The following is a 55,649-nucleotide window of genomic DNA, read 5'->3' on the forward strand; positions in this document are numbered from 1 at the left end:
GCCCAATGGGCGGGCAGGTACTCGGACAGGTGCGGATCGGCGCTGGGAACCAGCACGGCGGCGACGCCGTGTTGCTGCATGGCCGCGCGCAGGGCGGCAAGACGGGTGGGGACAGGGTTGTTCATCCGGGCATGCTAGCAGGCGGCCAGTGGCCGTTTCATCCGTTGCGAGGGCGCCGGAAATGAACCGATCGCGACGAATTCCGCCGTGCCATCTCGCAGTGCGCCGCTTCTGCGGCTAAAATGCCAATTTCCAGCACGGCTGCTTTCCATGACCCCCCTGATTTTCGTCACCGGCGGTGTGGTGTCCTCGCTTGGCAAGGGCATTGCTGCGGCGTCGCTCGCTTCCATTCTCGAAGCACGCGGCCTTTCGGTCACCATGATGAAGCTCGATCCCTACATCAATGTGGATCCGGGCACGATGAGTCCGTTCCAGCACGGCGAGGTCTACGTGACCGACGACGGCGCCGAGACCGACCTCGACCTCGGCCACTACGAGCGCTTCGTCCGCACCCGCCTGACCGGCAAGAACTCGATCACCACCGGCAAGATCTACGAGAGCGTGATCCGCAAGGAACGCCGCGGCGATTACCTGGGCGCGACGGTGCAGGTGATCCCGCACATCACCGACGAGATCAAGCACTGCATCCACGAGGCCACTCGTGGCTTCGACGTGGCGCTGGTGGAGATCGGCGGCACCGTCGGCGACATCGAGTCGCTGCCGTTCCTGGAGGCGATCCGCCAGCTGCGCATCGAGCATGGCCCGGAGAAGGTGGTGTTCATGCACCTCACCCTGGTGCCGTTCATCAAGGCCGCCGGCGAGATCAAGACCAAGCCCACCCAGCATTCGGTGAAGGAACTGCGCTCGATCGGCATCCAGCCGGACATCCTGCTGTGTCGCTGCGAGCAGCCGTTGCCCGAGAGCGAGCGGCGCAAGATCGCGCTGTTCACCAACGTGCCGGAAAACGCGGTGATCAGCGCCGCCGACGTGGACATCATCTACAAGCAGCCGCTGTACCTGCACCAGCAGGGGCTGGACGACATCGTGGTCAAGCGGCTCGGCCTGGACGCGAAGCCGGCGGACCTGTCCGCCTGGCAGCGCACGGTCGATGCGGTGGAGCATCCGAAGGACGCGGTCACCGTGGCCATCGTCGGCAAGTACGTCGAGCACAAGGATGCCTACAAGTCGCTGGGCGAGGCGCTGCGTCACGGCGGCATCAAGCAGCTGACGCGGGTGAACCTGGACTGGATCGACTCCGAACAGGTCGAGGCCGAAGGTGCCGCAAAGGTGCTCGGCCACGCCGATGCGATCCTGGTGCCCGGCGGCTTCGGCAAGCGCGGCTTCGAGGGCAAGGTGCTGGCCGCGAAGTACGCCCGCGAGCATGGCGTGCCGTACTTCGGCATCTGCTACGGCATGCACGCGGCGGTGGTGGATTTCGCCCGCCACGTGGCCGGCCTCGCCGACGCCGATTCCAGCGAGAACGAGCGCAACACGCCGAACCCGGTGATCGCGCTGATCACCGAGTGGACCACCGCCACCGGCGAAGTCGAGCAGCGCAGCGACCGCTCCGACCTCGGCGGCACCATGCGCCTGGGCGCGCAGGAATGCCGCCTCAAGGCCGGCACGCTGGCGCGCGAGCTGTATGGCCAGGACGTGGTGCGCGAACGCCATCGCCACCGCTACGAATTCAACAACCGCTACCGCCAGAGCTTCGAGGACCTGGGCCTGGTGATCTCCGGCAAGTCGATGGACGACCTGCTGGTGGAGATCGTCGAGCTGCCGCAGCAACAGCACCCGTGGTTTCTCGGCTGCCAGGCGCATCCGGAGTTCACTTCCACCCCGCGCGACGGCCACCCGCTGTTCATCGGCTTCGTGCGCGCCGCCCGCGAGTTCAAGGCGGTGCGCGAGGGCGAGAAGCTGGCCAGGGAGCACGTGGCATGAGGTTGTGCGGCTTCGAGGTCGGGCTGGACCGTCCGCTGTTCCTGATCGCCGGCCCCTGCGTGGTGGAGTCAGAGCAGTTGCAGCTGGACACCGCCGGCACGCTGAAGGAGATCACCGCCAGGCTCGGCGTGAACTTCATCTTCAAGTCCAGCTTCGACAAGGCCAACCGTTCTTCCGGCGAGAGCTTCCGCGGGCCGGGTCTGGAGGAGGGCCTGCGCATCCTCGGCGAAGTGAAGCGGCAGATCGGCGTGCCGGTGCTCACCGACGTGCACGAATACACCCCGATGGACGAAGTGGCGTCGGTGGTCGACGTGCTGCAGACGCCGGCCTTCCTGTGCCGGCAGACCGACTTCATCCAGAAGGTGGCGCGCGCCGGCAAGCCGGTGAACATCAAGAAGGGCCAGTTCCTGGCGCCGTGGGACATGAAGCACGTGGTGGCCAAGGCCAAGGCTGTCGGCAACGACGACATCATGGTGTGCGAGCGCGGCGCCAGCTTCGGCTACAACAATCTGGTGTCGGACATGCGCTCGCTGAGCGTGATGCGCGAGACCGGCTGCCCGGTGGTGTTCGACGCGACGCATTCGGTGCAGTTGCCCGGCGGCCAGGGCGCCAGCTCCGGCGGCCAGCGCGAGTTCGTGCCGGTGCTGGCGCGCGCGGCGGTGGCGGTCGGTGTGGCCGGCCTGTTCGCCGAGACGCATCCGGACCCGAGCAAGGCGCTGTCCGACGGGCCCAATGCCTGGCCACTGGGCAAGATGGAGGCGCTGCTGGAAATCCTGCTGGAGCTGGACGCGGTAACCAAGCGCCACCGCTTCCTCGAACAAGACGCGCAACAACTCGTGTAGGAGCCCGCTTGCGGGCGATGCCTTTCTTGCCTACCAAACCTGGAGCATCGCCCGCGAGCGGGCTCCTACGAGAACGACAACACTTCACCGACGGACGACCATGACCACCACGATCACCCGCATCCATGCCCGTGAAATCCTCGACTCGCGCGGTAACCCCACGCTGGAAGCCGAGGTCACCCTGGCCGGCGGCGGCTTCGGCCGCGCCGCGGTGCCCAGTGGCGCCAGCACCGGTACCCGCGAGGCGGTGGAATTGCGCGACGGCGACAAGGCGCGCTACCTCGGCAAGGGCGTGAAGCATGCGGTAGGCAACGTCAACGGCGCCATCGCCAGCGCGCTGAAGGGTTTCGACGCGGCCAACCAGGGCGGCCTGGATGCGAAACTGATCAACCTCGACGGCAGCCCGAACAAGGGCAAGCTGGGCGCCAACGCGCTGCTCGGCGTGTCGATGGCCGCCGCGCACGCGGTGGCGGCGCAGCGCAGGCAGGCGCTGTGGCAGTACCTGGCGGAGATCAACGGCACCACCGGCCAGCCCGGCGCGCTGCCGGTGCCGATGATGAACATCATCAACGGCGGCGCCCACGCCGACAACAACGTCGACGTGCAGGAATTCATGGTGCTGCCGGTGGGCCTGCCCAGCTTCGCCGAGGCGCTGCGTGCCGGCACCGAGATTTTCCATGCGCTGAAGGGCGTACTGAAGGGCCGCGGCCTCAACACCGCGGTAGGCGACGAGGGCGGCTTCGCGCCGAACCTGCGCTCCAACGTGGAAGCACTGGACACCATCCTCGAAGCCGTGGGCAAGGCCGGCTACAAGATAGGCAGCGAGATCCTGCTGGGCCTGGACGTGGCCAGCTCGGAGTTCTTCAAGGACGGCAAGTACCACCTGGAGGGCGAGGGTCGCCACTACAGCTCGACCGAGTTCGTCGACCTCTTGGCCGGCTGGGCGAAGCAGTACCCCATCGTCACCATCGAGGATGGCATGGCCGAGGGCGACTGGGATGGCTGGAAGCTGCTCACTGACAGGCTTGGCGAACAGGTGCAGCTGGTTGGCGACGACTTGTTCGTCACCAATCCGGCGATCTTCAGGGAAGGCATCGACAAGCACATCGCCAACGCCATCCTGATCAAGGTGAACCAGATCGGCACGCTGTCCGAGACGCTGGAGGCGATCGCCATGGCCGACGCGGCGAAATACGCGGCGATCGTCTCGCATCGCTCGGGCGAGACCGAGGACACCACCATCGCCGACATCGCGGTGGCGACCACCGCGACCCAGATCAAGACCGGCTCGCTGTGCCGCAGCGACCGCGTGGCGAAGTACAACCAGTTGCTGCGCATCGAGGAGGCGCTGGGTTCGGCTGCGCGCTACGCCGGCCGCGACGCGTTTCCCAACCTGACCCGCCTGCCGGGCTGAACGGTCATCCATGTTGCGCTGGATCGCCCTGGTTCTGATCCTGCTGCTGATCGGCCTGCAGCTGAAGCTGTGGACCGGCGGTGGCAGCATGCGCGAGGTGGACGGCCTGCGCGTAGCGGTGAAGAAGCAGGCCGACGAGAACGCGAAGCTGCAACAGCGCAATCAGGCGGTCGGTGCCGACGTGCTGGATCTCAAGCAGGGCGACCAGGCGGTCGAGGCGCGCGCGCGCACCGAGCTGGGACTGATCAAGCCGGGCGAAGTGTTCTACCAGGTGGTCGAGCAACCGGCCCGTGCCGGCAGCTCGTTGCCACCGCCGCCACCCGCCACGCCCGCCGGGTCGCCATGAGCGCGCCTGGGCTTTGGTGCGTGGTGCCGGCCGCGGGGCGCGGCACCCGGGTCGGCGGTGACTGTCCCAAGCAGTATCTGCCGCTGGCCGGGCGTCCGCTGATCGCGCACACGTTGGAGCGGCTTGCCGCGCATCCGCGCATCACCGGCCTGCTGGTGGCGCTGGCGGCCGGCGACGCGTACTGGTCCGGCATCGACACACTGAACGGCAAGCCGGTGCTGACCGCAGTCGGCGGCGCCGAACGCAGCGACTCGGTGCTGGCCGGGATCGACGCGCTGCCGGCGTCGGTAGGGGCGGATGCCTTCGTGCTGGTACACGACGCGGCGCGCCCGTGCGTACGCCTGGCTGATATCGGTCGGCTGGTCGAGCTGGCTGGCGCGACCGATGGCGGCCTGTTGGGCGCACCGCTGCGCGACACGCTGAAGCGGGCGGATGCGGCTGGCCGCAGCGCGTTGACCGAGCCGCGCGAGCTGCGCTGGCGCGCCTTCACCCCGCAGATATTCCGCCGTGGTCAACTGGCGGCGGCGCTGCGCGAGGCCGCAAGGCACGGCGTGAACGTCAGTGACGAGGCGATGGCGATGGAGCGGGCCGGTTTCGCACCGCTGCTGGTCGAAGGCGCCGAGGACAACATCAAGGTAACCACGACAGCGGACTTCGCGCTGGCCGAGTACCTGCTCTCCAGGACGACGTGATGCGCATAGGACAGGGTTTCGACGTACATGCATTCGGCGAGGGCGACCACGTCACCCTGGGCGGCGTGCGCGTGCCGCATCGTCGCGGCGTGGTGGCGCACTCGGACGGCGACGTGGTGATCCACGCGCTGTGCGACGCGATCTTCGGCGCGCTGGCGCTGGGCGACATCGGCCAGCACTTTCCGCCGTCGGACGAGCATTGGCGCGACGCCGACAGCCGCCAGTTCCTGCGCCACGCGGCGATGCTGATGGCGCAGCACGGCTACGCGCTGGGCAATGCCGACGTCACCGTGATCGGCGAGGCGCCGAAGGTCGGGCCGCACGTGCAGGCGATGCGCGAGAACCTCGCGGCCGATCTCGACAGCGAGATCGGCCGCATCAGCGTCAAGGCCACCACCACCGAAAAGCTCGGCTTCTGCGGCCGTGGCGAGGGGATCGCCGCACAGGCGTGCGTCCTGCTGGAGCGCCTGTGACCGAAGTAGAGGCCCGCAGCGCCGCAAGCCGACTGCACGATCGGCTCGAAACCATCGTCGAGCTGCTGCATCGGCACGAGGAGGACGGCCGCCTGCCGGCGGACGTGCTGGCGGACTTGCGCCAGCAACTGGACGAGCTGCATCCGGCCGACATCGCCTTCGTCCTGGAATCGCTGCCGCTGGACGACCGCCTGGCGGTCTGGCAGCTGGTGAAGGCCGATCGCGACGGCGAGATCCTGCTGGAAGTCTCCGACGCGGTGCGCGAGTCGCTGATCGCTGACATGGACCGCCACGAGATCCTCGCCGCGGTCGAGCCGTTGGACGCGGACGAACTGGCCGACCTGGTCGAGGATCTGCCCACCGCGGTGCTGCCGGAGCTGATGGCGAGCCTGGACACGCAGCAGCGCGAGCAGGTGCAGTCGGCGCTGTCCTACGAGGACGACCAGGTCGGTGCGCTGATGGACTTCGAGATGGTCACCATCCGCGAGGACGTCAGCCTGGAAACGGTGCTGCGCTACCTGCGCCGCTGGGACGAGCTGCCGGCGCAGACCGACAAGCTGTTCGTGATCAACCAGGACAACCTGCTCACCGGCGTGCTGCCGCTGCACTGGCTGCTGGTGAACCCGCCGGAGAAGATGGTCAGCGAGGTGATGGCGCCGGACGTCAACACCTTTCACCCCACCGACGACGCCTACGAGGTGGCGCAGGCGTTCGAGCGCTACGACCTGGTGACCGCGCCGGTAGTCGACGAGCGCGGCCACCTGATCGGCCGCATCACCGTCGACGCGATGGTCGACGTGATCCGCGAGGAAGGCGAGAGCGAGGCGTTGAGCCGTGGCGGCCTGCGCGAGGAGGAGGACATCTTCGCCTCGGTGTGGGCCAGCTTGCGCAACCGCTGGTCATGGCTGGCGATCAACCTGGTCACCGCGTTCATCGCCTCGCGCGTGATCGGCCTGTTCGAGGGCTCGATCGAACGGCTGGTGGCGCTGGCCGCGCTGATGCCGATCGTGGCCGGCATCGGCGGCAACTCCGGCAACCAGACCATCACCATGATCGTGCGCGCGCTGGCGCTGAACCAGATCACCGCCGAAAGCGCGAAACGGCTGTGGCGCAAGGAACTGACCGTGTCGCTGCTGAACGGGCTGGTCTGGGGCGGTGTGATCGGCCTCGTCGCGTGGCTGCTGTACGACAGCGTGTCGCTGGGCCTGGTGATGACCGCAGCGATGACGCTGAACTTGCTGCTGGCGGCGTTTGCCGGCGTCGGCATCCCGGTGCTGATGACGAAATTCGGGCGCGACCCGGCACTGGGTTCCAGCGTGCTGATCACCGCCATGACCGACAGCGGCGGCTTCTTCATTTTCCTCGGCCTGGCCACCATCTTCCTGATGTAGGAGCCCGCTGGCGGGCGATGCTGTTTGCCCGGCTTCAGAGCAGGAGCGTCGCCCGCCAGCCGGCTCCTACGTCCACCCACAGGATTTCGACGTGCAAGACCTTCCCCGCGCCTTCGGCGAACCGCCACTGACCGCCCGGTTGCGCAGCGCACCCGAGGATTTTCGGGTCGAGGAGATTCTCGGCTACGACGCCGACGGGGTCGGCGAGCACGCCCTGCTGTGGGTGGAGAAGCGCGGCGCGAATACCGACTGGGTCGCGCGCGAATTGGCGAAATTCGCCGGCGTGCCGCAGGTCGCGGTCGGCTATGCGGGCTTGAAGGATCGCCATGCGGTGACCCGGCAGGCGTTCTCGGTGCAGCTGGCCGGCAAGCCCGATCCGGACTGGTCGACGTTCCCGCACGCCGAGGTGAAGGTGCTGGCGGCGACGCGCCACTCGCGCAAGCTCAAGCGCGGCGCGCTGCGCGGCAATCGCTTCGTGCTGGTGCTGCGCGAGGCAGCCGGCGACCGTGCCGCAACCGAACGCGTGCTCGAACAGATCGCCGCGCGCGGCGTGCCGAACTACTTTGGCGAGCAGCGCTTCGGCCGCGAGGGCGGCAACGTGGCGCAGGCGCGGGCGATGTTCGCCGGCCGCCGCGTGGATCGCGACCAGCGCTCGTTCCTGTTGTCGGCCGCCCGTTCGCACATCTTCAACGCCGTGCTGGCGGCGCGGGTCGAGCGCGGCGCCTGGGATACGCCGCTGGAGGGCGAGATCTGGTCGCTGGCCGGTTCGCGCTCGTGGTTCGGGCCGGAGCCGTTCACTGAGGCGCTGGCCGGGCGGCTGGCGCGCGCCGACATCCACCCGTCCGGCCCGTTGTGGGGGCAGGGCGAGCCGCCGAGCCAGGGCGAGGCCGGCGCGCTGGAACGTGAGATCGCCGCGGCGAACGGCGAGCTGGCCGCCGGCCTGGCGGCGGCGCGGATGGAGCAGGAACGCCGGCCGCTGCGGTTGCTGCCGCGGGACCTGCGCTGGCGCTGGCTGGATGGCGACGCGCTGGAGTTGTCGTTCGAGCTGCCGGCCGGCGCGTACGCTACGGTGGTCGTGCGCGAGTTGGCCTCGATCGTGTAGGAGCGGACCCTGTGCGCGATGGCTCTCCGTCACGTCACGGAAAAGCATCGCGCACAGGGTGCGCTCCTACGCTCAGCCCTTGAGCAAGACGATCACCGCGCCGGTACCGCCCAGCGCCGGCCGCGCCGAGGCGAATGCGATCACGTCGTCGCGCCGGCGCAGTAGGCGGTCGGTGAGGCCCTTCAGCACCGGTCCGGCGGCTTTCGAGCGCAGGCCCTTGCCGTGCACGATGCGCACGCAGCGCAGGCCGTGCTGTTTCGCCTCGGCCAGGAAGGCGACGATGCTGGCCTGTGCGGCGGCGGCGTTCATCTGGTGCAGGTCGAGGTCGTCCTGCACGCTGAACTGGCCGCGCTTGAGCTGGCGCAGCAGCTTCGGCGGATAGCCGTCGCGCAGGTAGCCCAGTTCCTCGCCTACCTCGAGCAGGGCCGGGTCGAACGCCATGTCCAGCAGTTCTCCGGGTACTGCGGCTTCGTCCGCTTCCAGCATGTGCGGGTGCGGGGCCGGTTTCGCGGCGGCCGGTGGCGGCGTCGTCGGGGTGAGCGGGCGCACGTCGCCGATCGCCTCGCGGAACAGGCGGCTGTCGTCGTCGTTGACCGGTGCGGGTGCGCGGCGCGTCATGCGCCCATGCTAACCAATGGCGCGGCCGGGTGGCGGCGAGTGAAACCGCTGACGCGCTACGGTAGACTTCGAGGATTGAAATGCGCACCTCGACGGGACCGTCGGCGCGCCTGCAGTCAGCCTTCGACGGAGCATCATGCGAGTTCTGGTCAGTAACGACGATGGCGTGGATGCACCTGGCATCCGCGTGCTTGCCGAGTGCCTCGGCGAAGTGGGTCAGGTGACGGTGGTGGCGCCCGATCGCGATCGCTCCGGCGCCAGCAATTCGCTCACTCTCGACGCGCCGTTGCGCGTGCTGCCGATGGGCAACGGTTACTACCGCGTGGCGGGCACACCGACCGATTGCGTGCACCTGGCACTGTCCGGGCTGCTGGACGAAGAGCCCGACATGGTCGTGTCCGGCATCAACAATTCGGCGAACCTCGGCGACGACGTGATCTATTCCGGCACGGTGTCGGCGGCGATGGAAGGGCGTTTCCTGGGGCTGCCGGCGATCGCGGTGTCGCTGGTCAGCCACGACCACAAGGGCGTGCATTACGACTCGGCGGCGAAGGCGGTGCTGTTGCTGATGCAGCGCCTGCGGGTCGATCCGCTGCCGGCCGACACCATCCTCAACGTCAACGTGCCGGATCGGCCGTGGGCAGAGATCGAAGGTTTCGAGGTCACCCGACTGGGGCGGCGTCACCGCTCCGCGCCGTGCATCGCGCAAACCGACCCGCGCGGCCGGCCGATCTGGTGGATCGGCCCGGCCGGCGAGGTGGACGATGCCGGCCCCGGCACCGATTTCAATGCCGTGCGGCGCGGTTTCGTCTCGGTCACGCCGATCCATGTCGACTTGACCCGCTTCCAGGCACTGGAGAAGGTCAGCAGCTGGATGCAGCCGTTGAGCGATGCGATGGCGACGGGCCGGGCCAACAGCGACGAGGCGGCCTGAGCGATGACCACGTATCCATTGCCTGCCGCGGACCTGAAGGGCGAGGGCTTGACCTCGCAACGCGCGCGTGATCGCCTGGCTGCGATCCTGAAGGAAGGCGGCATCCGCGATCCGCGGGTGATCGAGGTGATCCGCAACCTGCCGCGTCATCACTTCATCGACCAGGCGCTGCACTCGCGCGCCTACGAGAACGACGCGCTGCCGATCGGCCATGGCCAGACCATCTCGCAGCCGTGGGTGGTGGCGCGCATGACCGAGGCGTTGCTGGAATTCGGCGTGCCGCAGAAGGTGCTGGAGATCGGCACCGGCTCCGGCTACCAGGCAGCAGTGCTGGCGACACTGGTGCCGCAGGTATTCACGGTAGAGCGGATCGAGGCGCTGCTGCGCCAGGCGCGCCGACGCTTCCGCCAGCTCGGCCTGACCAACCTGCGCTCGCGCTACGACGACGGCAAGCTCGGCTGGGCGGACGAGGCGCCGTTCGATGCGATCATCCTCACCGCTGCCGGCGACACCATTCCCACCCGCATCCTCGACCAGCTCAGCCCGACCGGCGTGCTGGTGGCGCCGGTCGGCTCGCCCAGCCGGCAGACCCTGATCCGCATGCGCGGCGACGGCCAGGGCGACTTCATCCAGGAAGAACTGGGCGCGGTCAGTTTCGTGCCGCTGCTGGGCGGAATCGGCTGATGAGTCTGTTCGGGGCACTTTATGCGCGTGCGCTGAGCTGGGCACGCGAGCCGAGGGCGCTGTATTACCTGTCCGGGCTGAGTTTCGTCGAGTCGTTCATCTTCCCGATTCCGCCGGAAGTGATGCTGGCGCCGATGATGCTGGGCAAGCGGCACAAGGCGTTCTTCTTCGCCAACATCAGCCTGCTGTTCTCGCTGCTCGGCGCACTGGTCGGCTACGTGCTGGGCCACTGGGCGTTCCATGCCTTGCGGCCGGTGCTCGACGCGCTGCATCTGCTGGCGCCGATCGAGCAGGGCGTGGCGACCCTTAGCAAGCAGATGGTCGAGCACCACTGGGGCATGTTCGGCGTGCTGATCCTGGCCGCGTTGCAGCCGGTGGTGCCGATGAAGTTCGTCACCTGGGCCTGCGGCATCATCGGTGTGCCGGTGCTGCCGTTCCTGGCCTGCATCGGCCTCGGTCGCGGCAAGCGCGTGTGGCTGCTGGCGCTGCTGATCCGCCTCTTCGGCGAACGTGCCGAGCGCATCCTGCACAGGTACATCGAGCGGATCGGCTGGAGCGCGCTGGTCGTACTGGCCCTGCTGCTGGTGTGGTGGTTCGGCTTGCGTTGAGCGGCGCCGCCGTGGAGGCCGACGCCGCATGAAAAAGGCCGTCGGCCTCGGTATGCTGATGCGCATGGACCGATATCTCTTGTGGTGCGCAACCCTGGCCATGACCTTGCTGCTTGCCGCCTGCGGCACCATGCGCAGTTCGGTCGTGGTGGAGCCGGTGGCAGGCGGCTACGGCAGCCATGCAGTTGCCGCAGGCGCTGCCGCGTCGGCCCGCACGCCGATTCCCGGCGGCAGCTACGTGGTGGCGAAGGGCGACACGCTGTACTCGATCGCGTTCCGCAAGGGCGTGGACTTCCGGGACTTGGCGCAATGGAACGGGATCGCCGCGCCGTACACGATCTGGCCGGGACAGCAGCTGACGCTTTCGCCGCCGGCAAAACATGCCGCCATTCCGGCACCGGCCGCACCTGCTCATGCCGGCAGCGAGTCGGTGGTATCGACCGCGTCGACATCAGCGCCGGTGTTCGAGCCGGTGACGACGCCGGCCGCTCCGTCGCTCCATCCGTCGGCTGCCGCCTCCGCGAGCGCGCCGGCTGCCTCCACCGCAAGCATGCCGTCGCCGGCCCATCCAGCTGCACCGGTCGTTGCCGCGACGGCCGGCACGGTGCCGGTGGCCGGCATGCCGGTTGCCGCGCCCGCGAGCATGCCGCCGCCTGCGCCCGCGGCGGCGGGGGTTTCACGTGTGGTCAGCGGTGTGCAATGGCGCTGGCCGGCCGACGGCAATGTGGTCGGCCGCTTCCAGGGTGGCGAGGCGATTCCCGGCATCGAGATCGCCGGCAAATCAGGCGATCCGGTGCGTGCCGCCGCCGACGGCGTGGTGGTGTACAGCGGCAACGGTCTGGTCGGCTACGGCGAGCTGGTGATCATCAAGCACAACGACAGCTTGTTGTCCGCCTACGGCCACAACCGCAGGCGCCTGGTCAAGGAAGGCCAGCGGGTCAGCATGGGCCAGCAGATCGCCGAGATGGGCTCGACCGGCACTACCCGCAACGAGCTGGGGTTCCAGATCCGCAAGGACGGCAATCCGGTCGACCCGCTGGGCTACCTGCCGCCGCGTTGACGGCGACGCCGGCCGATCAGGCCGGCGGCAGGATGAACCCGGCGATCACCCGCCGCCCTTCGCCGGCCAGCAGGTTGTAGGTGCGTGCGGCAGCGGCGTTGTCCATCACTTCGATGCCGATGCCCTTGCGCAGGAAACCGGCCGTGAACGCGGCGGCCGGGAACACCTGTCGCTCGCCGGTTCCGAGGATGACCAATTCCGGTCGCAGCGCCAGAAGGTCTTCGACGTGGCCGGCGTCCAGCGTGGCGGCGGCGGTGACCGGCCAGTCTTCGATGGCCCGGTCCGGCGCCAGCAGAAAACTGCGGGTGAGCTCGCGGTCGATCAGGGTGACGCCGCGCGCGCCGACACGGCGCACGTACAGATAGCCTTCGGAGCGTTCGAACGACAGGTCCATCAGCGCGGCAGGGCGATCTTCGGTTCGTCGGCGTTGCGCCGAAACAGCACCACCACGTGGCCGATCTGGTGGATCTTCTCGGCCCCGGTGCCTGCGGCCAGCACTTCAATCTGGGCCTGCCGCTCGTCCTTGTCACCGCCGGACAGCTTCACCTTGACCAGTTCGTGGATGTCCAGCGCCAGGCCCAGCTCCTTCACCACGGCTTCGCTGGCACCCTTGTTGCCGAGCAGGACAACCGGGCTCAGGTCGTGGGCGAGGCTGCGCAGGTAGCGGATCTGCGAGGAGGAAAGGGTCATGCGGCGGTGCTCGATTCGCGGTCGGTGAACGGCAAAGGGTATCATGCGCCATCCCGTTCCCCCAATCGGCGACCGTGACGACATGGCCCGCAGCAAGAGCAGCGCAGTCTGGCTGCGTGAACATTTCAACGACGAGTATGTGAAGAAAGCCCAGGCCGAGGGCTTGCGTTCGCGTGCGGTGTACAAACTGGAGGAGTTGATCGAGCGCGACCGTCTGTTGAAGCCTGGCATCAACGTGGTCGATCTTGGCGCGGCGCCCGGCAGTTGGTCGCAGCTGGTACGCAACCGGCTGGGCGACAGCGGCAAGGTGTTCGCGCTGGACATCCTGCCGATGCAGAGCATCGCCGGGGTGGATTTCCTGCAGGGCGATTTCCGCGAGGAAACCGTGCTGCGCGAGCTGGAGTCCCGCCTGGAAGGGCTCAAGGTGGATCTTGTGCTGTGCGATATGGCCCCCAATATGAGTGGGGTGGCACTGGCTGACCAGATCCGGGCGATGGATCTGGCCGAACTGGCGCTGGATTTCAGTCGGCAGTGGCTCAAACCGGGCGGCTCGTTCCTGATCAAGTTGTTCCAGGGAGTCGGCTTTGACGATTACTTGCGCAGCTTGCGTGCGGACTTCTCCCGCGTAACCATGCGTAAACCTAAGGCCTCGCGCGCGCGTTCGCGGGAGGTATACGCGCTGGCGACGGGCCGCAAGCCCGCCCCGGCGTCACCGGGCGAGAACCTTGCATGAATGAAACAGCGAAAAATGTGTTGCTCTGGGTGATCATCGCGGTGGTCCTGTTCACCGTGTTCCAGAGCTTCAACCCGCGCGGCGCGGCCTCGTCCGACCTGCCGTACAGTTCGTTCGTGCAGAGCGTCGACAACGGCAATGTCGCCACCGCCACGATCAGCGCCGATCAGCCGGCCACCATCAGCGGCAAGCTGAAGGACGGCAGCCCGTTCCGCACGGTCGCCCCGATGCTCGGCTTCTCCACCAATGCGGTGGTCAAGCAGATGCAGGACAAGGGCGTCGAAGTCCGCCAGGATCCGTCCGAGGGCTTCTCGCTGATCGGCTTGCTGATCAGCTGGTTGCCGGTGCTGTTGATCGTGGGCGTGTTCATCTGGTTCATGCGTCAGATGCAGTCCGGCGGCGGTGGCCGCGGCGCGATGAGCTTCGGCCGTTCGCGTGCCAAACTCCAGGGCGAGGACCAGATCAAGGTCAACTTCAGCGATGTCGCCGGCTGCGACGAGGCGAAGGAGGAAGTCGGCGAACTGGTCGAATTCCTGCGCGACCCAGGCCGTTTCCAGAAGCTCGGCGGCAAGATTCCGCGCGGCGTGCTGATGGTGGGCCCGCCCGGCACCGGCAAGACCTTGCTGGCCAAGGCCATTGCCGGCGAGGCCAAGGTGCCGTTCTTCTCGATTTCCGGTTCCGACTTCGTCGAGATGTTCGTCGGCGTCGGCGCCAGCCGCGTGCGCGACATGTTCGAGCAGGCCAAGAAGCATGCGCCGTGCATCATCTTCATCGACGAGATCGACGCGGTCGGCCGCCATCGTGGCGCCGGCCTGGGCGGCGGCCACGACGAGCGCGAGCAGACGCTGAATCAGCTGCTGGTCGAGATGGACGGCTTCGAAGGCACCGAAGGCGTCATCGTGATCGCCGCCACCAACCGTCCCGATGTGCTGGACCCGGCGCTGCTGCGCCCGGGCCGCTTCGACCGCCAGGTCGTGGTGGGCCTGCCCGACGTGCGCGGCCGCGAGCAGATCCTCAAGGTGCACATGCGCAAGGTGCCAATCGCCAGCGACGTCGACGCGATGACCATCGCGCGCGGCACGCCCGGCTTCTCCGGTGCCGACCTGGCCAACCTGGTCAACGAGGCGGCGCTGTTCGCCGCGCGCGAGAACGCCCGTGAAGTGCGCATGAGCCACCTGGACAAGGCGCGCGACAAGATCCTGATGGGTACCGAGCGGCGCTCGATGGCGATGAGCGAGGACGAGAAGAAGCTCACCGCCTATCACGAGGCCGGTCACGCCATCGTCGGCCGGCTGGTGCCCGAGCACGACCCGGTCTACAAGGTCACGATCATCCCGCGCGGGCGCGCGCTGGGCGTCACCATGTACCTGCCCGAGGGCGACAAGTACAGCGTCAACCGCGTGGCGATCCAGTCGCAGCTGTGTTCGCTGTACGGCGGCCGGGTGGCCGAGGAACTGATCTTCGGCGCCGACAAGGTAACCACCGGCGCCTCCAACGACATCGAGCGGGCCACCAAGATGGCGCGCAACATGGCGACCAAATGGGGTCTGTCCGACGAGCTTGGACCGATCACCTACGGCGAGGACGAGGACGAGGTGTTTCTGGGTCGTTCGGTGACCCAGCACAAGAGCATCTCCAATGAGACCGCCAGCAAGATCGACGATGTGGTGCGCGGCATACTGGACCGGGCCTATGCGCGCAGCAAGGAATTGCTGACTGCCAACCTCGACAAGCTGCATGCCATGGCCGATGCGCTCCTGCAGTACGAAACGATCGACGCGCACCAGATCGACGACATCATGGCCGGGCGTGTGCCCGGGCCGCCGGCTGACTGGAGCAGGGACAGTTCAACCGGAGCCACACCGCCGCCTCCGCCGCCGAAGGGTGGTGCCGGCTCGACCGTAGGCAAGGTTGGCGACCCGGCGCCGCAGAGCCGGACTGGCCTGGATAGCTGACAACGCAGGGACGATCGCGCGATACGATGCGATGCGATGAGAGGGGCGGCCATGGTCGCCCTCTTCGTGTGCGGGTGGCCTTCCCGCGGCGCCAGCCGCAGGCGGCGATCGCGGGATCGGTGAACGACCGGATGCCGTTTGCGGGACATGAAAAATCCGATGAAGAATTTTCACGAAAAGGGTTGACGCAAGCAGGCAGAGTCTGAATAATTCCGCTTCTTGCTTCACCGCCCCGGCGTCGAGACATCAGGACGGCAAGGCAAAGTTTTTTTAGTGCGCCCGTAGCTCAGTTGGATAGAGTACCTGGCTACGAACTAGGTGGTCGGGAGTTCGAATCTCTCCGGGCGCACCATTTTTATTTCGCGAGACGGGGTGCTTGCACCCCGTTTTGTTTTCAACGGGACCGGTCTTGGTTCTCCGCGAAAACGATGATCGAGAAACACAAGGTGTGCTTCGGTACGGATTGACTGGGCGAGGCGGCACCCGTAACATTTGAAGGCTCCGGCGGCGGCATGGTCGGTGATTCGAAAGCGGGGTATAGCTCAGTCTGGTAGAGCGTTGCGTTTGGGACGCAAAAGTCGGGGGTTCGAATCCCTCTGCCCCGACCAGCGAGACGTTCTACCTGCAGCGACTGCGCCTGTAGCTCAACCGGATAGAGCATCGGCCTTCTAAGCCGACGGTTGCAGGTTCGAGTCCTGTCTGGCGCACCAGTATCAGGTCGATGGTGGATGTAGCTCAGCTGGTTAGAGTCCCGGATTGTGATTCCGGTTGTCGTGGGTTCGAATCCCATCATCCACCCCAGTTTCAACCCAGGTTTCCTGGGCCGTTAGCTCAGTTGGTAGAGCAGTTGACTCTTAATCAATTGGTCGAAGGTTCGAATCCTTCACGGCCCACCAATCCACAGAACGCCGGCCGCTCGCGGTCGGCGTTCTGCTTTGTACGGACGGGACAAGGGCGTGGTGCCGCTGATGGCGTGTCGCGCATCGCCGCCAGCGCTTGTGCTGCGGAGGCGCGCAACCGTAAAATGGTCCGCTTTCATATAAGGGAATCATCGACTTAGGCGGCGTGTCGGGGCGAGGTGCTTGCGGGGTGGCTCCGGCAGGCGACAATCGGTTTCGGAATCCGGCGGTTACGCGCGTCTGGCGAGGATGGCAAGGCGAGAGTGGCGGAATTGGTAGACGCACCAGATTTAGGTTCTGGCGGTTAACCCCGTGGGGGTTCGAGTCCCCCCTTTCGCACCATGCCCCACCGGTTCCCTTGGATTTTCTGGCGGCGATGCCCGCCATGGCGCCGGTGGCAACCCATAGCATCCAGGCCCACAACATCAGGTAGTACCAGGAGACGTCATGCAGGTTTCGGTTGAGAACATCGGCACGCTCGAGCGCAAGCTCACGGTGAAATTCCCCGCGGAGCGCTTCGAATCGCAGGTAAGCGCGCGCATCGCGGAAATGGGGCGCACGGTTCGCCTGAAGGGCTTCCGCCCGGGCAAGGTGCCGACGACGGTGATCAAGCAGCGTTTCGGCGAGCAGGTGCGTGGCGAGGTGTTGTCCGACCTGATCGGGAGCACGCTGCGCGAGGCCGTGGCGCAGGAGAAGCTGCAGCCGATCGCGAACCCGGCGATCGACACCACCGGTCGACCGGAAAATGGTGAAATCGCCTATACCGCGACGTTCGAGATCATGCCGGAATTCCCGGCGATCGACGTGAGCGCGCTCGAGATCAGCCGTCCGGTAGCGGTGGTGACCGAAGCCGATATCGACAAGATGCTGGAAACCCTGCGTCAACAGCGCCGCAGCTTCGATGAGGTGGATCGCGCCTCGGCCGAAGGCGATTTCGTGATGTTCGAGTATTCGGCCGAAGCCGGCGACTACCGTTTCCCGGCCGAAGGCCTGGAGCGTGCCGGCAGCGTGCTGGGCTCGGGTACCCTGTTCAAGGCGCTGGATGAAGCGCTGACCGGCCGCAAGGCGGGCGACGCCTTCGAGACCGAGATCGCCTTCCCGGAGGATTTCCGCAACGCGCAGCTCGCCGGCAAGAGCGCCCGGGTCAACTTCAGCATCATCAAGGTGCAGGAACCGAAGTTGCCCGCGGTCGACGCCGAGTTCGCCAAGTTGTTCGGCATCGCCGACGGCGACCTGGATACGTTCCGCAAGGAAGTTCGCGCGAATCTGGAACGCGAGCTGAAGGCGGCGCTGATGGCGCGCCTGAAGTCCGAGGTGGCGGAGAAGCTGTCCACGGCACACGCCGAGCTGGACGTGCCGAAGCTGATGGTGCAATCCGAGGCGCGCAGCATGGCCGCCGGCAGCGTGCCGCAGGGCCAGCAGCCGCCGCAGCAGCTCATCGAGGCGGCCATGCCGGTCGCGCGCCAGCGCGTGATCGCCGGCCTGTTGATGGGCGAGATCGCCCGCAAGCAGGAAATCAAGATCGACCGCAAGCGCGTGGCCGAGCAACTGGCGGCGATCGCCTCGACCTACGAGGAACCGGAAAAGGTCATTGAACTCTACAACGGCGACCCCCAACTGATGTCCGGGCTGCAGAATCGCGTGATGGAGGATCAGGTGGCCGAATGGGTGGCGGAACACGCCAACACCACCCAGCTGGACCTGAGCTTCGACGACGTGATGCGCCCAGCCAACGCCTGAGCAATCAGGCCCATCGAGCGGAGAGCTGCAAACATGGCCATGGATCCGATCCAGAACCTCAATTTGGTGCCGATGGTCGTCGAGCAGACCGCTCGCGGCGAGCGCTCCTACGACATCTATTCGCGCCTGCTGAAGGAGCGGGTGGTTTTCCTGGTGGGTGAGGTCAACGATCAGGTTGCCAACCTGATCGTTGCGCAGATGCTGTTCCTGGAGTCGGAGAATCCGGACAAGGACATCAACTTCTACATCAACAGCCCGGGCGGCTCGGTCACCGCCGGCCTGGCGATCTACGACACCATGCAGTTCATCAAGCCGAACGTCAGCACGATGTGCATCGGCCAGGCGTGCAGCATGGGTTCATTCCTGCTGATGGCCGGCGCCAAGGGCAAGCGCTTCGCCCTGCCGAACTCGCGCATCATGATCCACCAGCCTTCCGGCGGCGCGCAGGGCCAGGCCACCGACATCGAGATCCAGGCGCGCGAGATCCTGTATGTGCGCGAGCGCCTGAACAAGCTGTATGTCCAGCACACCGGCCAGCCGCTGGAGAAGATCGAGGCGGACATGGAGCGCGACCGTTTCATGAGCGCCGCCGATGCCAAGGCCTACGGCCTGATCGACGATGTGCTCGAAAAACGGGCCGGTGAGACGGTGAAATCGGCCTGATTTCGAGGTTTAACCCCAGGGTTGCGGGATGGGCTCTGCGTCTGCAGGCAGACGCGGAGCCCTGTGCTATTCTCGCGGCGCATTCAGATTTACCAGCGGGATCGAGAGTATGAGCGACGACCGGCAGGGGCGTTCCAGCGACAGCGGCAAGATTCTCTATTGCTCTTTCTGCGGCAAGAGCCAGCATGAAGTGCGCAAGCTGATCGCGGGTCCGTCCGTGTTCATCTGCGACGAGTGCGTGGAGCTGTGCAACGACATCATCCGCGAGGAGCTGGAAGAAAAAGCGGCTTCCGGCCGCACCCAGCTGCCCAAGCCCAAGGAAATCCGCGAGTCGCTGGACCAGTACGTGGTGGGCCAGACCCGTGCCAAGAAGGCGTTGGCGGTGGCGGTGTACAACCACTACAAGCGGATCGAGTCGCGCCAGAAGAGCGACGACATCGAACTGGGCAAGTCCAACATCCTGCTGATCGGCCCGACCGGTTCCGGCAAGACGCTGCTGGCCGAAACGCTGGCGCGCCTGCTCAACGTGCCGTTCACGATCGCCGACGCCACCACGCTGACCGAAGCCGGCTACGTGGGCGAAGATGTCGAGAACATCATCCAGAAGCTGCTGCAGAAGTGCGACTACGACGTCGAGAAGGCGCAGTCCGGCATCGTCTACATCGACGAGATCGACAAGATCTCGCGCAAGAGCGAGAACCCCTCGATCACCCGCGACGTATCCGGCGAAGGCGTGCAGCAGGCATTGCTGAAGCTGATCGAGGGCACCCTGGCCTCGGTGCCGCCGCAGGGCGGGCGCAAGCATCCGCAGCAGGAGTTCCTGCAGGTCGACACCAAGAACATCCTGTTCATCTGCGGCGGCGCGTTCGCCGGCCTGGAAAAGGTCATCCAGCAGCGCTCCGAGAACACCAGCATCGGCTTCTCGGCCGAGGTGCGCAGCAAGGAGCGCACCGAGAACCTGGGCAAGGTACTGGCCGACGTGGAACCGGCTGATCTGGTGCGTTTCGGCCTGATCCCGGAATTCGTCGGGCGCCTGCCGGTGGTGGCCACGCTGGACGAGCTGGACGAGGCGGCACTGGTGAAGATCCTCACCGAACCGAAGAACGCCGTCACCAAGCAATTCAAGCGGTTGTTCGAGATGGAAGAGGTGGAACTGGAGTTCCGCCCCGAGGCGCTGCAGGCGATCGCCCGCAAGGCGCTCAAGCGCAAGACCGGCGCCCGCGGTCTGCGCACCATCCTGGAACAGGTGTTGCTGGACACGATGTACGAACTGCCGTCGCTGGAGCATGTCAGCAAGGTGGTGGTGGACGACGCCGTGATCGAAGGCCAGGCCGAGCCTTACCTGATCTACCGCGGCAACCTGCAGCAACGGGTCGCGAATGACGGCGGCGACGCAGCCTGATTCCAGGTCCCGGCTGCAGTGACGACGGCTCCGGCGCTTGCGCCGGGGCCGTTCTGTTTTTGGCGGTTCGCCCGCCTTGAGTAGGTCGCCGGCCGCCTCCACTTGACGAGGTGACGGACCCGGCGCAGTGTCGGGACGAAACCAGATCCGAACCCGAGGGATTCCTCTTTCATGGCCAAGAACGCCCCCCTTCCTGTTGCGCTGGACGCTCTGCCGGTGTTGCCGTTGCGCGACGTGGTGGTTTATCCGCACATGGTCATCCCGCTGTTTGTCGGCCGCGACAAGTCCATGCGTGCGCTGGAGCGCGCGATGGAAGGCGAGCGGCAGATTCTGCTGGTCGCGCAGAAGAGCCCGGATATCGACGATCCGGCGATCACCGATCTGCACCAGGTCGGTACGCTGGCCGGCGTCCTGCAGTTGCTGAAATTGCCCGACGGCACGGTCAAGGTACTGGTCGAAGGCCAGTCGCGCGTGGCGGTCGAGGACTTCAAGGAAGAAGATGGCATGTTGACCGCCCGCTCGCGCGTGATCGAGCCGGTTTACAACGCCAAGGAGCGCGAGCTCGACGTGGTCTCGCGCACGCTGATCTCGCTGTTCGAACAACTGGTCAAGCAGAGCCGCAAGCTGCCGCCGGAAGTGCTGGCCACCTTGTCCGGCATAGACGACCCGTCGCGCGTGGCCGATTCCATCGCCGCGCACCTGTCCGTGGGCATGGCTGACAAGCAGAAAGTGCTGGAGACCGCCGACGTCGGCCAGCGTCTGGAGCTGCTGATCGGGCTGGTCGACGGCGAGATGGATTTGCAGCAGGTGGAGAAACGCATCCGTGGCCGCGTGAAGTCGCAGATGGAAAAGAGCCAGCGTGAGTACTACCTCAACGAACAGATGAAGGCGATCCAGAAGGAACTCGGTGACGGCGAGGATGGGCCGAACGAAGTCGAGGAACTGCAGAAGAAGATCGAGAGTTCCGGCATGCCCAAGGCCGTGCTGGCCAAGGCGCGGCAAGAATTCGGCAAGCTCAAGCAGATGTCGCCGATGTCGGCTGAGGCCACCGTGGTGCGCAACTACCTCGACTGGCTGGTCGGCGTGCCGTGGAAGAAGCGCAGCAAGGTACGCAAGGACCTGCAGCTGGCGCAGGAAGTGCTCGACGCCGATCACTTCGGCCTGGAAAAGGTCAAGGACCGCATCCTCGAATACCTTGCCGTGCAGCAGCGCGTGTCGGTGATGAAGGGGCCGATCCTGTGCCTGGTCGGCCCGCCCGGCGTAGGCAAGACCTCGCTCGGCCAGTCGATCGCCAAGGCGACCAACCGGAAATTCGTGCGCATGAGCCTTGGCGGGGTGCGCGACGAAGCCGAGATCCGCGGCCATCGGCGTACCTATATCGGCTCGATGCCCGGCCGCATCGTGCAGAACATCAACAAGGTGGGCACCAAGAATCCGCTGTTCGTGCTGGACGAGATCGACAAGATGTCGATGGACTTCCGCGGCGATCCGTCGTCGGCGCTGCTGGAAGTGCTCGATCCTGAGCAGAACCACGCGTTCAACGACCATTACCTCGAGGTCGACCTGGACCTGTCCGAGGTGATGTGGATCGCCACCGCGAATTCGCTGAACATCCCCGGCCCGCTGCTCGACCGCATGGAGGTCATCCGCATCCCCGGTTACACCGAGGATGAGAAGCTCGGCATCGCGCAGAAGTACCTGCTGGCCAAGCAGCTCAAGGCGAACGGCCTGAAGCCGGGAGAGCTCTACGTCACCGAGGACGCCTTGCGCGATATCGTGCGCTATTACACGCGCGAGTCCGGCGTGCGCAGCCTGGAGCGCGAGATTTCCAAGATCTGCCGCAAGGTGGTGAAGGAGCTCACGCTCGGCGAGGTGCGCAAGGCCAAAGGCAAGGCGACTCCGGCGGCGAAGTCCGCGAAAGGCAAGTCGAAAGCCGCAGCGGTCGTCACGGTGGACTCGGCCAATCTGGACCATTACCTTGGCGTGCGCCGGTTCGACTTCGGACGCAAGGAACTGCAGAACGAGGTGGGCCTGGTCACCGGCCTGGCCTGGACCCAGGTGGGCGGCGAACTGCTCAGCATCGAGGCCTCGGTGGTGCCCGGCAAGGGGCGGCTGGTGCACACCGGCCAGCTCGGCGACGTGATGAAGGAATCGATCCAGGCGGCGCTGTCGGTGGTACGTGCGCGCGCCGACCAACTGGGCATCGATCCGGAGTTCCATCAGAAGCTCGACGTGCATATCCACGTGCCGGAGGGCGCCACGCCGAAGGATGGGCCCAGCGCCGGCATCGGCATGTGCACTGCGCTGGTGTCCGCACTGACCAGGGTGCCGGTACGTTCCGCAGTGGCAATGACGGGTGAGATCACCTTGCGCGGCCGCGTGCTCCCGATCGGTGGTCTCAAGGAGAAATTGCTGGCGGCACATCGTGGCGGCATCACCACGGTGATCATCCCGGAGGACAACAAGAAGGATCTTGCCGACATGCCGTCCAACATCACCTCATCGCTGGAGATCCATCCGGTGCGCTGGATCGATGAGGTGCTGGACATCGCCCTGGAGCGTCCGCTGCAGCCGAATCCGGTCAAGGAAACGGCTTCTGCCGCGGTTGCCGGCGAGTCGGCGGAAGGACACTCGCTGACGCACTGATCCGCCCGGTTCGCCCTCGATCCCGCCCTTCACCCGGAGTGCCCTGTCATGCAGGGCACTTTTTTTGATTTTCGCCGTCGGTCGACGAAGTTTCTCCCAGACTCACGATGCCGATTTTGCAAGCCGTTGCGCATGGCGCGAATCTCCCGGAAACGTTGCTGTGACTTGTGTTGCGGAGTCCGGCAAGGCACTGGTATAAAGACGGCACCGCAGTCCCGGCGTTGTATGTCAGCGCAGCGATGCGGGGTTGCGTTACGGCCCAGGCAAGAGCCAACCATCCATGCCGGTGCTGTCTGGTCTCCGCACCGACCGCGCCGACGAAATCCGAACAAGGAGTTTTTCAATGAATAAAACCGATCTGATCAATGCCATTGCCGAGAAGGCCGAGCTGACCAAGGCCGACGCTGGTCGTGCTCTCGAAGCCTTTTTCGAGACCGTGCAGAAGTCGTTGAAGAAAGGCGAGGACGTCTCGGTGGTTGGTTTCGGCACGTTCACCGTGCGCAAGCGCGCTGCCCGCACCGGCCGCAATCCCCGCACCAACGAAGCGATCAAGATCAAGGCCTCGAAGGTGCCTGCCTTCAAGGCTGGCAAGACCCTCAAGGATGCCCTAAACTAAGCGGCTAACGCTTGGTTTCGGGTGCTTAGCTCAGCGGTAGAGCGTCGCCCTTACAAGGCGGTGGTCGTAGGTTCGATCCCTACAGCACCCACCAGAAAAATGCGGAGTGGTAGTTCAGTCGGTTAGAATGCTGGCCTGTCACGCCGGAGGTCGCGGGTTCGAGTCCCGTCCACTCCGCCACAGTTCGCAAGGGCGCCCGTGTGGCGCCCTTGTCATTTGAACGGCGCGTGTCCGTGCAACCTGCCGAGCAGACGGCGCACGCCGCCACGGTGGCTCGCGTCATTCGCGCACCACGCGCTTTCACCATCTTGCGGGAAGATTTCAATGCTGCAGGCAATGCGTAACAAGATGCATGGATGGCCGTCCATCATTGTGCTTGGGCTCGCCGTGCTGGCGATGTCGCTGTTCGGCATGGAGAGCTACTTCATGTCGAACGACGATGCCTTCGTGGCAAAGGTCGGCAAGCACGAGATCGACCAGCGCGCATTCCAGGATCGCGTGAACCAGTTGCGGCAGCAGGCCGTCGAACAGCAGGGTGAGCAGTTCGACTCCAGCACCTTCGAGAAGAACGAGACGAAGCTGCGCATTCTCGACGGGATGATCGACGAGCAGCTGCTGCTGCAGGCCAATACGGACTGGGGCCTGCGGGTGTCTGATCTGGCCATGCGCGACTACATCGCCTCGATCCCGGCGTTCCAGGTCAACGGACAGTTCGACAGCACCAGCTACCGCGCGTGGCTCGCCAGCCAGTACAAGACACCGGGGATGTTCGAGAACGAGATCCGCTCGTCGCTGGCCGTCCAGTTGCTGCCGTCGGCGATCGCCGCCAGCACCGTCGCCAGCGACGCCCAGCTCGATCATTTCCTGAAACTTTTGAGCCAGCGCCGCGACCTGCGCTATGTCCAGCTGCCGCGTCCCACGCTGACCGACAAGACGGTCGGCGATGCCGAGATCGAAGCCTGGTACAAGGCGCACCAGGCCGACTACATGAACCCCGAGCAGGTTTCGGTGAAGTATGTCGAGGTGGTCGGTGCCGATCTGCCGCTGGCTGCCGAGCCGAGCGACGAGGAGCTGAGGAAGCGCTACGAGAACGAGAAGCAGCGCTTCGTGCAGCCGGAGCAACGGCTCGCTTCGCATATTCTGATCAACGTGCCGGCCAACGCCACGCCGGAGCAGCAGAAGGCGGCGCTGGCCACGGCCGAAAAGATCGCCGCGGAAGCGAACCCCGGCGACTTTGCCAAGCTGGCCGAGCAGGATTCGCAGGACCTGGGCTCCCGTCGTCTGGGCGGCGACCTGGGCTGGCTGGAAAAAGGCGTGACCAACGAAGCCTTCGACACGGCGCTGTTCGCGATGCAGAAGGGCCAGATTTCCAAGCCGGTGCTGTCGTCTGATGGCTACCACATCATCTGGCTGCGTGACGTCCGCAGCGGGGAATCCAAGCCGTTCGAGGAAGTGCGCGACCAGTTGGTCAAGGAAGCGACGACGGCCGAGCGCGATCGTACCTACAACGATGTCGCGGGCAAGATGTCCGACAGCACCTACCAGAACCCGACTTCGCTGGAGCCGGCTTCGGTCGCCTTGCACCTGCCGATCAAGACCACCGGGCTGTTCACGCGCAAGGGTGGCGAGGGCGTAGCCGCGAATCCGAAGGTGGTCGCCGCGGCGTTCAGTGACGATGTGCTGGTGCAGGGCAACAACTCCGGGCTGATCGATCTGGGCAACAATCACTCGGTGGTAATCCATGTCGACCAGCACGTGCCGGCGGCCGCCAAGCCGCTGGCGGAAGTCCGCGCCGACGTGCAGCAGAAGATCCTCGACGCTCGGGCCGCCGCGATCGAGAAGAAGCAGGCCGACGAGGCCTTGGCGCGTCTGCGCAAGGGCGAGTCGATGGACGACGTGGCGAAGTCGTTGGGGGCCAGCATCGTCACCATGAGCGAGGTGGTCCGGCACGCGCAGCTGCCGGCACCGCTGCTGACCCAGGCATTCCTGTTGCCGCACCCGGCAGCGGGCAAGCCGCAGTTCGCCGTCGTGGACATGCTGGACGGAGACTACGTGTTGCTGGCCGTGGACAAGGTGCAGGACGGCGACCTGTCCAAGGTGCCGCCGGAGCAGCGTGAGTCGCTGCGTCAGCAGATGGCCCAGGCCTACGGCTACGAAGCGACGCGCGAGCTGATCGACCAGCTCAGGGCGAAGACCAAGATCAAGATCAACCAGCAGCGACTGTAAGCGCGGGTGACGGCCTGGTGCCGTCGGTGCGACGCCGAATGGGGCAGCCGCTTGCGGGCTGCCCCTTTCCGTTCGTGATCGGTGGATGGGGGCGGTATCGCCGCAAGCGGCCACCGATCGCGCGCAGTTCTAGTTCGGCGCGCTTACGGCGAGGGTCTGGCCGGGCTTCAGCGTATGGCCGCTCAGCTGGTTCCAGCGCTGCAACTGGCTGACCTTGACCGAATAATCGCGGGCGATCCGCCACAGACTCTCACCGCGTTTGACGGTGTGGGTCTTGCGTGCCGTGCTTGCATCCGGCGTCGGATCGGTCGCGGTGCCGGCGCCGGCAAAAATGCTGTCACCGGCCGTACTGGCCTGTTCCAGCAGGGCGTCGCGGAACTGGCGGGCGTGCCTGACGGGCAGGATCAGATAGGGGGCGGCCTTGGCGTCGATCGTGTTGCTGCGAAACGCCGGGTTGAGGTGCCGCAGCGCATCCACCGACATGCCGGCATGGCTGGCTGCCCGCGCGATCGGCATCGAATGGGGAATTCCGGTCTGCACCAGGTGCTGTTCGTCCGGCAGCGTGGGCAGGCTGACGTGGAAGCGTTCCGGTTCGCGCACCACGCAGGCCATGCCGAGCAGCTTGACCAGATGCTCGCGCGTCACCTTGCGTACCGGCCAGTGAGGGATCACCGGCTGCTCCGCCGGCATGCCGTGCGTGCGGATCATCTTGCGTATCGTGAACTCGCCGGCGTTGTAGGCATAGGCAGCCACGCGCCAGTCGTGGAATTGCTGGTGGTACTGTTCGAGCAGTTTCATCACGGCGTTGGCGGCAGCCGGCACGTCGAGCCGGCCGTCGTAATGGCCGTCGACACGCAGCCCCATCGCGCCCGCCGTCACCGGCATGATCTGCCACATGCCGGCCGGTCGGCGCTTGCGCGCGGGTACCGGCTGGAAATAGCTCTCTACCCAGGGCAACAGCACGAATTCGCCCGCGACGTCGTAGTGGTCGGCCACTTGTTGCACATAGACCAGTCGCGGCAAGACGGCCTGCAGCTGGCTTTCGAATTGCCGCGGGTGGCGCGTGTAGCGCCTTGCCCAATCCAGCACCGCCGGGTCGGCGTCGCAGCCAGGCATGGCAAAGCTGCGGCGCAGGCGATCCCAGACGTCGGCAGCGGGTACCGGCTCGGGTTGCTTGTCGACCGGAAGCGCGGTGGCGGGGGAAACGGTCGTGGCCGGCGGGACTTCGCCAGCCGATGGCCGCGGAGCGTGCGAAGGCGCACCGGCACACGCGGCGAGCAGGCCCGACAGGAACACTGGCAGGTACCTGACGTGCTGTCTCATGCCGCGAACCCATCCTTGGCGCGGCGCATGGTGGCGAAGCGATCGACGCGGTTGTCGCCAGCGCCTTGCCGTTCGCACCATGCGATGACGGCAGCGGCATCGACCCGCAGGAATGGATTGGTCGCCAGCTCGCGGGCGAGCGGCACCGGCAGGGTGGGCTGGAGGTGCTCACGCAGCGCGGTGACTTCCTGCAGCCGTTGCTGCAGGTCGGAATTGCCCGGTTCGATGGTGCGCGCGAACCGCCCGTTTGCTTCGGTGTACTCGTGACCGCCGCAGACCAGGGTTTCACCCTGCAGCCGCGAAAGGCGGTCCAGCGAAGCAAGCATCTGCGCGGGCGTGCCTTCGAACAGGCGGCCGCAGCCGAGGCTGAACAAGGTATCGCCGCACAGCAGCAAACCGGCGCCAACGTAGGCCACATGACTGAGCGTGTGGCCGGGAATCGCGATCACCTCGAAGCGCAAGGAAGGTTCGGCCAACTCGACCCGGTCGCCGTCGCGCACCCGTTCAGTCGCTTCGCCGATGCGCTCGTCGACAGGCGCGTAGACCGGCACGTCGTGGCGCGCACGCAGGGCCTGCACGCCGCCGATGTGGTCGTGGTGGTGATGGGTCAGCAGGATCGCACGTAGCCGCAACCGGCGTGCGGCCAGCGCTTGTTCGACGACCGGGGTATCACCCGGATCGACCACGATGGCGTTGCCGTCGTCGTCGTGTAGCAGCCAGATGTAGTTGTCGGCCAGCGCCGGTAACGGAATGAGATGCAAGGCGGGCTCCGCTGCGTTTGAGGAACATCCGGCAGGCCGGGTGGTTTCCTTGGGGAACGACAGACGCAGCCGTCCGGGGCGCGCATGAGGGGGTCGAATATAAAGGGGAGCTGGTGCCTGCTCGTTAGCGGAACGTTAACCCGCCGCGCGGCTGTTCAGCAGCGTGCGGCAGTTCCAGCTTGCCTGCGAACTGCTGCCCGTGGCCGCCAGCCATTACACTTCGGTACGGATGGAAGACTTGGGCCGACCGCATGCAACCACGTGATGACGACATCTACGCCAGCGCGCCGTTGCGCCGCTTGCTGGATGCGCAGACGTGCGTGCTGAAGCAAGGGCTGCAGCGCTGCTTCGGCGCCCATGCGCTGTTGCTGGGTGCCTCCTCGGACGACGTGCCGCCGGCCTTGCCGATGCTTGGCTGCTGGACCAGTCTGCACCTGTCGGGCAGCCATTACCGGGGCGACCTGCGGGCGGCCGCAGACGAGCCGCTGCCTTTCGTCGACGACGCGTTCGAGCTGGTGCTGTTGCGCCATGCACTGGAAGTGGCGCCGCTGCCAGCGAGCCTGCTCGATGAAGCGATCCGCGTGCTGGCGCCGGGCGGCGTGCTCGCCTTGACCGGCGTGCACCCGCTCGGCGGCTGGTCGCCGTGGTTCTGCTGGCATGCGCGTGGCAGGCCGCGGGCATTGCAGATGCCGTGGCGGCTTCGGCATCAGCTCGAATCGGCCGGCCTGGCGGTCGAACAGATGCAGCGGGTAGGCAGCGCACTGCCGGGGCTGAAGACGGCGCCGCAGGCGCTTGCCGGCACTTTCGGCGGCGGCTATGTGCTGGTGGCGCGCAAGCGTAGGCGCCTGGCCACGCCGCTGCGACTCAATCCTTCACCGGTGCGCGTACCGGCGAACAGTCGGCTGTCGCCGGGTACCCGACGCAGCGCGGCCTTGTGATTTTCATGGAATACGTGAGCAACGATGAGCGAAGTGGAAGCTTTTACCGATGGCGCCTGCCTGGGCAACCCGGGCCCGGGTGGCTGGGCAGCCCTGCTGAGGGCGAAAGGCGGTGAGCGTATGTTGTCCGGCGGCGAGCCGGCCACCACCAACAACCGGATGGAGCTGATGGCGGCGATCGGCGCGCTGGAGGCGCTGAAACGGCCGTGCCGGGTGACGCTCACCACCGACTCGCGTTACGTGATGCAGGGCATCGAGCAGTGGATGCCGAAGTGGCGCGCGAACGGCTGGCGCACCGCGGACAAGAAGCCGGTGAAGAATCAGGACCTGTGGCAGCGCCTGTCCGATGCGGTTGACGCCCACCAGGTGCGCTGGCGGTGGGTGAAGGGCCACAACGGCCACGTCGAGAACGAACGGGTCGACCAGGCTGCGCGCGGACAGGCCGAACAGATGAAGGGCCGGGCATGAGGCAGGTCGTTCTCGACACCGAGACCACTGGCCTGGAAGTGCGCCAGGGCCACCGGCTGGTGGAAATCGCTTGCGTCGAAATGGTCGAGCGCCGGCTCACCGGCCGGTACTACCAGACCTACCTGAATCCGGGGCGGGCGATCGACGAAGGTGCCCGGCTGGTCACCGGTATCGAAGACGAATTCCTCCTCGACAAGCCGCGCTTTGCCGAAGTGGCGGAGGAGTTTCTCGCCTTCATCGACGGTGCGGAACTGATCATCCACAACGCCAGCTTCGACATCGGCTTTCTCGATGCCGAACTGGCCCGGCTGGGCGAGGGCGCAGGCCGGATCAGCGACCGCTGCAGCGTGCTGGACACCTTGGCGATGGCGCGCGAGCGCTACCCCGGCCAGCGCAATAGCCTCGACGCATTGTGCAAACGGCTGGGCGTGGACAACTCGCGGCGCGACTTGCACGGCGGTCTGATCGACGCGCAGCTGCTGGCCGACGTGTACCTGGCGATGACTTCGGGGCAGGTGGCTTTCGATCTCGGCTTCGAGGGAGCGAGCGAACAGGTCGACGTGATGGTGGCGGCGCCGGTGGTGCTGCACGTGCGGCCGCGGGTGCTGCGCGCTTCGGCGGAGGAGTTGTCGGCGCACGAACAACGCCTGGACGCTCTGGACAAGAGCGGCGCGGACGAGAAGAGCGTGTGGCGGCGGTTGTTGGGATGAGGCGGATCCTTTCGGCGCGAAAAGCAGAACACTGTACGTGATGAGGCATTCGGAGTCCGGCGGGATTGTTCGGCTCATCCCTGGGCCGAACCCCTCCGCGCTGCGCGCTGCGGGGCCAGCCTTCGGCTGTCCAAATTCGTTCCAGACGAATTTGTCGACTGCGGAGGCAGGATGCCGGAGCGAACGTCGGCGAAGCCGACGGCCCGAAGGGAGAGGCGCAGGATGCGCCGAGTAACCCGGGGGGGTTCTTACCCTGCCGTCACCAACAGAAAAGCCAAACGCCCCACGAGGGGGCGTTTGGCTTTTATGGCGGAGAGGGTGGGATTCGAACCCACGGTACGCTTGCACGTACGCCTGATTTCGAGTCAGGTACATTCGACCACTCTGCCACCTCTCCGATGCGGTGCATGGTGGCGCATGCGAGCCGGGAATCATACGCGAGTGAACTTGCCGTGACAATAACCCGGTCTTCCGGCATGCTGCGCAGGCCTGTATCCACAGAAAACCCATGATCGAATTCGGACACGGAACGCATGTCGGCTTGCGTCGCACGCGCAATGAGGACACCTATTACGCGGATGCCTCACTCGGCCTGTTCCTGGTAGCCGACGGCATGGGTGGGCACCAGCATGGCGAGGTGGCGTCGGCGCTGGTGCGCGACGTGGTGGTCGATCTGGTCGGCAAGGGGCATGGCCTGATCGAGGCCGTGCATGATGCCGCCGAGCAGCTGCTTGCGCATACCCGACCCAGCTTCGACGTGCTGCCGATGGGCACTACCGTCGCCGCGCTGCGAATCGATGGCGAAGGCTACGAGGTCGCCTGGGTCGGCGACAGCCGAATCTACCTGTGGAAGAAGGAACTGCGGCAGATCAGCCACGACCACTCGCTGGTGCAGGCACTGGTCGAGGCCGGTCAGCTCGATCCGGTACAGGCCGCCCGGCATCCGCAGCGCAACGTGCTGACCCAGGCGCTGGGCGTGACCGCCATCGAGCAATTGCACGTCGGCATGGCACGGGGACAGCTGGAGCCTGGCATGGGCTTCCTGCTGTGCAGCGACGGGCTGACCGAGGGAGTCAGTGACGCGTCGATCGCGGGTGTAGTGGCGCGCACCGACCTGGTCGCCCAGGAGTGCGTGGACCAGTTGCTGCTGAGCGCCCTCGACAGTGGCGGCGACGACAACATCACGGCATTGATCGTGCGCGCCAGCTGAATCCGGCCGGGGCGTGGCCATCGCCCGCGGGGCCGGATAATTCCGGTCCTGCGGGCGTCTGTGGCGTGAATGCGCGCGTTCGGCGGCGGCTCAACCGGCCTTCTTTTTCGCCAGCCGCAGCCAGGTGTCGACGACCGTGTCCGGGTTCAGCGACACCGATTCGATGCCCTGTTCCATCAGCCATTCGGCCAGATCGGGGTGATCGCTCGGGCCCTGGCCGCAGATGCCGATGTACTTGCCCTTGGCGCGGGCGGTCTTGATCGCCATCGCCAGCAGCTTCTTCACTGCCGGGTCGCGTTCGTCGAACAGGCCGGCGACAATGCTGGAGTCGCGATCGAGGCCCAGGGTGAGCTGGGTGAGGTCGTTGGAACCGATCGAGAAGCCGTCGAAGATGTCGAGGAACTCGTCGGCCATCAGGGCGTTCGACGGCACCTCGCACATCATGATGACCTTGAGCTCGTGCTCGCCCTGCTTCAGGCCGTTCTTCGCCAGTACCTCGATCACCTTGCGGCCCTCGCCCAGCGTGCGCACGAACGGGATCATCACCCACACGTTGGTCAGACCCATCACTTCGCGCACGTGCTTGACCGCCCGGCACTCCAGCGCGAATGCCGCGTCGAAACTCGGATCGACGTAGCGGCTGGCGCCGCGGAAGCCGATCATCGGGTTTTCCTCGTGCGGCTCGTAGCGCGAGCCGCCGATCAGGCCGGCGTATTCGTTGGACTTGAAGTCGGACAGGCGCACGATCACCGGCTTCGGGTAGACCGAGGCGGCGATGGTGGCGATGCCCTCGGCGAGGCGGTCGACGTAGAACGACACCGGGTCGGCGTAGCCGGCCATGCGCTCGTCGATCTTCTTCTTCGTCTCGGCGTCCTGCTTGGCGTATTCCAGCAGCGCCTTCGGATGCACGCCGATGTGGCTGGCGATGATCATTTCCAAACGGGCCAGGCCGATGCCGGCGTTCGGCAGCATGCCGAAGTCGAACGCGCGCTCGGGGTTGGCCACGTTCATCATGATCTTCAGCGGCGCCTCGGGCATCGCGCCGAGGTCGGCGGTGATGCGCTCGAACTTCAGGCGGCCTTCGTAGATGGAGCCGGTGTCGCCCTCGGCGCAAGACACGGTGACGTCGACGCCGTCCGGGATCAGCTCCAGCGCGTTGCCGGTGCCGACCACGGCCGGCACGCCCAGCTCGCGGGCGATGATCGCCGCGTGGCAGGTGCGGCCGCCGCGGTTGGTGACGATCGCCGAGGCGCGCTTCATCACCGGCTCCCAGTCGGGATCGGTCATGTCGGCAATCAGCACGTCGCCGTTCTGCACCTTGTTCATGTCCGCCAGCGAGCGGATCACGCGCGCCTTGCCGGCGCCGATCTTCTGGCCGATGGCACGACCCGCGGCGAGCACCTTGCCTTTTTCGTTGAGCTGGAAGCGTTCGAGCTGAGTGGCGTGGGCGCGCGACTTCACCGTCTCCGGGCGCGCCTGCACGATGTACAGCTTGCCGGTGTTGCCGTCCTTCGCCCACTCGACGTCCATCGGGCGGCCGTAATGCTGTTCGATGACCAGTGCCTGCTTGGCCAGCTCCTGCACGTCGGCGTCGCTGATGCAGAACCTGCTGCGCAAATCGGCCGGGGTCTCCTCGATCTTCACCCGTTCGCCCGGCGCGCTCGAATACACCATGCGCTGCTGCTTGGCGCCGAGGCTGCGGCGCAGCAGGGCGGGCTTGCCGGCCTTCAGGGTCGGCTTGAACACATAGAACTCGTCCGGGTTGACCGCGCCCTGCACGACCATCTCGCCGAGGCCGTAGCTGCCGGTGACGAACACCACGTCGCGGAAGCCCGACTCGGTGTCCAGCGTGAACAGCACACCGGAGGCGCCCACATCCGAGCGCACCATCAACTGCACGCCGGCGGACAGGAACACATCCTCGTGCTTGAAGCCCTGGTGCACGCGGTAGGCGATGGCGCGGTCGTTGTACAGCGAGGCGAAGACTTCCTTGACTTTGTGCAGCACGTCGTCGATGCCGACCACGTTGAGGAAGGTTTCCTGCTGGCCGGCGAACGAGGCGTCGGGCAGGTCTTCGGCGGTCGCAGAGGAACGAACCGCGACCGCGATGTCGTCGGCGCCGGCGTCCTTGCACAGCTTGACGTAGGCCTCGCGGATCGCCTGTTCCAGTTCGGCGGGCAGGGCGGTGTCGACGATCCAGCCGCGGATCTCCTTGCCGGCCGCCACCAGGGTATCGACGTCGTCGACGTCGAGCGACGCGAGCCGTTCCTGGATGCGCCGGGCCAGGCCGCTCTTTTCCAGGTATTGCTGGAACGCGCTGGCGGTGGTGGCGAAACCGCCGGGCACCGACACGCCGAGTTTGGCGAGGTTGCCGATCATCTCGCCGAGCGAGGCATTCTTGCCGCCGACCTTGCCCAGGTCGGTCATGCGCAGTTGGTCGAGCCAAAGCACCAGGTCGTTCAAGGGTGTCTCCTTAAGGGAAAGCACTGCAGATAAGTGGAATGGGCGCGGCATGAAGGCCCGGAGCGGGTTGCAAAGAACTGGTATTGTCCGTCGCGGATGGTGCGCGGCACAAGAAGACCATTGCCGGCAGATGTCATTCCAACGGCATACCAGTCAGCTGGCGGTGGATTTCCCGCTTGCGCTAAGGTGCCGCCAGACGCCTCCCTCCAAGCAGGACCCGGCATGCAACGAACGGTTTTCTTCATCTCAGACTCCACCGGCATTACCGCGGAGACGATCGGCAACAGCATCCTGGCGCAGTTCGAGGGCGTGCGCTTCGACAAGCATCGGTTGCCGTTCACCGACAACGCGCACAAGGCAGAAACCGCTGCGCTGCGGATCAAGACCAATTACGCGCAGAGCGGGCAGCGGCCGATCGTGGTCAACACCATGGCCGACCGTGCGCTGTGCGAGATCGTCGCCGCCAGCGGTGCCTTGATGCTGGACGTGTTCGCGCCGTTCATCGGACCGCTGGAGGACGAACTGGGAACCAAGCGCACCGGGCTGGTGAACCGTTCGCACGGCCTGGTCGATTTCGACAAGTACGAGGCGCGCATCAACGCGACCAACTACGCGCTCTCGCACGACGACGGCATCGACGTGAACTACGCCGAGGCCGACCTGATCCTGGTCGGCGTGTCGCGTTCCGGCAAGACGCCGACCTGCCTCTACATGGCCTTGCATTACGGCGTGCGCGCCGCCAATTATCCGCTGACCGACGAGGATCTCGAGAAGCTCGAATTGCCGCCGCGCCTGCGCCCGTACCGGGATCGGCTGTACGGCCTGACCATCGAGCCGGTGCGTCTGGCGCAGATCCGCGAGCAGCGCCGCGCCGGCAGCCGTTACGCCACCTTGCAGCAGTGTCGCTGGGAACTGGAACAGGCCGACCGGCTGATGCGCCAGGCCGGCATCCCCAGCCTGAACACCACGCATGTGTCGATCGAGGAAATCGCCAGCAAGATTTTCGACCGCTTCGGCATCGAGCGGACCATGTTCTGATCGCCGCCTGGAGTTTGCGTGCCCGTCATGAGCGTCGTACTGGACAACCGCAACAGCCTGCTGCCCGGACGCTTCGAGTTCCTGATGGGGCTGTATGCCGAAAACTACCACCGGTTGACGCGGCTGTTCGCGCCGCAGCAGCTGGCGCCGGGCCGTTACGTGTCCGATGCGGGCGACGGGCTCGACGTGCATCTGCATCTGCAGGAATGCCATCCGTACACGCTGGAGCTGGAACTCACCTACGACTTCATGGACGCGCACACCGGCCGGCGCGCGCCGTCGGCACAGTTGCGCATGTATACCGATGCGCATGTGGCGGAGGCCCTGCATTGCCATCCCGGCCGCCACCTGTGGCAGGTGCTGGGCCCGTTTTCGCCGGCGCATACCGTGTTCCAGCATCGCCTGCGCATGAACGGGTTCCTGTCGCGCTGGCTGGAATACCTGGCCGAGCAGGGTCACTCCGTCGGCACGCTGCGGCCGCAGCGCGGATGGTCGGAAGAGGGTGGTTTTGATTGAGAGTGCGACCAGGGATGGCCGCCTTTTGACTTTACCGCGCTCAGGAATGAGCGCACAAAGACACTGACACCGCAGCAAAAAGCCCGCGCAAGGCGGGCTTTTTGGCTTGAATAATGGCGGAGTGGACGGGACTCGAACCCGCGACCTCCGGCGTGACAGGCCAGCATTCTAACCGACTGAACTACCACTCCGCATATGCAACGGCTACCAGCTTCCGCGGGCCAACTTGGCGTCCCCACGGGGATTCGAACCCCGGTCGCCACCGTGAAAGGGTGATGTCCTAGGCCTCTAGACGATGGGGACGGATTAAGTTGGTGGAGCCAGGCGGGATCGAACCGCCGACCTCCTGCATGCCATGCAGGCGCTCTCCCAGCTGAGCTATGGCCCCGCCGCTGGAAGCCGAGAAGAATAGGTGCGGATCACAAGTTCGTCAAGCGCCCGCGGCGAAATAATTTCAAATATTTTCAATCGACGTGGTTTCGGAAGTCGTGTCCGGTTGCTGCGTGCCTGCGCACACGGCTGCTAGTCTTCAGGCGTCCCTCCCGGATCCTTTATGCACGACCTGCAGTTCATCCAGGACCTTGCCACGGTCATGCTGGTTGCCGGCCTGACCACGGTGGTTTTCCAGCGCCTGCGCCAGCCGGTCGTACTCGGCTACATCATCGCCGGCGTGCTGATCGGCCCGTACATGCTGCCGGTGGTGTTCATCCACAACGAACAGACCATCCGCACCCTGGCCGAGCTCGGCATGATCATGTTGCTGTTCGCGCTGGGCCTGGAATTCAGTCTGAAGAAACTGCGCGCCGTGGGCGGCCCGGCGCTGGTCGCGGCGTTGTGCGAGATCGTGCTGATGCTGTGGATCGGCTACGAGATCGGCCGCTTCTTCGGCTGGCGCGCGATGGACTCGCTGTTCCTCGGCGCGATGCTGTCGATGTCGTCCACCACGGTCATCATGAAGGCGCTGGACGACCTCGATCTCAAACGCGAACGCTTCGCGCAGCTGATGTTCGGCATCCTGATCATCGAGGACGTGCTGGCGATCGTGCTAATGGCGTTGCTCACCGGCATCGCCAGCACCGGCGACGTCGAGGCCGGCGAGGCGATGGCGGCGATCGGGCGACTCGCCCTGTTCATGGCGGTGTCGCTGGTGGTCGGCCTGCTGCTGGTGCCGCGGGTGGTCGACTACATCGCCAGGGTCAGTCGCGACGACGTGCTGCTGGTGGCGGTGCTCGGCATCTGCTTCGGCTTCTGCCTGCTGGTCACCGAGATGGGCTACAGCATTGCGCTGGGCGCCTTCATGATCGGCGCGATCGTCGGCGAGGCAGCCTGCATGGAGCGGATCGAACGGATCATCGGCCCGGTGCGCGACATGTTCAGCGCGGTGTTCTTCGTGGCGATCGGCATGTTGATCGACCCGGCCCTGCTGGTGCAGTACGCCTGGCCGATCACCGTGGTGACGATCGCGCTGGTGATCGGCAAGGTGATCAGCTGCAGCTTCGGCATCTTCATCACCGGCAACGACGGCCGCACTTCGCTGCGGGTGGGCATGGGGCTGGCGCAGATCGGCGAGTTCTCGTTCGTGATCGCTTCGCTGGGGCTCAGCCTGAACGTGACCAGCAAGTTCCTGTATCCGGTGGCGGTGGCGGTCTCGGCGGTCACCACCTTCCTGACGCCGTACCTGATCCGCGCCTCCGATCCGCTGGCGCGCGGGTTGACGCGTCGCTTGCCCGCCGGCTTTACCGGCATGTTCGCCGCCTACACCGAGTGGATGGGCAGCGTCAGCCTGGGCGGGCAGGGCGCGATGGTCGCGAAGATGATCCGTCGGCTGGTCTGGCACGTGGCCATCAACATGATGCTGGTGGTGGCGGCGTTCCTGCTGATGGCCTATCTGTACCGGCGCGACGTGTTCGACTGGGGGCCCATGGCCGGGCATCGCCAGATAGCCCGCAGCGTGGCCTGGTCGCTGGCTGCGCTGCTGTCGCTGCCGATGATCGTGGCGGCCTACCGCAAGGCAGCCGCGCTCGGCATGCTGCTGGCCGAGCTGGGCATTCCCGAGCGGCTGGGCGGTACGAACACCCTGCGCATCCGTGCGGTGCTGGCCCGGATCGTTCCCCTCGCGGCGATGGTGTTGCTGGGCTTGCTGGTGGCGGCGCTGGCTTCGACCATCCTGCCGCCGCGCGAGGTGGCGGTCGTACTGCTGCTGGTGGGCCTGCTGCTGACCTGGCTGCTGTGGCGCGTGCTGGTGCAGGTCCATGCGCGCCTGCAGGCAGCGCTGCGCGACACCATCGAGAAGCCGGGCCCGCCGGACGCCGGGCCCGGCGGTTGAGCGCCTGCCGCAGGGAATCCTGATCCGGCACGAGCGTGAACCTTTATCCCGACTGACGGTCTGAAGCCGGGCTCGTTGCCAAGACCGGGCAAGCACCGCACAATGCGGGGCCTGCCTCCAGCGGGGGGCCGGCCGGCGATACCGGCATATCCATACATTGAGGGAGTTACGAATGAAGCACTTTCTGCGTCCCACGCTGATGGCGGCCGCGATGGCCGTTGCGTTGGGCATGACGGCCGGCGTCGCCGCCCAGACGGCCGGCGCTGCCGGCACCGTCGACAAGGCGAAGGCCAGCTATGTTGTGGGTTGGGAGATTGCTTCCCAGGTTCCGCCGATCATGCGCGACGAACTGGATCCGAATGCGGTGGCCAATGCGGTTAAGGCGGCGCTGTCCGGCCAGAAGCCGACCATGAGCGAAGCCGAGGCCAAGCAGGTGCACGAAGCCTTCATGGCCAAGATCCAGGCCAAGTACCAGGCCGAGATGACCAAACTGGCGGCCAAGAACAAGGCCGAAGGCGACGCCTTCCTGGCCAAGAACAAGACCGCGCCGGGCGTGAAGACCACGGCGTCGGGCCTGCAGTACCAGGTGCTCAGCCAGGGCACGGGCGCCCGTCCGGGTCCGAACGACACGGTCGAGATCAACTACACCGGCAGCTTCGTCGACGGCCAGGTGTTCGATGCCTCCGACAAGCACAATCCGCCGGGCGCGGCCAAGATTCCGCTGGCCGGCGTGATCCCCGGCTTCCGCGAAGGCCTGCAGCTGATGCAGGTGGGCGGCCATTACAAGCTGTTCATCCCGGCCGCGCTGGCCTACGGCGCCGAGCCACAGCCGCCGATGCCACCGAACGCCACGCTGATCTTCGACGTGACCCTGGTCAAGACCGGCCCGACCCCGGCAGGCGCGGCTCCGGGCGGCAAGTAATCAGGTTCGCCGCCATCCGGTAACCGGGAAGGGCGCGAAGCGATTCGCGCCCTTCTGCTTTTCCGCCGCCGGCGGGCGCCGTGCGTCCGAGTGGTTAGAATAGGCGGCTAACGTCCAAGGGACTGCTGCAACGATGATGAAAGTCACCATTTTCGGTACCGGCTATGTGGGCCTGGTCACCGGTGCCTGTCTGGCCGAAATGGGCAACCACGTGGTCTGCGTCGACATCGACGCGGGCAAGGTCGAGCGGCTGAAACGCGGCGAGATTCCGATCTACGAACCGGGTCTGGAAGAAATCGTGCTGCGCAACCATGCCGGCGGCCGGCTCGACTTCACCGTTGAGGCGGCGCCGGCCATCGCCCACGGCGAGCTGATCTTCATCGCCGTCGGCACGCCGCCGGACGAGGACGGCAGTGCCGATCTGCAGTACGTGCAGAAGGTGGCCGGCACGATTGGCCGCCACCTGGACCGCTACGCCGTGGTGGTGAACAAGTCGACCGTGCCGGTGGGTACCGCCGATCGCGTGCGCGAGGCCGTCGCGGCCGAGCTGGCGGCGCGCCGGGCTACGGTGGAGTTCGACGTGGTGTCGAACCCGGAGTTCCTGAAGGAAGGCGCGGCGGTGGAAGACTGCCTGCGCCCCGATCGCATCATCGTGGGGGCATCCAGTGAGCGTGCGGTGGCGTTGCTGCGCAAGCTGTACGCGCCATTCAACCGCAATCACGACCGCATGGTGGTGATGGACGAGCGCTCGGCCGAGCTGACCAAGTACGCCGCCAACGCGATGCTGGCGACCAAGATCAGTTTCATGAACGAGATCGCGAACATCGCCGAGCGGGTGGGCGCCGACGTGGAACTGGTACGCCACGGCATCGGCTCCGATCCGCGCATCGGCTACAGCTTCATCTATCCGGGTGCCGGATACGGCGGCTCGTGCTTCCCCAAGGACGTGCAGGCGCTGGAGCGCACCGCGCATGCCCATGGTTACGAGGCGCGCCTGCTCGGCGCGGTGGAAGCGGTCAACCGGCAGCAGAAGGGCAAGCTGTTCGAGCTGATCTCGCGCCATCTCGACGGCAGGCTGGCCGGCAGGACGGTCGCGCTGTGGGGGCTGGCGTTCAAGCCGAATACCGACGACATGCGCGAAGCTCCCAGCCGGCGCCTGATGGAACAACTGTGGAATGCCGGCGCGAAGGTCCGTGCGTTCGATCCGGAGGCGCGCGAGGAAGCGCGACGCCTGTACGGCGACCGCGACGATCTGGTGCTGTGCGAGCACGCCATGGATGCCCTGCAGGGTGCCGACGTGCTGGCCGTGGTCACCGAGTGGAAAACGTTCCGCAGTCCGGATTTCGCGGCGATCCGCGCCGCGCTGGCCGTGCCGGCGGTCTTCGACGGGCGCAACCTGTACGACCCGGTGGCGGTGGAGGAGGCGGGCCTGGCCTACTACGGCATCGGCCGTGGCCGCAGCCTGCAAGTGGCACGATGAACGGCCCGGACGACATGCTTGCCCGGCGGCTCGACGAGTTGGAGGTCAAGCTGACCTTCATCGATGAGGCGGTGCAGGCGCTGACCACGGCGGACGCCGACCAGGCGCAGCGCATTGCCGTGCTGGAGCGCGCCCTGCGCGACCTGCGTGGCGAGATGGCATCGCTGCGCATCGCGCAAGGCGACGATCCGCACAACGAGCCGCCACCACCGCATTACTGACCCGAACCCATCCAGACCGTCGATCCCGGAACACGTATGGCCGATTCCCTGCGCGATCAGCTGCTCAAGAGCGGCATCGTCAAACAGGTCCAGCAGGACCGGGCGCGCGAGCCGAAGCGCCCGACCCTGCCGCCCGGCAAGCCCGCGCGCAAGGGCGGCAAACCGCACGCCGCCCGGCCATCGGAGCAGAGTCAGCAGGACATTGACCTGGCCAAGGCGTATGCGCTGCGCGCCCAGACCGAAGCCCGCGAACGCCAGCGGATCGAGCGCGAGGCCGCCGAGCAGGCCAGGCTGCGGCGCGAGCGCAAGCAGCGGATCCAGCAACTGCTCGAAGGCAAGGCGCTGAACAAGGCAGAGGCCGAGCAGCCGCGCAACTTCGAGTACGGCGGCAAGATCCGCCGGGTGCACGTGGACGCCGCGCAGCTGGCGGCGCTCAACGCCGGCGAGCTGGGCGTTGTGCAGCAGGGCGGCCGCTATCTGCTGGTCAGCCGCGAGGTCGCCGAACAGGTGCGCGACATCGACCCGCACCAGCTGGCCCTGCTGGTCGATCCGAATGCCGCCGGTACGGGCGACGATGGCGTGCCCGACGACCTGATGTGGTGATACCGGCCTTCGTCAACGAAAACGCCCGGCCATGCCGGGCGTTTTCGTGCCGGTCGTCGCGAATCGTTCAGTCGACGGATGCGGCCGGCAACGCGAAACCATTCTGCGCCAGCGCCGGAAGCTCCCAGCCGTGCTTCGGCTTGAAGCGGTCGCCGTAGCGCTGCGCCAGCTGTTCGAGCCGGGCCTTGAGCTTGTCCGCGCCTTCGCTGCGCGCGTACTGGATCGGGCCACCGCGGAACGGCGCGAAGCCGGTGCCGAAGATCACCCCGGCGTCGAGCAGGTCGGCGTCGTCGACCACACCGTCGGCGAGGCAGGCAATGGCTTCGTTGACCATCGGCAGGATCATCCGTTCCTGCACGTCCGGTGGCGTCACGTAGTCCTTGTCGACCTCGGGCTTCTCCGGCTTGCCGTCCTGCCACACGTACAGGCCCTGACCGTCCTTCTTGCCGCGCTTGCCGGTCGCGAGTTTCTCGTCCAGCCCCGGCGGCAGTTCCAGGCCCAGGAACGGCGCCAGTTCCTTGCCTACCGAGGCGCAGACGTCCAGGCCGACGGTGTCGGCCAACTCGATCGGCCCCATCGGCATGCCGAATTTCTTCGCCTCGCGGTCCAGCACCGGGCCGGGCACGCCCTCGCTGTACAGGCGCATCGCTTCGAGCAGGTAGGGCATCAGGATGCGGTTGACCAGGAAACCCGGCGTGCCCTTGACCGCCACCGGCAGCTTGCCGATCGCCTTGCAGAATGCCAGCGCGCGCTTCTCGACGGCCGGGTCGAGCATGTCGTGGCGCACCACTTCGATCAGCGGCATCTGCGCCACCGGGTTGAAGAAGTGCAGGCCGAGGAAGCGCTGCGGCGCCTTCAGGCCCTTGCGCAGCTCGTCCAGCGGAATGCTGGAGGTGTTGCTGGCGAGGATTTCGTCGGCCTGGAACTGCGGTTCGATGCTGGCATACAGCGCTTCCTTCGCCCGCGCATTCTCGTAGATCGCCTCGATCGCCAGCTCGGCCGAGGCCGCGCCGCTGCCCTCGACGTCCGCGCGCAGGCGGCGCATGGCCGCCTCGACCTTTTCCGGCGCCTTCAGCTTCTTCTCGTACAGCGCCCGGGCACGGTCCAGCGCGGGCTGGACGAATTTCATCTCGCGGTCCTGCAGGGTCACCTCGAAGCCCTTGAGCGCCACCCATGCCGCGATGTCGCCGCCCATCACACCGGCGCCGACCACGTGCACGTGCGTGATGCCGTGCTCGGTGCCGCCGCCCTGGCCCTTCAGCCGTTCCTGCAGGAAGAAGATCCGGATCAGGTTCTGCGCGGTCGGCGACTGCGCCAGCTTCGCCACCGAGCGCGCCTCGATCTTCAGCCGCTGCCGGATGGCCGAGCCGCCGCGCCGCCAGACGTCGATCATCGCGAACGGGGCGGGGTAATGTTCCTTGCGCACCTTCGCGGCGGTCTGCTTGTACACCATCGGCGCCAGGATCTGTCGGGCCAGCCAGCTGTTGCTGGCCCAGGCCTTGGCACGCCGGGCGAACGGGCGCGTCGCCGGGTGGCGCAGCAGCAGCCGCGCTTCGACCAGCAGGTCGTCGGGGCGGGCCAGCCGGTCGACCACGCCCAGGGCCAGCGCGCGCTTCGCCGACAGCGACTTGCCGGTCAGCATCAACGGCAGCGCTTCAGTGGCGCCGATCAGCCGCGGCAGGCGCGCGGTACCGCCCCAGCCGGGATGGATGCCCAGCATCACTTCGGGCAGGGCGATCTTCGTCTTGTCGTCGTCGGCGGCGATGCGCTGGCGGCAAGCCAGGATCAGTTCGGTGCCGCCGCCCATGCAGGTGCCGTGCACGGCGGCCACGGTCGGGCAGGGCAGCCGCGCCAGCGCTTCATAGACGCGCTGGCCATGCTCGATGTTTTCCAGCACGCTGTCCTGCTTGGCGTATTCGACGAATGCCTTGATGTCGGCACCGACGGCAAACCCCGCCGGCTTGGCGGAATGCACGATCACGCCGGCCGGCTTCTCGATCGCCAGCCGTTCGACGATTTGCTCCAGTTCGTCCAGCACGGCCCGCGAAATCGCGTTCACGCTGCTGTCGGCGCGGTCGAGGGTCAGCGTGACGACGCCGTCGTCGCCTACGCTGGTCTTCCAGTGGTTGAAACGCAGTCCTTCGAACATGGGCGTGCAGACTTGGTGGCCGAAGCCCGAACCATACCGTCCTGCTGCCCTGATTGCGAGATGTGACGTGCTTGCTTGACCGTGCACAGGCGCCGGTGTGAAATCGGGGCCATCTCCGGCAAGGCTGCCTGTCGCGGCGCGCCGGACGCCATCCGGCCGGCCCTACCGGCGCACTAACGCCGACACAGCAGGACAGGGACGCAATGACTCCAGCACTGGCCTCCGTTCCACCGCAAGCCGGCGCCGAGATTTTCGAGCGGATCCTGGCGGCTCCGAGCGGCCTGGTGGTGCTGGACTGCAAGGACGTCCACACCCTGATTGACCAGTTCCGCGCGATCGCCCGGCATACCGGGCAGGCGGTGTACCTGTGGCAACCCGATACCGGCCTGGGCAGCCTGCGCGATGCGCAAGTGCGGGTGCCGGACTGCCAACGGCTGGGGAATGCGTTGCGCTACATGCAGCAAAGCATGCATTTCGGCGTGTACTTCCTGCTCGGGTTGGAGCTTCCGCTGTCGGCGATGGATGCCACCCTGCTGCGCCAGCTTGCCCGTGCGCCCAAGGGCCATCTGCGTCGCGTCGTGTTGATCGACGCGCCGGTGGCGCTGGTCGAGCACCTGGGCGAGCTGGCGACACGCGTGGGCAGCGAGGACAGCCAGCCGCGCCGTCTGCGCCTGCGTGATGGCCGATGGCTGGTTTGAGGTCGGCACTCAGATGAATTCCGGCATCCTGGTGGTCGCCGCCCGACGCGAGCTGCGTCGCAGCCTGTTCGACGCGCTGGATCAGGCAGGTTATCCGCAGATCTACAGCGCACGTGACGTGTCGCATGCGGCGATCCTGTTGGAAGGGCGTGCGTCGCTGCCGCCGCTGCAACTGATCGTGACGGTACTGGCCGGCGACGAGCAGCAGGCGCGCATCGGTTGCGAGCAGTTGCGCCGTCTGCCGGGCAGCGCCGACACGCCGTTGATCGTGGTGCTGGACGAGGAGGCCACGCTGAATCCCGTCGACCTGCCGGCCGGCATCGCCGACTGGCTTTCCGTCGCGCAGATCGGTAGCGAGCTGGTGCCGCGCTGGCGGCGCTGGCAGGCGGCCGGCGGCCAGCGGTCGCGCCCGGTGGCTGCCACGCCGGACAGCGGCGCCAGCGATGACTATCGCTACGTGTTCGAGGAAGGCGACAGCGAGTGGTTGATTGCCGATGCACAAAGCGGGCGCCTGCTGGAGGTCAGCCCCACGGTGGCACGGCACAGCCGCATGCATGCCAGCCAGTGGGAGGGCATGCCGCTGGCCGAAGTGCTGCGTTTCGAGGGTATCGCGATCGACCAGGTGCTGGCCGAGGCCAATCGCGGCTGGTATCCCTGCCAGCGCAAATCGACGGTGGGGGTTGATACCGGCCAGGCCAGCGTGCGGCGCATCCGGCATGCCGGGCGCGAGGCGCTGGCGCTGATGTTTCGCAGCGATCGCGCCGACCTGCGAGCGGAGGCGGCGCTGTCGCTGCTTTCGCGCATCTTCGCCTCGACCAGCGGCGTCGATGCGCAGACCGCCTCGGGGCGCCTGCTGTTCGACGAGCTGGGCCTGGATTACCTGGCCGTCTGGTCGGCACGCCAGGACGGCGCCGACGCACCGGTCCAACTGCTGCAGCTGTGGAACGGCGACGATCCGTCGTGGCCGCCGGCGCAGTTGCAGAGTTCGTTGCAGCTGGTGCTGGGCGGCAAGCCGATCCTGTACCGCACCGACGCGCGCAAACTGGCCGGGGTCGACCCGTTGCTGCAGCAGCTCGACCTGGCCGGGTTTGCCGGCCTGCCGCTGTACGACGAGCGCCATACCGTGCTCGGCGCGATGCTGGCCGGCAGCCGGCACGGTTTCGGCAAGATCGGCATCATCGAGCCGGTGTTGCGCTGCGCCGCCGCGCGCTTCGCGCAGATGCTGGAGCTGGGCCGCACCCGCGAACAAGGCCGCGCCGAAGGTCTGGTGGACGCCCTGACCGGCCTGCCCAACCGGCTGCTGTTCAATGACCGGCTGGACACCATCATCCGCGAGGCGACCCGCAACGGCGAGTGTTTCGCTGTGCTGTTTGTCGACCTCGACCGCTTCAAGGCGATCAACGACACCTACGGCCATGCCGCCGGCGACCAGGTGCTGCGTACGGTCACCCAGCGCCTGTGCGGCAGCATTCGCGCCTCCGACACGGTGGCGCGCTATGCCGGCGACGAGTTCACCATCGTGCTGCGCCATATCGTGAAGAACGACGACGTGCTGCGCGTGGCGGAGAAGATCGTGCAGGTGATGGAGACGCCGCTGTTCCTGGAGGACGGCACCGAGCTGCAGGTGACCGCGTCGATGGGCCTGAGCTTCTTCCCTGACGATGCCGGCGATGCGCAGACCTTGCTCAAGCATGCCGACGAGGCGATGTACGCGGCCAAGCACCGGGGCCGCAACACCTTCCAGATCTACGAGGTGAGCCCGGAGTACGCCCAGCAGCATGGCATGGCACTGAAGACGCGCCTGCGCCACGCCGAGGGCAACGGCGAGCTGCGCGTGGTCTACCAGCCGCAGGTCAACGCCGAGAGCGAGGACATCGTGGGCATGGAGGCGTTGGTGCGCTGGGAGCATCCCGAGCTGGGCATGATCAGTCCGGCGGTGTTCATCCCGCTGGCCGAGGAGACCGGCCTGATCGTCTCGATCGGCGAGTGGGTGATGCGCACCGCCTGCCGCCAGGCGAAGGAGTGGGAGCAGCGCTACGGCCTGCGCCTGCGCCTGGGCGTGAACCTGTCCGCGGTGCAGCTGATGGAGCCGCAGCTGCTGGACACCGTGGCCGCCGTGCTGCGCGACACCGGGCTGGATCCCACCCTGCTGGAGATGGAGATCACCGAGAGCATCAGCATCAAGCAGGCGCCGAACCTGGTCGAGAACCTGCACGCGCTGCACCAGTTGGGTTGCCATATCGCGATCGACGATTTCGGCACCGGCGCCGCCTCGCTGGACTACCTGCGCCGGCTGCCGGCCGACCGCATCAAGATCGACCAGAGCTTCGTGCGCAACATCGGGGTGGACCCCGACGACGAGGCGATCGTGCGCGCCACCATCGAAATGGCGCACCGGCTGAAGCGTGCCGTGGTGGCCGAGGGCGTGGAGATCGAGCAGCACCTGCAGTTTTTGCGCCAGCATGGTTGCGACGAGTTGCAGGGCTACCTGTTCTGCCGCCCGTTGCAGCCGATCAGCTTCGACAAGCTGCTGGCCGAACGGCAGCGCCTGCTGGAGGGACGTGCTGCCGAGCTGGCTTGAGCGGCGGACGGGCGCCCCCATGACTGGGGGGTCAGCCCCGGCGGGTTCGCGGCATCCGGCCGGCATGACAACCGGCCAACAGGCTGTACGTTAAGGTTGGGGCGATACTCTGCACACGTTGAACTCGGGCGCCGGGCCACGGTCTGAGCGCCGCGTTCAGTTCAAAACAGCTCCCGCAGCGGAAGACGGCATTGACGACGGATACGGCCCGGATGGGCGAAAATGAACTGGATCGCGCGCTGGTCGAGCGGGTCCAGCAGGGAGACAAGCGGGCCTTCGACCTGCTGGTGCGCAAATACCAGCACAAGGTGGTCGGACTGGTTTCCCGCTACGTGAGGAGCCACGCCGAGTGCGAGGACATCGCCCAGGAGTCGTTCATCCGCGCGTGGCGGGCGATCGGTTCGTTCCGTGGCGACAGCGCGTTCTACACCTGGCTGTACAAGATCGCGGTGAACACCGCCAAGAACCACCTGGTGGCGATGGGCCGGCGCCCGCCGTCCGGCGATATCGACGCCGACGACGCGGAGTTCATGGCCGGCGCCGAGCGCATGCACGACAGCGCCACGCCCGAGCGCGAGCTGATGCGCCAGGAAATTGAACAATCCGTGTTTTCCACTGTCCAAGCCTTGCCCGAAGAGCTGCGGACCGCCATCACGCTGCGCGAGGTGGATGGTCTCAGCTACGACGAAATCGCCGAAGCGATGGGCTGCCCGATCGGCACGGTGCGTTCGCGCATCTTCCGGGCGCGCGAGGCGATCGACGAGAAGCTGCGGCCCCTGTTGTCGGACCGCAAGGATCAGACATGAATCAGGCAGGCAAGAGTCAGGACATCCGGGAAAGCCTTTCCGCGGGCATCGACGGCGAGTTGTCGAAGGAGCAGCTGCGTTTCCTGCTGCGCCGGCTCGACCACGACGCTTCGCTGCAACAGGCATGGACCCGCTACCACGTCGCCCGCGACAGCCTGCGTCGGCAGTTGCCGCCGTTGGCCGGCCCCGACTTTGCCGAGCGGGTGATGCAGGCGATCGGACAGGAATCGCAGCCGGCCGCCGCCTCCCGGCGCAACCACTGGCTGCACTGGTCCACCGGCGGCGTGATTGCCGCCAGCGTGGCCGCCGCCGCACTGATGATCGGCCAGCCGACCGGCGATGCCGAACGTCTGACCGCATCGACCACCCAGCAGGCCAGTCCGGTCGTCGCCGCCGTGCCGGCGAACAACAAGCCGGCCGCTCCTGCCGCCGTACCGCCATGGCTCAGCGGCAATTCCGCCGGCCTGCTCAGCCAGCAGGCCTCGGCCACCTTCGGCACGCCATTCGGTCATGGCCAGCCGGCCTATGCGCGGCGCCTGCCCGGTTACCCGTCGATGCCGCGCTACCGCACGCTCGACAACAACGACGGCAGCTACCTGCTGCTGCTCGACCCGGAACAGCAGGCTGCGCCGGACATTTCGCGCTCGCGCCGGGCTTCCGCTGTCGCGCAATGAAGCGAGTCCGCGTGTGGTTGCCCGCGGCTTGCCTTTGCTCCCTTCGTCCGACCGACCCGTCTGCACCGGGCGGTCGGTGGCGCGCGCCCGGCCAAACCGGGCATGCGTCACCCAAGCTACCCATCCACTTGAAGCCTGTCGGCCGAAATCAACCAAGGAGGAGTCATGAACCATTCCATCTTGCGCAGCCTGGCCTGTTGTGCGCTGCTGGGCGTCGCCGCTGCCGGCACGGTGCAGGCGCAGGCGCCCGCCGCCGCCGCCGCCGCGCTGCCGGACTTCACCGGCATCGTGCAGAGGAACGCGCCAGCCGTGGTGCACGTCGAGGCCCGCTACAACGGCGAGCGGCAGGGCAGCAACCGCAGCATGCGCGGACGGGCGATGCCCGGGCAGGGCATGCCGGATGACCCGCAGGCGGAGATTTTCCGGCGCTTCTTCGGCATGCCGATGATGCCGTCGCCGCAGGACCAGAAGCGTACCTCGCTGGGCTCGGGCTTCATCATCTCCGCCGACGGCTACATCCTGACCAACAACCACGTGGTCGACCACGCCGACAAGGTGACTGTGCGCCTGCAGGATCGGCGCACGCTGACTGCGAAGGTGATCGGCACCGATCCGACCTATGACATCGCCCTGCTCAAGGTCGATGCGGGCGGCAGCCTGCCGGCGGTGACCCTCGGCGATTCGCGCAGCCTCAAGCCGGGTCAGTGGGTGCTGGCGATCGGCTCGCCGTTCGGCTTCGACTACACGGTGACCCAGGGCATCGTCAGCGCGGTGGGCCGCAACCTGGGCCAGCGCGACCAGCCGTATACCTCGTTCATCCAGACCGACGTGCCGATCAACCGCGGCAATTCCGGCGGCCCGCTGTTCGACCTGCAGGGCCGCGTGGTCGGCATCAATTCGCAGATCTATTCCAATACCGGCACCTACTCCGGCGTGGCGTTCTCGATCCCGATCGACGTGGCGATGAACGCGGTGCAGCAGCTCAAGAGCAAGGGCTACGTCTCGCGCGGCATGCTCGGGGTGACGGTGCAGCCGGTCGACGACGACATGGTCAAGGCGTTCGGCCTGGAGAACGGCGTGGGCGCCGCCGTGGTCGATGTCACCGCGGACAGTGGTGCGGCCAAGGCCGGCATCCAGTCCGGCGACATCATCCTGGCCTACAACGGACAGACCCTGCAGCAGGCGTCGGACCTGCCGCCGCTGGTGGGCATGACCAAGCCGGGCAGCAAGGTGCCGGTGGAAATCCTGCGCAACGGCAAGAAGCAGACGCTCGAGGTTGCCATCAGCGAAGCCTCGCGCGATCGCAATGCGATGAACGGCCAGGGCGCTGCCCCGTCGCCAGGCAGCAGCGGGTCGGCCGCGCTGGGCCTGACGGTGGAGTCGATCGACAGCGACACGCGCAGGCAGCTCGGGCTGAAGCCGGGGCAGGGCGTGGTGATCGGCGACATCACCGGGCCGGTGGCGGCGCAGGCCGGCCTGCAGGCCGGCGATGTGATCCTGATGGTCAACCAGCAGAAGATCGGCAGCGTGGCCGAGTTCGAGGCGGCCACGAAGGGCGTGAAGGCCGGCAGTACCGTGCTGCTGCTGGTGCGCCGCGGCGAGCAGAGCAACTTCGTCGGCCTGACCGTACCGGAAGACAGGTGACCGAGCCGCCGCGCGCGGCCGACAGAATTGCGCCGCGGGGCCGCCCGCAGGGTGGCGTCCGCGGCGCATCAGGCCGTGCGTGGCGACAGCGGGTTCCATGCGATAATGGCGGGCTGGCGCCCTTTCCCGGCGCCGCGCCGCCGCGCATGGTGCGTGGCGGCAAGATCCCCGTCCGACGGCAGGCTGCCAGCGCTCCATGGAATTGATCCGCAACTTCTCCATCATCGCCCACATCGACCACGGCAAGTCGACCCTGGCCGATCGCATCATCCACATTTGTGGCGGCCTGGCCGACCGCGAGATGGAAGCGCAGGTGCTGGACGACAACCCGATCGAGCGCGAGCGCGGCATCACCATCAAGGCGCGCTCGGTGTCGCTGCCGTACAAGGCGCGCGACGGCAAGACCTACCAGCTCAACTTCATCGACACCCCGGGCCACGTGGACTTCTCCTATGAGGTCAGCCGCTCGCTGGCCGCCTGCGAAGGCGCGCTGCTGGTGGTGGACGCCGCCCAGGGCGTCGAGGCGCAGTCCGTCGCCAACTGCTACACCGCGGTGGAGATGGGCCTGGAAGTGGTGCCGGTGCTGAACAAGATCGACCTGCCCACCGCCGACGTCGAGAAGGTGAAGGGCGAGATCGAGGCGGTGATCGGCATCGATGCCACCGACGCGGTGGCGATCAGCGCCAAGACCGGCCTCAACGTGATCGAGGTGCTGGAGGCGATCGTGGCGCGCATCCCGCCGCCGAAGCCGCGCGACACCGACCGGCTGCAGGCGCTGATCATCGACTCCTGGTTCGACAACTACCTGGGCGTGGTGTCGCTGGTGCGCGTGATGCAGGGCGAGATCAAGCCCGGCGACAAGCTGCTGGTGATGTCTACCGGGCGCACCCACGAGGTGGACGACGTCGGCGTGTTCACGCCCAAGCGCAAGAAGCTGGACAAGCTCGGCGCCGGCGAGGTGGGCTGGATCAACGCCTCGATCAAGGACGTGCACGGCGCCCCGGTCGGCGACACGCTGACCCTGGCCGGCAAGCCGGCCGAGAAGGCGCTGCCCGGCTTCCAGACCATGCAGCCGCGGGTGTTCGCCGGCCTGTTCCCGGTTTCCGCGGACGACTTCCCGGCGATGCGCGAGGCGCTGGACAAGCTGCGGCTGAACGACGCCGCGCTGTTCTTCGAGCCGGAATCCTCCGAAGCGATGGGTTTCGGTTTCCGCTGCGGCTTCCTCGGCATGCTGCACATGGAAATCGTGCAGGAGCGGCTGGAGCGCGAGTACGACCTCGATCTGATCACCACCGCGCCTACCGTGGTCTACGAGATCCTGAAAAGTGACGGCTCGACGATGATGCTGGACAACCCGGCCAAGCTGCCGCCGTCGCCGCAGGTGCAGGAGATCCGCGAGCCGATCATCATCGCCAACATCCTCACCCCGCCGGATTACATCGGCAACGTGATCACGCTGTGCGAGGAGAAGCGCGGCGTGCAGCGCTCGATCCAGTACCTGGCGACCCAGGTGCAGATCAGCTACGAGATGCCGCTGGCCGAGGTGGTGATGGACTTCTTCGACCGGCTGAAGTCCGTCTCGCGCGGCTACGCCTCGATGGACTACCAGTTCGACCGCTTCGAGGCCGGCCCGTTCGTGCGCGTGGACGTGCTGATCAACGGCGACCGCGTCGACGCGCTCTCGCTGATCGTGCACCGCAGCCACGCCGACCGCCGCGGCCGCGACCTGGTCGAGCGCATGAAGGACCTGATCCCGCGCCAACAGTTCGACGTGGCGATCCAGGCCGCCGTGGGGGCGCAGATCATCGCGCGTTCCACGGTGAAAGCCCTGCGCAAGAATGTTCTGGCCAAGTGCTACGGCGGCGACGTCAGCCGCAAGAAGAAGCTTCTGGAAAAGCAGAAGGAAGGCAAGAAGCGCATGAAACAGGTCGGTCGCGTGGAGATCCCGCAGGAAGCGTTCCTGGCTGTGCTGAAGGTGGACAAATAACAAGTGCGATCAGCGATGATCCGTCAGGCAACCTGGAGTTAAGGCATGGAATTCGATTTTTCGGCGATTCTGCTCGGCCTCACCGTGCTGTTCGGTGTGGTGTGGGGCCTGGACCGCCTGTTCCTGTACAAGCAGCGCAAGGCGCGGCTGGATGCGGCCGGCGAGGAATACCGCGACCCGATGCCGGTGGACTGGTCGCGCTCGCTGTTCCCGGTGGTGCTGGTGGTGCTGCTGCTGCGCTCGTTCGTGGCCGAACCGTTCCGGATTCCGTCCGGCTCGATGATGCCGACCCTGGACGTGGGCGATTTCATCCTGGTCAACAAGTTTGCCTACGGCCTGCGCATGCCGGCGTTCAACAACAAGCTGGTCGACCTCGGCGAGCCGCAGCGCGGCGATGTGGTGGTGTTCCGCTTTCCCGGCTACCTGTGCCGGGACGGCGGCAAGCTGGTGCGCAGCGGCGACATGAGCTGCAGCGACCCGCACGCGCCGGTGCCGGCGCAGAACTGGATCAAGCGGGTGATCGGCCTGCCGGGCGACAGCATCGAGGTGCATGGTGCCGAGCTGTGGGTCAATGGCCAGCGCGTGGCCACCGACGAGATTGGCCCGTATGTGGGCAACCCGCGGCGCAGCGTCGACCAGCTCATGCTGAACATGGGCGCCACGGTGTGGACCGAGCACCTGGGCAAGGTCGACCACATGGTCGCGCGGATGCCCGCCTACACCACGCCGAACTCGATCCCGAACGACCGGGTGCCCTCGAAGGTGCCGCCGGGCTGCTACCTGGTGATGGGCGACAATCGCTACGACAGCCTGGACAGCCGCTGGTGGGGCTGCATGCCGGAGCAGAACCTGGCCGGCAAGGCCTTCCTGATCTGGATGAGCTGGAAGGGTTGGGGCACCGGTGGCGTGGACTTCTCGCGGATCGGCACGGTGATCCACTGAAGATCGGTCCGGCCGGCCCGGTTGGCGAAAGCGTGACGGGGTCGAATCGCGATGCACGCGCGGCCGCCGACAGTGCGAGAATCCGCAGGCATAATCGGCACGCCGGCGCGGGCGGTGCCCGGTTCACCCACCACAGAAAGGCACGCCGAACAGGCGGCATAGCGAGGGGACTATGAAATCGAAGCAGTCGGGCGTCACCCTGATCGGGTTCCTGATCATCATGGCCATCGTGGCCTTCCTGGCCTACATGGGCATGAAGCTGCTGCCGTCGTATTCGGAATACATGGGCGTGGTCAAGGCGATGAACCAGGTCGCCACCGAAGGCACCAACGGCAAGTCGCTGGACGAGATCCGCCGCAGCCTGATGTTCAAGATGGGCTTCCAGTACGTCGATGACGCCACCATCAAGCCGGCGAACATCACCGTCGTGCGCAACAGCGGCGGCGCCAACCAGCTGCGCGTGGCCTACGACAAGCAGATCCCGTTCATGTACAACATCGACTTCCTGCTGCATTTCGACAAGAGCGTGCCGCTGCAGGGCAACGTGGGTGAGTAACTCTTGGAACTGAACTACCGCTTTCGCGACCCGGCGCTGGCGCAGCTGGCGCTGACCCACCGCAGCGTCGGCAAGCCGAACAACGAACGACTGGAGTTCCTCGGCGACGCGCTGCTCGGCGCGATCGTCGCCGAGATGCTGTACGAAGCCCATCCCAAGGCCAGCGAAGGCGAGCTGTCGCGGCTGCGTGCGCAACTGGTCAACGGCCAGGCGCTGGCCGTGGTGGCGCGCGAACTGGCGCTGGGCGACGGGCTCAAGCTCGGCCCCGGCGAGCTGAAGAGCGGCGGCTTCCGACGCGACTCGATCCTGGCCGATGCCTTCGAGGCAATGGTCGCCGCGGTCTATCTGGACGGCGGCTTCGACGCCTGCCGCGAGGTCGTGCGCGGGCTGTTCGACGAACGCATCGCCGCCTTGCGCCGCTCCTCCAAGGATGCCAAGACACGGTTGCAGGAATGGCTGCAGGCCGCGGGCCTGCCGCTGCCGCAGTACGAGCTGGTCGCCAGCCACGGCGAGGACCATGCCAAGACCTTCGACGTCAGCTGCACGATCAGCGAACCGATGACGTTCACCGCCCAGGCCCATGGCGGCAATCGTCGCGCCGCCGAGCAGGACGCGGCCGAACTCGTGCTGCACCGGTTGCTGGAACAACCACGCGCGTCCTGAGGCTTTTCGCCTTCGGCACCACCGGTCCGCGGAGCGCCGCATGGCCGGCCTGCCGCCTGCGGCGAAGCACTACACTTGCCATCCGACCCGACGAGCATCCCACGTCATGAACCACCAACTGGATCCTGCCGGCGACGATCTGCCGCACGAGAACTTCCGCTGCGGCACGGTCGCGCTGGCCGGGCGCCCCAACGTGGGCAAGTCCACCCTGCTCAATGCGCTGATCGGCTTCCGCCTGTCGATCGTCAGCCCGCGGCCGCAAACCACCCGTCACCGCATCCTCGGCATCGCCAACAACGAGTCCGGGCAGATCATGTACGTCGACACGCCGGGCCTGCACCGCGGTGCCAAGCGCGCGATGAACCGCAGCCTGAACCGCGCCGCGCGTTCGGCGATCAGCGACGTGGACCTGGTGGTCCAGGTGATCGAGGCCGGCCGCTTCACCGACGAGGACGAAGCGCTCTACGCCGCACTGGTCGAACAGTCCGTACCGCGCCTGCTGGCGATCAACAAGGTCGACCTCAGCAGGGACAAGTCGGCGATGCTGCCGTTCGTGGCCGAGCTCACCGCGAAGCACAGCTACGACGAGATCCATTACGTCAGCGCGCTCAAGCGCAAGGGCCTGAAGGAGCTGGAGCAGGCGATCCTGCAGCGCCTGCCGGTGCGTCCGCCGGTGTTCGGCGAGGACGAGATCACCGACCGCAGCGAGCGATTCCTCGCCGCCGAGTTGGTGCGCGAGCAGCTGATGCTGCGGCTCGACCAGGAGCTGCCGTACGCCACCACGGTGGAGATCGAGCAGTTCAGCGACCGCCCCGACGGCATCGCCGAGATCCACGCGATCATCTGGGTCGAACGCGCCGGCCAGAAGGCCATCGTGATCGGCAACGGCGGCGCCCAGCTCAAGGTGATCGGCACGAACGCGCGGCGCCACATGGAGCGCCTGTTCGAGCGCAAGGTGTTCCTGAAACTGTGGGTGAAGGTGCGCGAAGGCTGGGCCGACGACGACAACATGCTGAAGAAGCTCGGCTATACGGACTAGCACCGGGATTCGGCATGGGAGATTCGGGATTCGCAAAAACCCGAAGCCTGCACGCTCTTGTCGATCCCGAATCCCCCATCCCGGTTTTCGCCCCATGCGCCTCGAACAGCAAGCTGCCTACGTCCTGCACGCGCGCCCCTACCGCGAGACGTCGCTGCTGCTCGAATGCCTGACCCGCGAGCAGGGCCGGCTTGGCGTGGTCGCGCGCGGCGTGCGCGGCGAACGCGCGCGATGGCGACGCGCGCAGCTGGAACCGTTCCAGCCACTGGCGCTGGGCCTGTTGCTGCGCGGCGAGCTGGCCACGCTGACCGCGGTCGAGACGGTGGGCAATCCGGTGCGTCTGGCCGGCGACGCCGGTCTGGCCGGGCTGTACCTCAACGAACTGGTGGTGCGCCTGACGGGGCGGCAGGACCCGTACCCGCGGCTGTTCGACGCCTATGCGCTGGCGCTGGTGCGGCTGGCCGCCGGCGAGCCGCTGGCCTGGAGCCTGCGCCGTTTCGAACGCGACTTGCTGGAGGCGATCGGCTACGGCCTGCAACTGCAGCACGATTCGGACACCGGCGAACCGCTGGAGGCGGAGGCGTCCTACCGCTACCTGGTCGAGCAGGGCGCCGTGCGCTGTGCGGCCGACAGCCCGCATGCATTGCGCGGCAGCGACCTGCTGGCGCTGGGGCAGGACCGGATGCCCGACGGCAGCGGCCTGAAGCCCCTGCGCGACCTGATGCGCGAGGTGATCCGCTTCCACCTGGGCGGCGGCGAGCTGCGCGCGTGGCGCGTGCTGGCGATGGCGGTGTCGGGCCGCCGGAAGACACCGGATTAGCTGTCCAGTGCCTGCAGCGTCGCCAGCAGGGTCTTGCGGAAGCGCGCCAACGCGACCGGCGTGGCGCCGCGCTGGGGCAATTGCTGCTGCAGCAGTACGGTCTGCGTGGCCAGTGCGGCTGCGCCGCAGAAACCGCAGGACGAACGCAGCCGGTGCAGGCGCTCGCCGAAGCCGTTGCGGTCGCGGCTCAGGGTGTCCAGCTCCTGGTGCAGCAAAGCCAGTTCCTCGCGCAGCAGCAGGCGCAGGGCGCGCATGGTGGTGGTGTCACCGCTGGCGGTCAGCGCGGCGCGGTCGTCCAGCATGCGCGCGCCGCGGCGATCCGGTTGCACCAGCCCCAGCACGACTTGCAGCTCGGCCAGGCTACAGGGTTTCAGCAGGATCTCGCTGAAGCCGGCGTCGAGCAATGACTGGCGGTCGCCCGGCGCCAATTCGGCGG

At 66.6% G+C, this 55,649-nt stretch carries 51 protein-coding genes and 12 tRNA genes (2 of these 63 only partly in view); 50 read left to right on the forward strand and 13 right to left on the reverse strand.

Annotation, left to right across the window (positions count from 1 at the left end; translation table 11 throughout):
* A protein-coding gene (locus R5H19_RS08100) for an aminopeptidase P family protein (protein ID WP_318158490.1) crosses the window boundary here: on the reverse strand, nt 1–125 show its beginning. 1,675 nt of this gene lie to the left of the window's left edge; only the first 125 of its 1,800 coding nucleotides appear in the window; the start codon lies at nt 123–125; the stop codon falls past the left edge of the window.
* A 145-nt stretch (nt 126–270) separates the two neighbouring features.
* Here R5H19_RS08100 and R5H19_RS08105 point away from each other — a divergent pair, with 145 nt between their 5' ends.
* From R5H19_RS08105 to truD, 8 genes are all read left to right on the forward strand, one after another.
* Nucleotides 271–1,941, forward strand: coding sequence for a CTP synthase (locus R5H19_RS08105; protein ID WP_318158491.1), 1,671 nt, complete (start codon nt 271–273; stop codon nt 1,939–1,941).
* On the forward strand, nt 1,938–2,783 hold the full coding sequence (kdsA, locus tag R5H19_RS08110; RefSeq protein ID WP_318158492.1) for a 3-deoxy-8-phosphooctulonate synthase: 846 nt from the start codon (nt 1,938–1,940) through the stop codon (nt 2,781–2,783). Before R5H19_RS08105 ends, kdsA begins: the two co-directional genes overlap by 4 nt.
* A gap of 100 nt (nt 2,784–2,883) precedes the next feature.
* Nucleotides 2,884–4,197, forward strand: a complete 1,314-nt coding sequence (gene eno, locus R5H19_RS08115) for a phosphopyruvate hydratase (RefSeq protein ID WP_318158493.1) — start codon at nt 2,884–2,886, stop codon at nt 4,195–4,197.
* A 10-nt stretch (nt 4,198–4,207) separates the two neighbouring features.
* Nucleotides 4,208–4,543, forward strand: coding sequence for a cell division protein FtsB (gene ftsB / locus R5H19_RS08120; RefSeq protein ID WP_318158494.1), 336 nt, complete (start codon nt 4,208–4,210; stop codon nt 4,541–4,543).
* A complete protein-coding gene (gene ispD / locus R5H19_RS08125) occupies nt 4,540–5,235 on the forward strand; it encodes a 2-C-methyl-D-erythritol 4-phosphate cytidylyltransferase (protein ID WP_318158495.1) in 696 nt (231 codons plus the stop codon). The genes ftsB and ispD overlap by 4 nt, the downstream gene beginning before the upstream one ends.
* A complete protein-coding gene (ispF, locus tag R5H19_RS08130; RefSeq protein ID WP_318158496.1) occupies nt 5,235–5,708 on the forward strand; it encodes a 2-C-methyl-D-erythritol 2,4-cyclodiphosphate synthase in 474 nt (157 codons plus the stop codon). Before ispD ends, ispF begins: the two co-directional genes overlap by 1 nt.
* Nucleotides 5,705–7,099 (forward strand): magnesium transporter, encoded by a 1,395-nt coding sequence (gene mgtE, locus R5H19_RS08135; protein WP_318158497.1) that lies wholly within the window; start codon nt 5,705–5,707, stop codon nt 7,097–7,099. The genes ispF and mgtE overlap by 4 nt, the downstream gene beginning before the upstream one ends.
* 91 nt (nt 7,100–7,190) lie before the next feature.
* Nucleotides 7,191–8,201, forward strand: coding sequence for a tRNA pseudouridine(13) synthase TruD (truD, locus tag R5H19_RS08140; RefSeq protein ID WP_318158498.1), 1,011 nt, complete (start codon nt 7,191–7,193; stop codon nt 8,199–8,201).
* A gap of 72 nt (nt 8,202–8,273) precedes the next feature.
* Here truD and R5H19_RS08145 read toward each other — a convergent pair whose 3' ends face one another.
* A complete protein-coding gene (locus R5H19_RS08145; RefSeq protein ID WP_318158499.1) occupies nt 8,274–8,819 on the reverse strand; it encodes a Smr/MutS family protein in 546 nt (181 codons plus the stop codon).
* Between the two features lie 136 nt (nt 8,820–8,955).
* Between R5H19_RS08145 and surE the strand changes: the two genes are divergently transcribed.
* From surE to R5H19_RS08165, 4 genes are read left to right on the forward strand one after another with little or no spacing between them, the layout of a single operon-like run.
* Entirely contained in the window at nt 8,956–9,753 is a 798-nt protein-coding gene (surE, locus tag R5H19_RS08150) for a 5'/3'-nucleotidase SurE (protein ID WP_318158500.1), read from the forward strand.
* A 3-nt stretch (nt 9,754–9,756) separates the two neighbouring features.
* A complete protein-coding gene (locus R5H19_RS08155; protein ID WP_318158501.1) occupies nt 9,757–10,437 on the forward strand; it encodes a protein-L-isoaspartate(D-aspartate) O-methyltransferase in 681 nt (226 codons plus the stop codon).
* On the forward strand, nt 10,437–11,045 hold the full coding sequence (locus tag R5H19_RS08160) for a DedA family protein (RefSeq protein WP_318158502.1): 609 nt from the start codon (nt 10,437–10,439) through the stop codon (nt 11,043–11,045). The genes R5H19_RS08155 and R5H19_RS08160 overlap by 1 nt, the downstream gene beginning before the upstream one ends.
* Nucleotides 11,046–11,097: 52 nt before the next feature.
* The gene (locus tag R5H19_RS08165) at nt 11,098–12,105 is read left to right on the forward strand and encodes a peptidoglycan DD-metalloendopeptidase family protein (protein WP_318158944.1); all 1,008 of its coding nucleotides are present in this window, start codon (nt 11,098–11,100) and stop codon (nt 12,103–12,105) included.
* A 16-nt stretch (nt 12,106–12,121) separates the two neighbouring features.
* On the opposite strand, the gene R5H19_RS08170 is transcribed toward R5H19_RS08165, so the two are convergent.
* Nucleotides 12,122–12,499, reverse strand: coding sequence for an Mth938-like domain-containing protein (locus tag R5H19_RS08170; protein ID WP_318158503.1), 378 nt, complete (start codon nt 12,497–12,499; stop codon nt 12,122–12,124).
* Nucleotides 12,499–12,795: a ribosome assembly RNA-binding protein YhbY gene (yhbY, locus tag R5H19_RS08175; protein WP_318158504.1), complete on the reverse strand. Its 297-nt coding sequence runs from the start codon at nt 12,793–12,795 to the stop codon at nt 12,499–12,501. The genes R5H19_RS08170 and yhbY overlap by 1 nt, the downstream gene beginning before the upstream one ends.
* A gap of 82 nt (nt 12,796–12,877) precedes the next feature.
* On the opposite strand from yhbY, the gene rlmE reads away from it, so the two are divergent.
* The 16 genes from rlmE to R5H19_RS08255 all read left to right on the forward strand — a co-directional run bounded on the left by rlmE (nt 12,878) and on the right by R5H19_RS08255 (nt 25,675).
* Nucleotides 12,878–13,528 carry a 23S rRNA (uridine(2552)-2'-O)-methyltransferase RlmE gene (rlmE, locus tag R5H19_RS08180; protein WP_318158945.1) on the forward strand — a complete coding sequence of 217 codons (651 nt, stop codon included), beginning with the start codon at nt 12,878–12,880 and terminating at the stop codon, nt 13,526–13,528.
* Nucleotides 13,525–15,483: an ATP-dependent zinc metalloprotease FtsH gene (gene ftsH, locus R5H19_RS08185; RefSeq protein ID WP_318158505.1), complete on the forward strand. Its 1,959-nt coding sequence runs from the start codon at nt 13,525–13,527 to the stop codon at nt 15,481–15,483. Before rlmE ends, ftsH begins: the two co-directional genes overlap by 4 nt.
* A 275-nt stretch (nt 15,484–15,758) precedes the next feature.
* A tRNA-Arg gene (locus tag R5H19_RS08190) sits at nt 15,759–15,835 on the forward strand.
* 179 nt (nt 15,836–16,014) lie between these two features.
* Nucleotides 16,015–16,091, forward strand: a tRNA-Pro gene (locus R5H19_RS08195).
* 25 nt (nt 16,092–16,116) lie between these two features.
* Nucleotides 16,117–16,193 (forward strand) — tRNA-Arg (locus tag R5H19_RS08200).
* A 14-nt stretch (nt 16,194–16,207) separates the two neighbouring features.
* Nucleotides 16,208–16,284, forward strand: a tRNA-His gene (locus R5H19_RS08205).
* Between the two features lie 19 nt (nt 16,285–16,303).
* Nucleotides 16,304–16,379: transfer RNA gene (locus tag R5H19_RS08210), tRNA-Lys, on the forward strand.
* 260 nt (nt 16,380–16,639) lie between these two features.
* A tRNA-Leu gene (locus R5H19_RS08215) sits at nt 16,640–16,724 on the forward strand.
* Between the two features lie 105 nt (nt 16,725–16,829).
* A complete protein-coding gene (gene tig / locus R5H19_RS08220; protein ID WP_318158506.1) occupies nt 16,830–18,122 on the forward strand; it encodes a trigger factor in 1,293 nt (430 codons plus the stop codon).
* Between the two features lie 33 nt (nt 18,123–18,155).
* The gene (gene clpP, locus R5H19_RS08225) at nt 18,156–18,785 is read left to right on the forward strand and encodes an ATP-dependent Clp endopeptidase proteolytic subunit ClpP (protein ID WP_318158507.1); all 630 of its coding nucleotides are present in this window, start codon (nt 18,156–18,158) and stop codon (nt 18,783–18,785) included.
* 109 nt (nt 18,786–18,894) lie between these two features.
* On the forward strand, nt 18,895–20,187 hold the full coding sequence (gene clpX, locus R5H19_RS08230; protein ID WP_318158508.1) for an ATP-dependent Clp protease ATP-binding subunit ClpX: 1,293 nt from the start codon (nt 18,895–18,897) through the stop codon (nt 20,185–20,187).
* 171 nt (nt 20,188–20,358) lie between these two features.
* Entirely contained in the window at nt 20,359–22,833 is a 2,475-nt protein-coding gene (lon, locus tag R5H19_RS08235; RefSeq protein WP_318158509.1) for an endopeptidase La, read from the forward strand.
* 343 nt (nt 22,834–23,176) lie between these two features.
* Complete coding sequence (locus tag R5H19_RS08240; RefSeq protein ID WP_007511239.1) at nt 23,177–23,449, forward strand: HU family DNA-binding protein; 273 nt, start codon at nt 23,177–23,179, stop codon at nt 23,447–23,449.
* A 19-nt stretch (nt 23,450–23,468) separates the two neighbouring features.
* Nucleotides 23,469–23,543, forward strand: a tRNA-Val gene (locus tag R5H19_RS08245).
* 9 nt (nt 23,544–23,552) lie between these two features.
* A tRNA-Asp gene (locus R5H19_RS08250) sits at nt 23,553–23,629 on the forward strand.
* A 144-nt stretch (nt 23,630–23,773) separates the two neighbouring features.
* Entirely contained in the window at nt 23,774–25,675 is a 1,902-nt protein-coding gene (locus tag R5H19_RS08255) for a SurA N-terminal domain-containing protein (protein WP_318158510.1), read from the forward strand.
* A gap of 129 nt (nt 25,676–25,804) precedes the next feature.
* Here R5H19_RS08255 and R5H19_RS08260 read toward each other — a convergent pair whose 3' ends face one another.
* Complete coding sequence (locus tag R5H19_RS08260) at nt 25,805–26,791, reverse strand: transglycosylase SLT domain-containing protein (protein WP_318158946.1); 987 nt, start codon at nt 26,789–26,791, stop codon at nt 25,805–25,807.
* A gap of 203 nt (nt 26,792–26,994) precedes the next feature.
* The gene (gloB, locus tag R5H19_RS08265; RefSeq protein ID WP_318158511.1) at nt 26,995–27,759 is read right to left on the reverse strand and encodes a hydroxyacylglutathione hydrolase; all 765 of its coding nucleotides are present in this window, start codon (nt 27,757–27,759) and stop codon (nt 26,995–26,997) included.
* A gap of 251 nt (nt 27,760–28,010) precedes the next feature.
* On the opposite strand from gloB, the gene R5H19_RS08270 reads away from it, so the two are divergent.
* The 3 genes from R5H19_RS08270 to dnaQ are packed head-to-tail and all read left to right on the forward strand — an operon-like array spanning nt 28,011 to nt 29,875.
* A complete protein-coding gene (locus R5H19_RS08270; RefSeq protein WP_318158512.1) occupies nt 28,011–28,697 on the forward strand; it encodes a methyltransferase domain-containing protein in 687 nt (228 codons plus the stop codon).
* Between the two features lie 24 nt (nt 28,698–28,721).
* Nucleotides 28,722–29,165: a ribonuclease HI gene (gene rnhA, locus R5H19_RS08275; protein ID WP_318158513.1), complete on the forward strand. Its 444-nt coding sequence runs from the start codon at nt 28,722–28,724 to the stop codon at nt 29,163–29,165.
* Nucleotides 29,162–29,875: a DNA polymerase III subunit epsilon gene (gene dnaQ / locus R5H19_RS08280; protein WP_318158514.1), complete on the forward strand. Its 714-nt coding sequence runs from the start codon at nt 29,162–29,164 to the stop codon at nt 29,873–29,875. Before rnhA ends, dnaQ begins: the two co-directional genes overlap by 4 nt.
* A 307-nt stretch (nt 29,876–30,182) precedes the next feature.
* Here dnaQ and R5H19_RS08285 read toward each other — a convergent pair.
* Nucleotides 30,183–30,272 (reverse strand) — tRNA-Ser (locus tag R5H19_RS08285).
* A 111-nt stretch (nt 30,273–30,383) separates the two neighbouring features.
* On the opposite strand from R5H19_RS08285, the gene R5H19_RS08290 reads away from it, so the two are divergent.
* Nucleotides 30,384–31,085, forward strand: coding sequence for a protein phosphatase 2C domain-containing protein (locus R5H19_RS08290; protein WP_318158515.1), 702 nt, complete (start codon nt 30,384–30,386; stop codon nt 31,083–31,085).
* 90 nt (nt 31,086–31,175) lie between these two features.
* Here the strand turns inward: R5H19_RS08290 and ppsA are convergent, their stop codons facing one another.
* Nucleotides 31,176–33,548: a phosphoenolpyruvate synthase gene (ppsA, locus tag R5H19_RS08295; protein ID WP_318158516.1), complete on the reverse strand. Its 2,373-nt coding sequence runs from the start codon at nt 33,546–33,548 to the stop codon at nt 31,176–31,178.
* A 222-nt stretch (nt 33,549–33,770) separates the two neighbouring features.
* Between ppsA and R5H19_RS08300 the strand changes: the two genes are divergently transcribed.
* Both R5H19_RS08300 and R5H19_RS08305 read left to right on the forward strand, forming a co-directional pair.
* Nucleotides 33,771–34,586, forward strand: coding sequence for a pyruvate, water dikinase regulatory protein (locus R5H19_RS08300; protein WP_318158517.1), 816 nt, complete (start codon nt 33,771–33,773; stop codon nt 34,584–34,586).
* Between the two features lie 27 nt (nt 34,587–34,613).
* Nucleotides 34,614–35,102 carry a DUF1249 domain-containing protein gene (locus R5H19_RS08305; protein WP_318158518.1) on the forward strand — a complete coding sequence of 163 codons (489 nt, stop codon included), beginning with the start codon at nt 34,614–34,616 and terminating at the stop codon, nt 35,100–35,102.
* A gap of 114 nt (nt 35,103–35,216) precedes the next feature.
* Here R5H19_RS08305 and R5H19_RS08310 read toward each other — a convergent pair.
* The 3 genes from R5H19_RS08310 to R5H19_RS08320 form a co-directional block, all read right to left on the reverse strand.
* A tRNA-Asp gene (locus tag R5H19_RS08310) sits at nt 35,217–35,293 on the reverse strand.
* Between the two features lie 36 nt (nt 35,294–35,329).
* Nucleotides 35,330–35,405 (reverse strand) — tRNA-Glu (locus tag R5H19_RS08315).
* 9 nt (nt 35,406–35,414) lie between these two features.
* Nucleotides 35,415–35,490, reverse strand: a tRNA-Ala gene (locus R5H19_RS08320).
* Between the two features lie 165 nt (nt 35,491–35,655).
* Here R5H19_RS08320 and R5H19_RS08325 point away from each other — a divergent pair.
* The 5 genes from R5H19_RS08325 (at nt 35,656) to R5H19_RS08345 (ending at nt 40,654) form a co-directional block, all read left to right on the forward strand.
* Nucleotides 35,656–37,428: a cation:proton antiporter gene (locus R5H19_RS08325; protein ID WP_318158519.1), complete on the forward strand. Its 1,773-nt coding sequence runs from the start codon at nt 35,656–35,658 to the stop codon at nt 37,426–37,428.
* Nucleotides 37,429–37,600: 172 nt separating this feature from the next.
* Nucleotides 37,601–38,350 carry an FKBP-type peptidyl-prolyl cis-trans isomerase gene (locus tag R5H19_RS08330; RefSeq protein WP_318158520.1) on the forward strand — a complete coding sequence of 250 codons (750 nt, stop codon included), beginning with the start codon at nt 37,601–37,603 and terminating at the stop codon, nt 38,348–38,350.
* Nucleotides 38,351–38,486: 136 nt separating this feature from the next.
* Entirely contained in the window at nt 38,487–39,830 is a 1,344-nt protein-coding gene (locus tag R5H19_RS08335; RefSeq protein ID WP_318158521.1) for a UDP-glucose/GDP-mannose dehydrogenase family protein, read from the forward strand.
* Nucleotides 39,827–40,051 carry a SlyX family protein gene (locus R5H19_RS08340; RefSeq protein WP_318158522.1) on the forward strand — a complete coding sequence of 75 codons (225 nt, stop codon included), beginning with the start codon at nt 39,827–39,829 and terminating at the stop codon, nt 40,049–40,051. The genes R5H19_RS08335 and R5H19_RS08340 overlap by 4 nt, the downstream gene beginning before the upstream one ends.
* Before the next feature lie 36 nt (nt 40,052–40,087).
* Complete coding sequence (locus R5H19_RS08345) at nt 40,088–40,654, forward strand: DUF2058 family protein (protein WP_318158523.1); 567 nt, start codon at nt 40,088–40,090, stop codon at nt 40,652–40,654.
* Between the two features lie 67 nt (nt 40,655–40,721).
* Here the strand turns inward: R5H19_RS08345 and R5H19_RS08350 are convergent, their stop codons facing one another.
* Nucleotides 40,722–42,803 (reverse strand): 3-hydroxyacyl-CoA dehydrogenase NAD-binding domain-containing protein, encoded by a 2,082-nt coding sequence (locus R5H19_RS08350; protein ID WP_318158524.1) that lies wholly within the window; start codon nt 42,801–42,803, stop codon nt 40,722–40,724.
* A gap of 203 nt (nt 42,804–43,006) precedes the next feature.
* Between R5H19_RS08350 and R5H19_RS08355 the strand changes: the two genes are divergently transcribed.
* From R5H19_RS08355 to recO, 11 genes are all read left to right on the forward strand, one after another.
* Entirely contained in the window at nt 43,007–43,501 is a 495-nt protein-coding gene (locus R5H19_RS08355; protein ID WP_318158525.1) for a hypothetical protein, read from the forward strand.
* 13 nt (nt 43,502–43,514) lie between these two features.
* Nucleotides 43,515–46,082 (forward strand): bifunctional diguanylate cyclase/phosphodiesterase, encoded by a 2,568-nt coding sequence (locus tag R5H19_RS08360; RefSeq protein WP_318158526.1) that lies wholly within the window; start codon nt 43,515–43,517, stop codon nt 46,080–46,082.
* A 212-nt stretch (nt 46,083–46,294) separates the two neighbouring features.
* A complete protein-coding gene (gene rpoE / locus R5H19_RS08365; RefSeq protein ID WP_318158527.1) occupies nt 46,295–46,888 on the forward strand; it encodes an RNA polymerase sigma factor RpoE in 594 nt (197 codons plus the stop codon).
* Nucleotides 46,885–47,562, forward strand: a complete 678-nt coding sequence (locus R5H19_RS08370; protein WP_318158528.1) for a sigma-E factor negative regulatory protein — start codon at nt 46,885–46,887, stop codon at nt 47,560–47,562. The genes rpoE and R5H19_RS08370 overlap by 4 nt, the downstream gene beginning before the upstream one ends.
* A gap of 165 nt (nt 47,563–47,727) precedes the next feature.
* Nucleotides 47,728–49,206, forward strand: coding sequence for a Do family serine endopeptidase (locus R5H19_RS08375; protein ID WP_318158529.1), 1,479 nt, complete (start codon nt 47,728–47,730; stop codon nt 49,204–49,206).
* 196 nt (nt 49,207–49,402) lie between these two features.
* Nucleotides 49,403–51,193 carry a translation elongation factor 4 gene (gene lepA / locus R5H19_RS08380; protein WP_318158530.1) on the forward strand — a complete coding sequence of 597 codons (1,791 nt, stop codon included), beginning with the start codon at nt 49,403–49,405 and terminating at the stop codon, nt 51,191–51,193.
* A 45-nt stretch (nt 51,194–51,238) separates the two neighbouring features.
* Complete coding sequence (gene lepB, locus R5H19_RS08385; RefSeq protein WP_318158531.1) at nt 51,239–52,135, forward strand: signal peptidase I; 897 nt, start codon at nt 51,239–51,241, stop codon at nt 52,133–52,135.
* 172 nt (nt 52,136–52,307) lie between these two features.
* Complete coding sequence (locus R5H19_RS08390) at nt 52,308–52,691, forward strand: DUF4845 domain-containing protein (protein ID WP_318158532.1); 384 nt, start codon at nt 52,308–52,310, stop codon at nt 52,689–52,691.
* Nucleotides 52,692–52,694: 3 nt separating this feature from the next.
* Nucleotides 52,695–53,354, forward strand: coding sequence for a ribonuclease III (gene rnc, locus R5H19_RS08395; protein WP_318158533.1), 660 nt, complete (start codon nt 52,695–52,697; stop codon nt 53,352–53,354).
* Nucleotides 53,355–53,460: 106 nt separating this feature from the next.
* A complete protein-coding gene (gene era, locus R5H19_RS08400; protein WP_318158534.1) occupies nt 53,461–54,393 on the forward strand; it encodes a GTPase Era in 933 nt (310 codons plus the stop codon).
* 94 nt (nt 54,394–54,487) lie between these two features.
* The gene (gene recO / locus R5H19_RS08405; protein ID WP_318158535.1) at nt 54,488–55,213 is read left to right on the forward strand and encodes a DNA repair protein RecO; all 726 of its coding nucleotides are present in this window, start codon (nt 54,488–54,490) and stop codon (nt 55,211–55,213) included.
* On the opposite strand, the gene R5H19_RS08410 is transcribed toward recO, so the two are convergent.
* Nucleotides 55,210–55,649: the 3' portion of a response regulator gene (locus R5H19_RS08410; protein ID WP_318158536.1), read on the reverse strand. Its footprint extends 298 nt past the window's final position; the window shows 440 of its 738 coding nt (coding positions 299–738); its start codon lies off the right edge, out of view; the stop codon is at nt 55,210–55,212. The genes recO and R5H19_RS08410 overlap by 4 nt on opposite strands.

Origin of the sequence: Rhodanobacter sp. KK11 (assembly GCF_033345435.1) — a bacterium.
Lineage (GTDB): Bacteria > Pseudomonadota > Gammaproteobacteria > Xanthomonadales > Rhodanobacteraceae > Rhodanobacter.

What these genes read in the sequence shown, in the direction of transcription:
- dnaQ (WP_318158514.1), top strand. Translation starts at nt 29,162, where the DNA reads ATGAGGCAGGTCGTTCTCGACACCGAGACCACTGGCCTGGAAGTGCGC.
- rlmE (WP_318158945.1), top strand. Translation starts at nt 12,878, where the DNA reads ATGGCCCGCAGCAAGAGCAGCGCAGTCTGGCTGCGTGAACATTTCAAC.
- R5H19_RS08360 (WP_318158526.1), top strand. Translation starts at nt 43,515, where the DNA reads ATGAATTCCGGCATCCTGGTGGTCGCCGCCCGACGCGAGCTGCGTCGC.
- lon (WP_318158509.1), top strand. Translation starts at nt 20,359, where the DNA reads ATGGCCAAGAACGCCCCCCTTCCTGTTGCGCTGGACGCTCTGCCGGTG.
- ftsB (WP_318158494.1), top strand. Translation starts at nt 4,208, where the DNA reads ATGTTGCGCTGGATCGCCCTGGTTCTGATCCTGCTGCTGATCGGCCTG.
- rpoE (WP_318158527.1), top strand. Translation starts at nt 46,295, where the DNA reads ATGGGCGAAAATGAACTGGATCGCGCGCTGGTCGAGCGGGTCCAGCAG.
- ispD (WP_318158495.1), top strand. Translation starts at nt 4,540, where the DNA reads ATGAGCGCGCCTGGGCTTTGGTGCGTGGTGCCGGCCGCGGGGCGCGGC.
- R5H19_RS08145 (WP_318158499.1), bottom strand. Translation starts at nt 8,819, where the DNA reads ATGACGCGCCGCGCACCCGCACCGGTCAACGACGACGACAGCCGCCTG.
- R5H19_RS08240 (WP_007511239.1), top strand. Translation starts at nt 23,177, where the DNA reads ATGAATAAAACCGATCTGATCAATGCCATTGCCGAGAAGGCCGAGCTG.
- recO (WP_318158535.1), top strand. Translation starts at nt 54,488, where the DNA reads ATGCGCCTCGAACAGCAAGCTGCCTACGTCCTGCACGCGCGCCCCTAC.
- R5H19_RS08305 (WP_318158518.1), top strand. Translation starts at nt 34,614, where the DNA reads ATGAGCGTCGTACTGGACAACCGCAACAGCCTGCTGCCCGGACGCTTC.
- R5H19_RS08270 (WP_318158512.1), top strand. Translation starts at nt 28,011, where the DNA reads ATGCAACCACGTGATGACGACATCTACGCCAGCGCGCCGTTGCGCCGC.
- clpX (WP_318158508.1), top strand. Translation starts at nt 18,895, where the DNA reads ATGAGCGACGACCGGCAGGGGCGTTCCAGCGACAGCGGCAAGATTCTC.
- ftsH (WP_318158505.1), top strand. Translation starts at nt 13,525, where the DNA reads ATGAATGAAACAGCGAAAAATGTGTTGCTCTGGGTGATCATCGCGGTG.
- era (WP_318158534.1), top strand. Translation starts at nt 53,461, where the DNA reads ATGAACCACCAACTGGATCCTGCCGGCGACGATCTGCCGCACGAGAAC.
- yhbY (WP_318158504.1), bottom strand. Translation starts at nt 12,795, where the DNA reads ATGACCCTTTCCTCCTCGCAGATCCGCTACCTGCGCAGCCTCGCCCAC.
- R5H19_RS08375 (WP_318158529.1), top strand. Translation starts at nt 47,728, where the DNA reads ATGAACCATTCCATCTTGCGCAGCCTGGCCTGTTGTGCGCTGCTGGGC.
- R5H19_RS08350 (WP_318158524.1), bottom strand. Translation starts at nt 42,803, where the DNA reads ATGTTCGAAGGACTGCGTTTCAACCACTGGAAGACCAGCGTAGGCGAC.
- R5H19_RS08105 (WP_318158491.1), top strand. Translation starts at nt 271, where the DNA reads ATGACCCCCCTGATTTTCGTCACCGGCGGTGTGGTGTCCTCGCTTGGC.
- rnhA (WP_318158513.1), top strand. Translation starts at nt 28,722, where the DNA reads ATGAGCGAAGTGGAAGCTTTTACCGATGGCGCCTGCCTGGGCAACCCG.
- R5H19_RS08260 (WP_318158946.1), bottom strand. Translation starts at nt 26,791, where the DNA reads ATGCCTGGCTGCGACGCCGACCCGGCGGTGCTGGATTGGGCAAGGCGC.
- R5H19_RS08345 (WP_318158523.1), top strand. Translation starts at nt 40,088, where the DNA reads ATGGCCGATTCCCTGCGCGATCAGCTGCTCAAGAGCGGCATCGTCAAA.
- R5H19_RS08390 (WP_318158532.1), top strand. Translation starts at nt 52,308, where the DNA reads ATGAAATCGAAGCAGTCGGGCGTCACCCTGATCGGGTTCCTGATCATC.
- R5H19_RS08300 (WP_318158517.1), top strand. Translation starts at nt 33,771, where the DNA reads ATGCAACGAACGGTTTTCTTCATCTCAGACTCCACCGGCATTACCGCG.
- ispF (WP_318158496.1), top strand. Translation starts at nt 5,235, where the DNA reads ATGCGCATAGGACAGGGTTTCGACGTACATGCATTCGGCGAGGGCGAC.
- R5H19_RS08330 (WP_318158520.1), top strand. Translation starts at nt 37,601, where the DNA reads ATGAAGCACTTTCTGCGTCCCACGCTGATGGCGGCCGCGATGGCCGTT.
- clpP (WP_318158507.1), top strand. Translation starts at nt 18,156, where the DNA reads ATGGCCATGGATCCGATCCAGAACCTCAATTTGGTGCCGATGGTCGTC.
- lepB (WP_318158531.1), top strand. Translation starts at nt 51,239, where the DNA reads ATGGAATTCGATTTTTCGGCGATTCTGCTCGGCCTCACCGTGCTGTTC.
- R5H19_RS08255 (WP_318158510.1), top strand. Translation starts at nt 23,774, where the DNA reads ATGCTGCAGGCAATGCGTAACAAGATGCATGGATGGCCGTCCATCATT.
- R5H19_RS08340 (WP_318158522.1), top strand. Translation starts at nt 39,827, where the DNA reads ATGAACGGCCCGGACGACATGCTTGCCCGGCGGCTCGACGAGTTGGAG.
- R5H19_RS08335 (WP_318158521.1), top strand. Translation starts at nt 38,487, where the DNA reads ATGAAAGTCACCATTTTCGGTACCGGCTATGTGGGCCTGGTCACCGGT.
- surE (WP_318158500.1), top strand. Translation starts at nt 8,956, where the DNA reads ATGCGAGTTCTGGTCAGTAACGACGATGGCGTGGATGCACCTGGCATC.
- R5H19_RS08155 (WP_318158501.1), top strand. Translation starts at nt 9,757, where the DNA reads ATGACCACGTATCCATTGCCTGCCGCGGACCTGAAGGGCGAGGGCTTG.
- eno (WP_318158493.1), top strand. Translation starts at nt 2,884, where the DNA reads ATGACCACCACGATCACCCGCATCCATGCCCGTGAAATCCTCGACTCG.
- R5H19_RS08160 (WP_318158502.1), top strand. Translation starts at nt 10,437, where the DNA reads ATGAGTCTGTTCGGGGCACTTTATGCGCGTGCGCTGAGCTGGGCACGC.
- R5H19_RS08165 (WP_318158944.1), top strand. Translation starts at nt 11,098, where the DNA reads ATGCTGATGCGCATGGACCGATATCTCTTGTGGTGCGCAACCCTGGCC.
- lepA (WP_318158530.1), top strand. Translation starts at nt 49,403, where the DNA reads ATGGAATTGATCCGCAACTTCTCCATCATCGCCCACATCGACCACGGC.
- kdsA (WP_318158492.1), top strand. Translation starts at nt 1,938, where the DNA reads ATGAGGTTGTGCGGCTTCGAGGTCGGGCTGGACCGTCCGCTGTTCCTG.
- tig (WP_318158506.1), top strand. Translation starts at nt 16,830, where the DNA reads ATGCAGGTTTCGGTTGAGAACATCGGCACGCTCGAGCGCAAGCTCACG.
- R5H19_RS08355 (WP_318158525.1), top strand. Translation starts at nt 43,007, where the DNA reads ATGACTCCAGCACTGGCCTCCGTTCCACCGCAAGCCGGCGCCGAGATT.
- R5H19_RS08170 (WP_318158503.1), bottom strand. Translation starts at nt 12,499, where the DNA reads ATGGACCTGTCGTTCGAACGCTCCGAAGGCTATCTGTACGTGCGCCGT.
- R5H19_RS08290 (WP_318158515.1), top strand. Translation starts at nt 30,384, where the DNA reads ATGATCGAATTCGGACACGGAACGCATGTCGGCTTGCGTCGCACGCGC.
- R5H19_RS08370 (WP_318158528.1), top strand. Translation starts at nt 46,885, where the DNA reads ATGAATCAGGCAGGCAAGAGTCAGGACATCCGGGAAAGCCTTTCCGCG.
- R5H19_RS08325 (WP_318158519.1), top strand. Translation starts at nt 35,656, where the DNA reads ATGCACGACCTGCAGTTCATCCAGGACCTTGCCACGGTCATGCTGGTT.